This window comes from Streptomyces sp. NPDC091272, from assembly GCF_044757485.1.
GTDB lineage: Bacteria > Actinomycetota > Actinomycetes > Streptomycetales > Streptomycetaceae > Streptomyces.
The window spans coordinates 282490-338093 of record NZ_JBIVVC010000006.1 but is presented as its reverse complement, the minus strand read 5'-3'; the positions used below and the strand labels follow the sequence as shown (position 1 = coordinate 338093).

Annotated in this window: 55 protein-coding genes (2 of these 55 only partly in view); 34 read left to right on the top strand and 21 right to left on the bottom strand. The window is 71.1% G+C overall.

The window, feature by feature from the left end; translation table 11 throughout:
• A protein-coding gene (locus ACIQM4_RS19595; protein WP_401592938.1) for a dihydrofolate reductase family protein crosses the window boundary here: on the bottom strand, positions 1-6 show its 5' portion. Its footprint begins 558 nt before the window's first position; the window shows 6 of its 564 coding nt (coding positions 1-6); it begins with the start codon at positions 4-6; its stop codon lies off the left edge, out of view.
• Positions 7-332: 326 nt separating this feature from the next.
• Between ACIQM4_RS19595 and ACIQM4_RS19590 the strand changes: the two genes are divergently transcribed.
• The 6 genes from ACIQM4_RS19590 to ACIQM4_RS19565 all read left to right on the top strand — a co-directional run bounded on the left by ACIQM4_RS19590 (position 333) and on the right by ACIQM4_RS19565 (position 6289).
• Positions 333-1019: a HemK2/MTQ2 family protein methyltransferase gene (locus tag ACIQM4_RS19590; RefSeq protein WP_401592936.1), complete on the top strand. Its 687-nt coding sequence runs from the start codon at positions 333-335 to the stop codon at positions 1017-1019.
• A 37-nt stretch (positions 1020-1056) separates the two neighbouring features.
• Positions 1057-1260: a CDGSH iron-sulfur domain-containing protein gene (locus ACIQM4_RS19585; RefSeq protein WP_401593193.1), complete on the top strand. Its 204-nt coding sequence runs from the start codon at positions 1057-1059 to the stop codon at positions 1258-1260.
• Positions 1257-2282, top strand: a complete 1026-nt coding sequence (locus ACIQM4_RS19580) for an iron-containing redox enzyme family protein (RefSeq protein ID WP_401592934.1) — start codon at positions 1257-1259, stop codon at positions 2280-2282. Before ACIQM4_RS19585 ends, ACIQM4_RS19580 begins: the two co-directional genes overlap by 4 nt.
• 164 nt (positions 2283-2446) lie before the next feature.
• Complete coding sequence (locus ACIQM4_RS19575) at positions 2447-5029, top strand: catalase (RefSeq protein WP_401592932.1); 2583 nt, start codon at positions 2447-2449, stop codon at positions 5027-5029.
• A gap of 132 nt (positions 5030-5161) precedes the next feature.
• Positions 5162-5725 carry a DUF1360 domain-containing protein gene (locus tag ACIQM4_RS19570; protein ID WP_401592930.1) on the top strand — a complete coding sequence of 188 codons (564 nt, stop codon included), beginning with the start codon at positions 5162-5164 and terminating at the stop codon, positions 5723-5725.
• A gap of 264 nt (positions 5726-5989) precedes the next feature.
• On the top strand, positions 5990-6289 hold the full coding sequence (locus tag ACIQM4_RS19565) for a hypothetical protein (protein WP_401592929.1): 300 nt from the start codon (positions 5990-5992) through the stop codon (positions 6287-6289).
• Positions 6290-6302: 13 nt separating this feature from the next.
• Here the strand turns inward: ACIQM4_RS19565 and ACIQM4_RS19560 are convergent, their stop codons facing one another.
• Entirely contained in the window at positions 6303-7103 is an 801-nt protein-coding gene (locus tag ACIQM4_RS19560; protein ID WP_401592927.1) for a hypothetical protein, read from the bottom strand.
• A 361-nt stretch (positions 7104-7464) separates the two neighbouring features.
• Between ACIQM4_RS19560 and ACIQM4_RS19555 the strand changes: the two genes are divergently transcribed.
• The gene (locus tag ACIQM4_RS19555) at positions 7465-7926 is read left to right on the top strand and encodes a hypothetical protein (protein ID WP_401592925.1); all 462 of its coding nucleotides are present in this window, start codon (positions 7465-7467) and stop codon (positions 7924-7926) included.
• A 9-nt stretch (positions 7927-7935) separates the two neighbouring features.
• Here the strand turns inward: ACIQM4_RS19555 and ACIQM4_RS19550 are convergent, their stop codons facing one another.
• From ACIQM4_RS19550 to ACIQM4_RS19535, 4 genes are all read right to left on the bottom strand, one after another.
• Positions 7936-10812, bottom strand: coding sequence for an NHLP bacteriocin export ABC transporter permease/ATPase subunit (locus ACIQM4_RS19550; RefSeq protein ID WP_401592923.1), 2877 nt, complete (start codon positions 10810-10812; stop codon positions 7936-7938).
• 1 nt (position 10813) lies between these two features.
• Positions 10814-12931 (bottom strand): NHLP family bacteriocin export ABC transporter peptidase/permease/ATPase subunit, encoded by a 2118-nt coding sequence (locus ACIQM4_RS19545; protein ID WP_401592921.1) that lies wholly within the window; start codon positions 12929-12931, stop codon positions 10814-10816.
• A gap of 113 nt (positions 12932-13044) precedes the next feature.
• Positions 13045-13848 (bottom strand): biotin/lipoyl-containing protein, encoded by an 804-nt coding sequence (locus tag ACIQM4_RS19540; RefSeq protein WP_401592919.1) that lies wholly within the window; start codon positions 13846-13848, stop codon positions 13045-13047.
• A 94-nt stretch (positions 13849-13942) separates the two neighbouring features.
• Positions 13943-14185: a hypothetical protein gene (locus tag ACIQM4_RS19535; RefSeq protein ID WP_401592917.1), complete on the bottom strand. Its 243-nt coding sequence runs from the start codon at positions 14183-14185 to the stop codon at positions 13943-13945.
• A 476-nt stretch (positions 14186-14661) separates the two neighbouring features.
• On the opposite strand from ACIQM4_RS19535, the gene ACIQM4_RS19530 reads away from it, so the two are divergent.
• The 5 genes from ACIQM4_RS19530 (at position 14662) to ACIQM4_RS19510 (ending at position 18209) form a co-directional block, all read left to right on the top strand.
• Complete coding sequence (locus ACIQM4_RS19530) at positions 14662-15159, top strand: DUF2975 domain-containing protein (protein ID WP_401592915.1); 498 nt, start codon at positions 14662-14664, stop codon at positions 15157-15159.
• Entirely contained in the window at positions 15159-15377 is a 219-nt protein-coding gene (locus tag ACIQM4_RS19525; protein WP_401592913.1) for a helix-turn-helix domain-containing protein, read from the top strand. The genes ACIQM4_RS19530 and ACIQM4_RS19525 overlap by 1 nt, the downstream gene beginning before the upstream one ends.
• A gap of 198 nt (positions 15378-15575) precedes the next feature.
• Entirely contained in the window at positions 15576-15854 is a 279-nt protein-coding gene (locus tag ACIQM4_RS19520) for a polyprenyl synthetase (RefSeq protein ID WP_401592911.1), read from the top strand.
• Entirely contained in the window at positions 15844-16899 is a 1056-nt protein-coding gene (locus ACIQM4_RS19515) for a polyprenyl synthetase family protein (RefSeq protein WP_401592909.1), read from the top strand. The genes ACIQM4_RS19520 and ACIQM4_RS19515 overlap by 11 nt, the downstream gene beginning before the upstream one ends.
• 137 nt (positions 16900-17036) lie before the next feature.
• Entirely contained in the window at positions 17037-18209 is a 1173-nt protein-coding gene (locus tag ACIQM4_RS19510) for an oxygenase MpaB family protein (protein ID WP_401592907.1), read from the top strand.
• Between the two features lie 39 nt (positions 18210-18248).
• Here the strand turns inward: ACIQM4_RS19510 and ACIQM4_RS19505 are convergent, their stop codons facing one another.
• Positions 18249-19019 (bottom strand): AraC family transcriptional regulator, encoded by a 771-nt coding sequence (locus tag ACIQM4_RS19505; protein ID WP_401592905.1) that lies wholly within the window; start codon positions 19017-19019, stop codon positions 18249-18251.
• Positions 19020-19202: 183 nt separating this feature from the next.
• Here ACIQM4_RS19505 and ACIQM4_RS19500 point away from each other — a divergent pair, with 183 nt between their 5' ends.
• Together ACIQM4_RS19500 and ACIQM4_RS19495 are read left to right on the top strand one after the other, a co-directional pair.
• On the top strand, positions 19203-20309 hold the full coding sequence (locus ACIQM4_RS19500) for an MFS transporter (protein ID WP_401593191.1): 1107 nt from the start codon (positions 19203-19205) through the stop codon (positions 20307-20309).
• 10 nt (positions 20310-20319) lie between these two features.
• Complete coding sequence (locus tag ACIQM4_RS19495) at positions 20320-20772, top strand: VOC family protein (RefSeq protein WP_401592903.1); 453 nt, start codon at positions 20320-20322, stop codon at positions 20770-20772.
• Between the two features lie 176 nt (positions 20773-20948).
• Here ACIQM4_RS19495 and ACIQM4_RS19490 read toward each other — a convergent pair whose 3' ends face one another.
• Both ACIQM4_RS19490 and nirB read right to left on the bottom strand, forming a co-directional pair.
• Positions 20949-22382, bottom strand: coding sequence for an MFS transporter (locus ACIQM4_RS19490; RefSeq protein WP_401592901.1), 1434 nt, complete (start codon positions 22380-22382; stop codon positions 20949-20951).
• On the bottom strand, positions 22379-25300 hold the full coding sequence (gene nirB / locus ACIQM4_RS19485; protein ID WP_401592900.1) for a nitrite reductase large subunit NirB: 2922 nt from the start codon (positions 25298-25300) through the stop codon (positions 22379-22381). Before nirB ends, ACIQM4_RS19490 begins: the two co-directional genes overlap by 4 nt.
• A gap of 209 nt (positions 25301-25509) precedes the next feature.
• On the opposite strand from nirB, the gene ACIQM4_RS19480 reads away from it, so the two are divergent.
• From ACIQM4_RS19480 to ACIQM4_RS19455, 6 genes are all read left to right on the top strand, one after another.
• Entirely contained in the window at positions 25510-26274 is a 765-nt protein-coding gene (locus tag ACIQM4_RS19480) for a sirohydrochlorin chelatase (protein ID WP_401592898.1), read from the top strand.
• A gap of 138 nt (positions 26275-26412) precedes the next feature.
• Entirely contained in the window at positions 26413-26913 is a 501-nt protein-coding gene (locus ACIQM4_RS19475; RefSeq protein ID WP_401592896.1) for a hypothetical protein, read from the top strand.
• 203 nt (positions 26914-27116) lie between these two features.
• Entirely contained in the window at positions 27117-27590 is a 474-nt protein-coding gene (locus tag ACIQM4_RS19470; protein WP_401592894.1) for a helix-turn-helix domain-containing protein, read from the top strand.
• On the top strand, positions 27583-28275 hold the full coding sequence (locus tag ACIQM4_RS19465; protein WP_401592892.1) for a formylglycine-generating enzyme family protein: 693 nt from the start codon (positions 27583-27585) through the stop codon (positions 28273-28275). Before ACIQM4_RS19470 ends, ACIQM4_RS19465 begins: the two co-directional genes overlap by 8 nt.
• Positions 28276-28297: 22 nt before the next feature.
• Positions 28298-28807, top strand: a complete 510-nt coding sequence (locus ACIQM4_RS19460; RefSeq protein ID WP_401592890.1) for a group III truncated hemoglobin — start codon at positions 28298-28300, stop codon at positions 28805-28807.
• A gap of 55 nt (positions 28808-28862) precedes the next feature.
• Entirely contained in the window at positions 28863-29099 is a 237-nt protein-coding gene (locus tag ACIQM4_RS19455; RefSeq protein ID WP_401592888.1) for a hypothetical protein, read from the top strand.
• A 94-nt stretch (positions 29100-29193) separates the two neighbouring features.
• On the opposite strand, the gene ACIQM4_RS19450 is transcribed toward ACIQM4_RS19455, so the two are convergent.
• The gene (locus ACIQM4_RS19450) at positions 29194-29832 is read right to left on the bottom strand and encodes an NAD(P)-dependent oxidoreductase (protein WP_401592886.1); all 639 of its coding nucleotides are present in this window, start codon (positions 29830-29832) and stop codon (positions 29194-29196) included.
• 68 nt (positions 29833-29900) lie between these two features.
• On the bottom strand, positions 29901-30815 hold the full coding sequence (locus ACIQM4_RS19445) for an EamA family transporter (RefSeq protein ID WP_401592884.1): 915 nt from the start codon (positions 30813-30815) through the stop codon (positions 29901-29903).
• Positions 30816-30861: 46 nt separating this feature from the next.
• Here ACIQM4_RS19445 and ACIQM4_RS19440 point away from each other — a divergent pair, with 46 nt between their 5' ends.
• Positions 30862-31443: a MarR family winged helix-turn-helix transcriptional regulator gene (locus ACIQM4_RS19440; protein WP_401592882.1), complete on the top strand. Its 582-nt coding sequence runs from the start codon at positions 30862-30864 to the stop codon at positions 31441-31443.
• 50 nt (positions 31444-31493) lie between these two features.
• On the opposite strand, the gene ACIQM4_RS19435 is transcribed toward ACIQM4_RS19440, so the two are convergent.
• On the bottom strand, positions 31494-32270 hold the full coding sequence (locus tag ACIQM4_RS19435) for a VOC family protein (protein WP_401592880.1): 777 nt from the start codon (positions 32268-32270) through the stop codon (positions 31494-31496).
• A gap of 139 nt (positions 32271-32409) precedes the next feature.
• On the opposite strand from ACIQM4_RS19435, the gene ACIQM4_RS19430 reads away from it, so the two are divergent.
• Both ACIQM4_RS19430 and ACIQM4_RS19425 read left to right on the top strand, forming a co-directional pair.
• Positions 32410-32718, top strand: a complete 309-nt coding sequence (locus ACIQM4_RS19430) for a hypothetical protein (RefSeq protein WP_401592878.1) — start codon at positions 32410-32412, stop codon at positions 32716-32718.
• A 97-nt stretch (positions 32719-32815) separates the two neighbouring features.
• Positions 32816-33247 carry an ATP-binding protein gene (locus tag ACIQM4_RS19425; RefSeq protein WP_401592876.1) on the top strand — a complete coding sequence of 144 codons (432 nt, stop codon included), beginning with the start codon at positions 32816-32818 and terminating at the stop codon, positions 33245-33247.
• On the opposite strand, the gene ACIQM4_RS19420 is transcribed toward ACIQM4_RS19425, so the two are convergent.
• Complete coding sequence (locus tag ACIQM4_RS19420) at positions 33198-34181, bottom strand: DUF389 domain-containing protein (protein ID WP_401592874.1); 984 nt, start codon at positions 34179-34181, stop codon at positions 33198-33200. The genes ACIQM4_RS19425 and ACIQM4_RS19420 overlap by 50 nt on opposite strands.
• 97 nt (positions 34182-34278) lie before the next feature.
• Here ACIQM4_RS19420 and ACIQM4_RS19415 point away from each other — a divergent pair, with 97 nt between their 5' ends.
• Positions 34279-35154, top strand: a complete 876-nt coding sequence (locus ACIQM4_RS19415; protein ID WP_401592872.1) for an alpha/beta hydrolase — start codon at positions 34279-34281, stop codon at positions 35152-35154.
• 372 nt (positions 35155-35526) lie between these two features.
• Here the strand turns inward: ACIQM4_RS19415 and ACIQM4_RS19410 are convergent, their stop codons facing one another.
• The 3 genes from ACIQM4_RS19410 to ACIQM4_RS19400 all read right to left on the bottom strand — a co-directional run bounded on the left by ACIQM4_RS19410 (position 35527) and on the right by ACIQM4_RS19400 (position 37991).
• Positions 35527-35799, bottom strand: a complete 273-nt coding sequence (locus tag ACIQM4_RS19410) for a DUF5133 domain-containing protein (protein ID WP_401592870.1) — start codon at positions 35797-35799, stop codon at positions 35527-35529.
• 243 nt (positions 35800-36042) lie between these two features.
• On the bottom strand, positions 36043-36897 hold the full coding sequence (locus ACIQM4_RS19405) for a SigB/SigF/SigG family RNA polymerase sigma factor (RefSeq protein ID WP_401593189.1): 855 nt from the start codon (positions 36895-36897) through the stop codon (positions 36043-36045).
• 257 nt (positions 36898-37154) lie between these two features.
• The gene (locus tag ACIQM4_RS19400) at positions 37155-37991 is read right to left on the bottom strand and encodes an alpha/beta fold hydrolase (protein WP_401592868.1); all 837 of its coding nucleotides are present in this window, start codon (positions 37989-37991) and stop codon (positions 37155-37157) included.
• A 362-nt stretch (positions 37992-38353) separates the two neighbouring features.
• Between ACIQM4_RS19400 and ACIQM4_RS19395 the strand changes: the two genes are divergently transcribed.
• Entirely contained in the window at positions 38354-39907 is a 1554-nt protein-coding gene (locus ACIQM4_RS19395; protein WP_401592866.1) for an aldehyde dehydrogenase family protein, read from the top strand.
• A 47-nt stretch (positions 39908-39954) separates the two neighbouring features.
• Here ACIQM4_RS19395 and ACIQM4_RS19390 read toward each other — a convergent pair whose 3' ends face one another.
• Both ACIQM4_RS19390 and ACIQM4_RS19385 read right to left on the bottom strand, forming a co-directional pair.
• The gene (locus ACIQM4_RS19390) at positions 39955-40800 is read right to left on the bottom strand and encodes an SMP-30/gluconolactonase/LRE family protein (protein ID WP_401592864.1); all 846 of its coding nucleotides are present in this window, start codon (positions 40798-40800) and stop codon (positions 39955-39957) included.
• Positions 40797-41576, bottom strand: a complete 780-nt coding sequence (locus ACIQM4_RS19385) for an IclR family transcriptional regulator (RefSeq protein ID WP_401592862.1) — start codon at positions 41574-41576, stop codon at positions 40797-40799. Before ACIQM4_RS19385 ends, ACIQM4_RS19390 begins: the two co-directional genes overlap by 4 nt.
• A 265-nt stretch (positions 41577-41841) precedes the next feature.
• Between ACIQM4_RS19385 and ACIQM4_RS19380 the strand changes: the two genes are divergently transcribed.
• From ACIQM4_RS19380 to ACIQM4_RS19350, 7 genes are all read left to right on the top strand, one after another.
• Positions 41842-42996 (top strand): mandelate racemase/muconate lactonizing enzyme family protein, encoded by a 1155-nt coding sequence (locus ACIQM4_RS19380; RefSeq protein WP_401592860.1) that lies wholly within the window; start codon positions 41842-41844, stop codon positions 42994-42996.
• Positions 42993-44003, top strand: a complete 1011-nt coding sequence (locus ACIQM4_RS19375; RefSeq protein WP_401592858.1) for a zinc-binding dehydrogenase — start codon at positions 42993-42995, stop codon at positions 44001-44003. Before ACIQM4_RS19380 ends, ACIQM4_RS19375 begins: the two co-directional genes overlap by 4 nt.
• 198 nt (positions 44004-44201) lie before the next feature.
• A complete protein-coding gene (locus ACIQM4_RS19370; RefSeq protein WP_401592856.1) occupies positions 44202-45227 on the top strand; it encodes a hypothetical protein in 1026 nt (341 codons plus the stop codon).
• A gap of 29 nt (positions 45228-45256) precedes the next feature.
• On the top strand, positions 45257-46369 hold the full coding sequence (gene chvE, locus ACIQM4_RS19365; protein ID WP_401592854.1) for a multiple monosaccharide ABC transporter substrate-binding protein: 1113 nt from the start codon (positions 45257-45259) through the stop codon (positions 46367-46369).
• Between the two features lie 83 nt (positions 46370-46452).
• Complete coding sequence (gene mmsA, locus ACIQM4_RS19360) at positions 46453-47994, top strand: multiple monosaccharide ABC transporter ATP-binding protein (protein WP_401593187.1); 1542 nt, start codon at positions 46453-46455, stop codon at positions 47992-47994.
• An 88-nt stretch (positions 47995-48082) separates the two neighbouring features.
• On the top strand, positions 48083-49315 hold the full coding sequence (mmsB, locus tag ACIQM4_RS19355) for a multiple monosaccharide ABC transporter permease (RefSeq protein WP_401592852.1): 1233 nt from the start codon (positions 48083-48085) through the stop codon (positions 49313-49315).
• Positions 49316-49541: 226 nt separating this feature from the next.
• Complete coding sequence (locus tag ACIQM4_RS19350) at positions 49542-50012, top strand: hypothetical protein (protein ID WP_401592850.1); 471 nt, start codon at positions 49542-49544, stop codon at positions 50010-50012.
• Between the two features lie 53 nt (positions 50013-50065).
• On the opposite strand, the gene ACIQM4_RS19345 is transcribed toward ACIQM4_RS19350, so the two are convergent.
• Positions 50066-51091, bottom strand: coding sequence for a polysaccharide deacetylase family protein (locus ACIQM4_RS19345; protein ID WP_401592848.1), 1026 nt, complete (start codon positions 51089-51091; stop codon positions 50066-50068).
• Between the two features lie 207 nt (positions 51092-51298).
• Here ACIQM4_RS19345 and ACIQM4_RS19340 point away from each other — a divergent pair, with 207 nt between their 5' ends.
• Positions 51299-52927, top strand: coding sequence for a putative glycoside hydrolase (locus ACIQM4_RS19340; protein ID WP_401592846.1), 1629 nt, complete (start codon positions 51299-51301; stop codon positions 52925-52927).
• A 77-nt stretch (positions 52928-53004) separates the two neighbouring features.
• Here ACIQM4_RS19340 and ACIQM4_RS19335 read toward each other — a convergent pair whose 3' ends face one another.
• Together ACIQM4_RS19335 and ACIQM4_RS19330 are read right to left on the bottom strand one after the other, a co-directional pair.
• Entirely contained in the window at positions 53005-54027 is a 1023-nt protein-coding gene (locus ACIQM4_RS19335) for a LacI family DNA-binding transcriptional regulator (protein WP_401592844.1), read from the bottom strand.
• 276 nt (positions 54028-54303) lie between these two features.
• The gene (locus tag ACIQM4_RS19330; RefSeq protein WP_401592842.1) at positions 54304-55053 is read right to left on the bottom strand and encodes a dienelactone hydrolase family protein; all 750 of its coding nucleotides are present in this window, start codon (positions 55051-55053) and stop codon (positions 54304-54306) included.
• A gap of 156 nt (positions 55054-55209) precedes the next feature.
• On the opposite strand from ACIQM4_RS19330, the gene ACIQM4_RS19325 reads away from it, so the two are divergent.
• Positions 55210-55604, top strand: the start of a protein-coding gene (locus ACIQM4_RS19325) for a YihY/virulence factor BrkB family protein (RefSeq protein ID WP_401592840.1). The gene runs 745 nt beyond the window's last position; the window shows 395 of its 1140 coding nt (coding positions 1-395); its start codon is at positions 55210-55212; the stop codon falls past the right edge of the window.

Here is a 55604-nt window from a genome sequence, read left to right as displayed (position 1 = left end):
CCGCATGGCGCCAGCCTTCCGTAAGTGGGTCTCACGCGTACAGACCGGCGCGGCGCGGGAAACTCATTGGTGGGTGCGCGTTGGTGTGGGTTGGTGCGCGTCGGGGCGCGTCGGTGCGTGATGTTCCAGGTTGAGCCGCTGTCCGACATTGAGCACCAGGTGACGTGTGGGACGGAGGGGAGGGGGCACCCGGGTGGGACAAACGCGAGGCGCGAGTAGCCGGACGTGGTCTTCCGAGTGGTGGCACGCCGGAGGGGGCCGCAGTCTGGTGGAAGGGACTCGCCCGTACGGGGTGCCCCCCTGAGCGCACCGAACGCACTACGGAGGTCCCCGTGACAACCGCCCACGCCCCACACTCCTGGCCCGGTTTCGGCAGAGTCATCCGGCTGCCAGGGGTGTACGCCCCGCAGGCGGACAGCCACTTCCTGGCGGAGGCCATCGGCCGGGAGAACGTTCGGGGCCGGGACGTACTGGACCTGTGTTCGGGCAGCGGTGTGCTTGCCGCCCACGCCGCACGGCTCGGGGCCCGGGTGAGCGCGGTCGACATCTCCCGCCGCGCCGTACTGGCCGTCCGCCTCAACGCCCTCCTCGCCCGGCAGCGGGTCACCGTGCGCCGTGGTGACCTGATGAGCGCCCTGCCCGGACGGACGTTCGACCTCATCGTCAGCAACCCGCCCTACGTACCCGCCCCCCACGCGGCCCTGCCCGGCCGCGGGCCGGCTCGTGCGTGGGACGCCGGCGTGGACGGCCGGGCCCTCCTGGATCGCATCTGTCACGTCGCGCCCAGGGCCCTGCGGCCCGGCGGCACGCTCCTGCTGGTCCACTCGGCGGTCAGTGGGGCCGAGACGACCGTGCGGTGCCTCACCGAGGCCGGAATGCAGGCGCAGGTCAGCGACCGCGCGTACATCCCCCTGGGCCCCGTCATGCGGGGACGACTTGCCTGGCTGCGCGAGCGGGGGCTGCTCGAACCCGGGCAGGACAAGGAAGAACTGGTGATCATTCGTGCTGTCAAACGCTGACCGGCCCCGCCGCATCACGGTCGACCGCGAAGGACCGATGCTGATCGACGGACCTGTCGAGGTCGTCCTGCCCGACGGCACCACCGTCACATCCGACCGCTTCACCGTCGCCCTCTGCACCTGCCGCCGCAGCCGCACGTACCCCTGGTGCGACACCAGCCACCGGCCCCGCGTCAGGCCCGGTGCCGCGAACGACGCCCCCGACCCCGACACCGCCCGCGAGAACGGAGGCCAGCCGTGACCCTCACCGAACAGCCCCGCCCCACGGCCCCGCACCTCCCCGCCCCGCGGGGCGACCTCTCCCGTACCGTGCTGGCCGCCCTGCGCGGGGAGGGCGGCGCGCTGCCCCGCCCCGAGGACATCGCCCGCGCCGAGCCGTACGGCGACGACCTGCAGCTCTGTCTCTACCTCCTGTACGAGCTGCACTACCGCGGCTTCGAGGGTGTCGGCGAGCTCTGCGAGTGGGACCCCGACCTCCTGCGGGTCCGGGCCGCCGCCGAGGACCGCTTCCTGACCGCGCTTCGCGCCGACTCCCCCACCGCGCGGAGCGTGGACGAGGCGGTGGGCGAACTGCTCGTCGAGCCCGCAGGCGACGACGGGCACAGCGTGAGCCACCACCTCAAGGCGGGCGGCGAACTCTGGAAGCTACGCGAGTACGCGGCGCTGCGCTCGATCTACCACCTCAAGGAGGCCGATCCGCACCTGTGGGTCGTGCCCCGTCTGCGCGGCCGTGCCAAGGCCGCCATGGTCGCCATCGAGTTCGACGAGTTCGGCGGCGGGCGGGCGGAGAACATCCATGCCCAGCTCTTCGCCGACCTGATGGCCGACCTCGGACTGGACACCACGTACGGCCACTACCTCGACGTGGCGCCCGCGCAGGCACTGGCGACCGTCAACCAGATGTCCCTGTTCGGCCTGCACCGCAGGCTGCGCGGCGCCCTTGTCGGTCACTTCGCCACCGTCGAGATCACCTCGCCGCCCGGCTCCAGGCGCCTCGCCCAGGCCCTGCGGAAGGCGGGCGCGGGTCCGGCCGCCCAGCGGTTCTACGACGAACACGTGGAGGCGGACGCCGTCCATGAGCAGATCGTCCGTCGCGACGTGATCGGCGGCCTGCTGGAGGACGAGCCCGCGCTCGCCTCCGACATCGCGTTCGGCATCCGGTCCACCGGCTTCCTGGAGGACCGGCTGGGCGAGCATCTGCTCGCCGCCTGGCGCGAGGACCGTACGGCGCTGCGCGAACGGGCGGGCGTCCCGTTTCCCTAGGCGTTTACCTGGGCGGCCGCTCCCCCGCTGCGTAGGCGCCCGCCCTTTGCGTAAGCGCCCTTACCGTAGGCGCCCCTCCCCTTGGCCGCCCCTCCCCTCAGCCCGCTGCTTTTCCTGGCCAGCACCCATGCATCACCCACGCACCACCCATCGTTGGAGAGCGCATGCCGGACCAAAAGCCTGCCAAGAAGTCTGCCGCGAAGCCGGCCGGGAAGTCTGCCAAGAAGGTGACCGGGAAGCCGGCCGAGGCTTCCGCCGCGAAACCGGCCAAGAAGGCAGCCAAGAAGCTGGCCGAGAAGTCGGCCGCGCAGCCGGCCAAGGCGTCCGCCGGGAAGCCGACCAAGAAGCTGGCCGAGAAGTCGGCCGCGAAACCGGCCAAGGCGTCCGCCGGGAAGGCGGCGAAGCAGACGGCCGCCCAGCCGGCCAAGCAGTCCGCCGGGAAACCGGCCAAGCAGTCCGCCAAGAAGAAGACGGCCGCGGCGGCCAAGCCCCTGAAGGCTGCCGCCAAGAAGGCACTCGATACGCTGGTTCCCGGGACCGGCCCCGCCGACGGCGTCCCCGGCAAGCCCGGTGCCGAGACGCCCGCTGCCGCCGAGCCCACCACTCCCGGGCCTCCGCTGCCGCCCAAGGCGGACCAGCGCGGTCCGGCCACGGTGAGCCCCACCGGTGAGCCCACCGGGGTGGACCAGGAAGTGGTGGCGCAACGGGACGCGTACCTGACCACCGCGCAGGGCGCCCGCCTGTACGACACCGACCACTCCCTGAAGGCGGGCGAGCGCGGCCCGACCCTGCTCCAGGACCACCACCTGCGCGAGAAGATCACCCATTTCGACCACGAACGCATCCCGGAGCGCGTCGTGCACGCCCGCGGCGCCGCAGCCCACGGCACCTTCCAGGGCTACGGCACCGCCGGGAAGATCACCAAGGCCGCGTTCCTCGCCAAGGACGCCGAGACCGAGGTCTTCGTACGCTTCTCCACCGTCCTCGGCTCCCGCGGCTCCGCCGACACCGTCCGCGACACCCGCGGCTTCGCCACGAAGTTCTACACCGACGAGGGCACCTTCGACCTCGTCGGCAACAACATCCCGGTCTTCTTCATCCAGGACGCCATCAAGTTCCCCGACGTCATCCACGCCGGAAAGCCCCACCCCGACCGGGAGATCCCGCAGGCCCAGAGCGCCCACGACTCCTTCTGGGACTTCGTCACCCTGCACACCGAAGCCACCCACCACACCCTGTGGAACATGTCCGACCGCGGCATCCCCCGCTCCTACCGGATGATGGAAGGCTTCGGCGTCCACACCTTCCGCCTGGTCGCCGCCGACGGATCGACGACCCTCGCGAAGTTCCACTGGAAGCCCAAGCTCGGGGTGCACTCCTTGGTCTGGGAGGAGGCGCAGATCACCAACGGCGTGGATCCGGACTTCCACCGCCGCGACCTCGCCGACGCAATCGAGGCAGGCGCGTACCCGCAGTGGGAGCTGGGCATCCAGGTGTTCCCCGACACGGCCGAGCAGGTCTTCGAGGGCATCGACCTGCTCGACCCGACGAAGATCGTGCCGGAGGAGCTGGCACCGGTGCAGCCGGTCGGCCTGCTCACCCTCAACGCGAACCCGACCAACTACTTCGCCGAGACCGAACAGGTCGCCTTCCACGTCGGGCATCTGGTGCCCGGCATCGACGTCACCGACGACCCGCTGCTCGCCGGCCGTCTGTTCTCGTACCTGGACACGCAGATCACCCGGCTCGGCGGCCCCAACTTCGGCCAGCTGCCGATCAACCGCCCGCACGCCCCGGTCAACGACATGCTGCGCGACGGCATGCACCAGACCGCCGTGCACAGCGGCGTGGCGCCGTATCAGCCCAACTCCCTCGACGGCGGCTGCCCGTTCATGGCCGGAGAGGACGTCGGGGCCTACGTCGAGCGGCCGGTGGCGATCCCGGAAGGCCGCAAGGTCCGCCAGGCCCCCGCCTCCTTCGACGACCACTTCAGCCAGCCGAGGCTGTTCTGGCTGAGCATGAGCGACGTAGAGCGCGAGCACATCATCGCCGCGTACACCTTCGAGCTGAACAAGTGCTACGAACAGGCCGTCAAGGAAAGGGCGTTGCGGGTACTCGCCAACATCGACCCCGTGCTGTGCCAGGAGGTGGCCACCGGCCTCGGCCTGCCGGCACCGGAGGCCACCGTGAAGCTGGTGGACCCCGCTCCCAGCCCCGCTCTCTCACAGGTCGGCGGCGTCTGGCCGCTCGACGGCCGGATCATCGGGATCGTGGCCGGTGAGTCGGACGACCTCGCGGGCGTGCGGTCCGTGCGCGAGGCCGTGCTGGACGCGGGCATGGTGCCGCTGGTGATCGCGCCGACGGGCGGCAAGCTCGACGACGGCAACGGCGAACCGGTCACCGTGCAGCGCACGTTCACCACCGCACGCTCGGTCGAGTTCGACGCGATCCTGCTGGCCGGAACACCGCGGGCGGGCGCCGACGCGTACGGCGCGCGGGACGCCAAGGCGGACGAACTGCACGCCGTCGTCACCGACCCCCGTGTCCTGCTGCTGCTGGCGGAAGCCTTCCGCCACGGCAAGGCGATCGGCGGCTGGAGCGACGCGCGGACCGCGCTGACGGCGGCAGGCGTACCGGAGGACGCACCCGGAGTCGTCAACAGCGAGACCGCATCCGAAGCACTCGATCTCCTGACCGACCTGATGGGCGCCCACCGGGTCTGGGAACGCTTCCCCGCAGGAATCTGAGCACAGCGAAGAGACGCAAGAGACGCAGCAAGAGAGGAGAGCAGAGGAGCGGGCAGGCGGCCTGGCGTGCGCGCGAGTTCGGAACATCAACGTCGTCCAATGGAGGCTTCTGCTGTGGATCCTGTGAATGCTGTGAATGCTGTGAATGCCGCGGATGAAGACGCGACCGGAGCGGGAAGCGGCCTGCACAGGGCAGGACAGGCCGTCCGGCGGCTGGGCAGGGTTTACTCGCCGCGGGAGGAACGCCACCTCGGCCGGCACCTCGGGGCCGTCGCCGCGTTCGGCGCGTACACGGCCGCTTGGGGCGCGGCAGTCGCCGTACGGAAGGCCAAGCTCCCGGAACGTCCCGATCCGCAGGGCCTCCTGCTGACGGCGACCGCCGTGTTCCGGCTGAGCCGGCTGCTCAGCAAGGGCTCCGTCACGAGCCCGCTCCGGGCGCCCTTCACCCGCTACGAGTCGGCGACGGGCCCCGCCGAGGTGGCCGAAAGCCCCCGCGGAGACGGCATCAGGGCCACCGTGGGTGAGCTGGCCACCTGCCCGTTCTGTCTGAGCGTCTGGCTGACGACGACCTTCACCGGGGCCCAGCTGTTGTGGCCCCGCGCCACGCGGACCGTGACGGGCGGCCTCACCGCCCTCGCTGCGGCCGACACCATGCAGCTGGCGTACGACTACCTGCTGCAGAAGAACTCGGAGTGAGGTCTCGCCGTGGCGACGCAACGTGAGGCGTACGCGCCGCGAGGGTCCACGAGCCCATCTCTGCGACATCCCCGCAGCAGACAAGTGGGGACCTAGGTCCCGAATCCTGCTGTGGATGGCGGGAATTGGATGACGGAATTGCCATGAGGCGGTGTTGTCCATGCCCGTGCGACAGATCTACGGAGAAGCATGAACTGGGTGGCGACGTTGACGGACCGGCTGCGGGCTGCTGCCCGGTGGGTGTGCCGGGGGGACCAGGAGCCGGTGGCTGAGACCATCCGCATCGAGTCGCCCCGGCCGGGCGCGCACTGGCATCGCGTGGACCGGTGTCTGGTGCGCTGGCAGGTGTCCGGGCCGTTGGCCTACCCGTGCCGGGTGCTGCTGGAGCGGCCGACCTCCCGCGGGTGGGCCCCGGTGGCCGTGCTCGCCAGCACGGTCGACCCGCGTGCCCGGCAGATAGCCGTCGCCGTCCCTCAAGTGCCCTGCGGCACGTACCGGGTACGCATCGCCTCACCCGAACTGCCCGCCGCGGCATGCAGCGGGCCGCTCTCCCTCACCGAATGAAGAACGCCCCGTGTCAGACGGGACGGCGAGAGCCCTCGTCGTCGCAGGGGATCGCACTGTCGGAATGATGGGCGAGGAAGTCGCGGGTCGCCTGCCGTTCCACGTCGCTGATCGCGGTCGGCTTCACGTCGATGATCCCGCCGAAGGGCCGGTCCACGTCCCGGATGATGACCAGCATGGTCGTCAGGAGAGCGGTGATCACGGTGAGGGTGATCACCTGGCCCCGGTTGTTCTTGCGGGGCAGACAGATACCGAGTGCGGCGACCGTGATGAAGAGCGTGGCGAGCAGGAACCAGAAGATGGTGCTGGGAATGCTCGCGCTCGCTTGGGTGAGGCGTTCCTCGCGTTCGTCGGAGCGCTTGTGGTCGGCGGAGACCAGCATGCCGAACACGGGCTTGCCCTCCAGTGCGCGGAAGGCCTTGCGGAAGTCGGTCGACCACACGCTGGGTGCCTGCGAGCCGCCTCCGTCGGCCATGGCGGGCCATTCCTTGGCCTGCACGGCACGGGCGTAACAGACAGCGTCGGCCTGAATCTGTCCGCGCTGGGCGGCGGGAGCGTACTCGGCGGTCTCGACGAGCTGGTCCAGGGCGCGGGCCTCTCCGCGCGCGGCGACCTCGGCCTTTCCGTACGAGCCGTTGGCGGTCACCAGGACGAACGCGAGCAGCAGCACGGTCAGGGTCAGGAGCGGTCCGACGAGGTCCTTGACCGCCATGCCCGTGTCGTCGTCCTCGCTGAGCAGTCGCGGCCGCAGCCAGCGGTTGGCCGCCAGGCCCGCCAGCAGAGCGATCACAGCTACGACGATGACAAGGGCCATGAGCGGGCACCTCCGGTGAGCGACAGGCTGGGCGCCCGGCCGCGACTTTGGACAAATGCCGTGAGCCTGCCGTGATCGGTGCCGCTCCCAAACCGCGCGAACGATCAGGCTCCCTCGAAGGGGGTGTTTTGCTGCGCCAGGAGGACCACGCCCGGCTCCGGGTCCCCTCACCGTCCCCCGCACCCGGTCCCCTCGTCCCGACGGCCACTTCCCGGGCGACGGGCGCTTCGCTACGGTGAGTTGGCCGGGCGCGAGGGACCCGGGGCCGTCGTCCGGGCGTGAATGCCGTTCGCCGCCGACCCGTAGGGATCGCGGGCCGACGGCACATGAGACGGCACATGCGACTCAAGGGGGGCTTGTGGTGAGCAGGTTCGACAGGATCAGAAGCCGCGGGCTCTCCGTCGCGACGGTCTGCGGTCTGGTGGCCGCCGTCGTGCTGGGTGTGCCGGGCGCCGCGTCGGCGACCGACCCGGACGACGCGCCGTCCGGATACGCGGGGCCGTTCGCGTCGTGCAAGGGCGTCGCGCTCCCCCGCATGCCTCTGTCGGACGGAGTGGGGTACATCCAGGTCTGGCAGGACTTCGCGGGGAGCGGCACCTACTGCGCGAAGACCTACGACAACAGGGCCGGTTCGCACACCATGGAGATCCGGGTGCGCCGTTATGTCTGGCAGACCTCCTGGTACGACAGGGGCCCCTACGCGACGTACGCCGGCGGCGTCTACGTCTCGGGCTCCAACACCTACTGCGCCGAGATCACCGGCTGGGTGGAGGTCAACGGAACCAGGTATGCCGGCGGCGGCCGGGTCGGCTGCGACGGCTAGGAGGCGGCCTTAAGCTCCGGCCTCCGGCAGCTGGCGGCGGACCAGTTCGTGGAACAGGCCCGCCGGGTCCGCCAGCAGGTCGGCGGGTGGGCCCTGCTGGACGATCCGCCCGTCCGCCATCACGATCACCCGATCGGCGTCCATGACCGTGGACAGGCGGTGGGCGATCACGACGCGGGTGGCGCGCAGTGCGCGGGTGGACTCGATGACCACCCGCTGCGTCTCGTTGTCCAACGCACTGGTGGCCTCGTCGAGGTACAGGACGCGCGGCTTGCGGATGAGGGCCTGGGCGATCATCAGCCGCTGACGCTGGCCGCCCGAGACGGTGCCGCCGCCGTCGGACAGCATGGTGTGCATGCCCATCGGCATGGCCTTGATGTCCTCCGCCAGGCCTGCCGTCGCGGCGGCCTCCCAGGCCTCCTCCGGCGAGAACTCCCCGGTGCCGCGGATGCAGTCGAGTATCGAGCCGCTGAACGGCTCGGCGTTCTGCAGGACCACACCGCACTGGCGGCGCACGGCCGCCCGGTCGAGCGCCGCCAGGTCCTGGCCGTCGTACAGCACGCTGCCGGTGACGGGAGCGTCGAAGCCGATGAGCAGTCGCAGCAGCGTCGACTTGCCGCAGCCGCTGGCCCCGACGATCGCCACGAACTCCCCCGGCCGGATCTCCAGGCTGACGTCGTCGAGCACCAGAGGGCCGTCGTCGGTGTAGCGGTACGACAGTTGCCTGGCCGCCACGGCGCCGCTCAGCACGCCCGGCGGGGTGCTGGTCCCGCGGATCTCCGGTTCCTCCCGCAGCAGCGGCCCGACCTGCTCGTACATGGGCAGTACGGCGGCGGCCGACAGGAGCGCACCGGACAGTTGCGTGACCGAGGACAGCAGCATGGTGACGGCGGTGCTGAAGGTGAGGAACTCGCCCGCGGACATCGTGCCGCGGGCCGGTCCTGCGAGGAGCATGAACATCACCAGTGTGCACAGCGGCAGTTGGACCGCGCCGATCACCGTGGCGAGGTTCTGGATCCGGCCGGCCCGCTGCTGCAGCTCGCGGGTACGGGCGAACTCCCGTGCCCAGGCGGCGTACGCGAAGCTCTCGGCCGCGGCCACACGCAGTTTGGGCAGTCCGCGCAGGGTCTGGAACGCCTGGTTGTTGAGCTTGTTGCCGAGCACGATCAGCCTTCGCTGGTAGCGCAGTTGCCACAGTCCCAGGCCCAGCAGCACCGCTGCGACGACGAGCAGCATGGCCACCGCCGCGAGTGCCAGTGGCACGCTGTAGATGAGCAGCAGGACGATGTTCACCGTGCCCACCGTGCCCGACTGCACGCAGACCGGGCCGATCCCGGACAGCACGCGGCGGATGGCGCTGATACCCATGGCCGCGCCGGCCAGTTCGCCCGTGGAGCGGCCGGCGAAGAACTTCGTGGGCAGCCGGAGCAGCCGGTCCCAGACGGCGGGTTGCAGCGTGGCCTCGATCCGGCCCTCCATGCGCAGCAGGGAGATGTTCTGCAGCAGCAGGAAGGCGGCCGAGACGACTGCGGTCACGACGAGCGCGACGGAGGTCTGCACGATGAGGCCGGTCTCGGCCCTGGGTACGTACTGGCCGAGCACCGTTCCGGTGGCGATGGGCACCAGCGCGCCCAGGGCCACCGCGACCAGCCCGCCCAGGAGCAGGCTGCGCAGCTCCCCGCGGGTGCCGCGGACACTGAACCGCAGCAGGGTCACCAGACTCGGCTTCCCTGCGGGGAGCGGTCGGTAGAACATGACGGCGCGCGGTTCGTAGGCGGCCGCGGCGCTCTCGTTCAGGCGCTCGCGCCGACCGCCCTGGTCGACCGTCTCGTACCGGCCGCGCCGCCACAACAGCGCGACGGGAGCGCCGTCCCGCGTGCGCCGGCCCACCAGGGGGCCGCTGTTCTCCCGCCACCACCGCCCGGTCAGCCGGACCGGGCGGGTCCGGATCCGGGAGGCGAGCGCGATGCGTTCGACGGGGTCCGTCCGCTCGGCGGCGCCCGCCTCCCCCGGTTCGGACAGGGTGATGCGGGCCTCGTCGGCGACCCGGCGGCACACGGCGAACGTCGCGTCGGCGCTCGCGGGGTGTCCACCCGCCCGGCCGGGGCCACCGATGGAGGACACCAGCGCCCGGTCCGCCTGGGTACGGGCCGCGCGACCGGCTTCGATGCCCGCCGTCGTACGGTCCTCGTGGGCGCGCTCCAGCTGTTCGATCCAGTCGTCCAGGGCGTACAGCAGCCGGTACTGCTGGTCGACCATGCCCTGCCACATCGCCGCGGCGAGCAGCAGGGTGCCGATCGGCTCGGCCTCGTAGGCGGCCCCGTACTGCACGCTGCCCGGGGGGACCTGCATCCACAGGATGTCGTCGTCGGCGCCGCCCTGCTCGGTCGTGGCGGGGCCGTCCAGCGGCGCCTGGTAGAGGACGTGCAGACCGCGGCCGATGCCGAGCGCGAAGGCGTTCTCCAGGGGGCTGAGCCGTGCCCCGGCCTCGGAGTACCCGTACGGCTCCTGGTCGGTGTACCAGGGGCCGCCGTGCTCGGGGCGGTGCAGTTCCCGCAGTTCGACGCGGCGCAGCAGGCAGCCCTGCAGGGGGCGGCCGACCAGGGTGTGTCCGGGGCCGTCGGCCGGGCCGAGCAGCAGGGTGCCCGCGCGCAGCCGGCCCAGGAAGTGCCAGTGGCCGGCCTGGGCGGCGTCGACGGCGAACAGGTCGAGTTCGCCCTGCACGACGAGCCACAGCACGAGCGGGCCCTCCAGGTGCAGGCTGCGCAGTCCGGCGCAGTCGACCGGCGCCCCCAGAGCGCCCAGTGCGGCGACCACCGGGTCGGGGCACGGGGGCTGGGACGGCTGCCTCGCGGCCTGGACCGTCGCGTGGTGCGGAATGGTCACCTCAGTGCTCCTTGACCAGTGCGGCGTACGCGCCCCGCGTGGCCATCAGGTCCTCGTGCCGTCCGCGCTCCACGACCGTCCCCCGGTCGAGCACGACGATCTCGTCGCTGTCGCGCACCGTGCTCAGCCGGTGGGCGATGACCACACAGGCGCAGCCGCGCCGCCGCAGGTTGTCGATGATGATCTGCTCGGTCGCCGCGTCCAGGGCACTGGTCACCTCGTCGAGGACCATGACGCTGGGGCGGCGCACCAGGGCCCGTGCGATCTCCAGGCGCTGGCGCTGGCCGCCGGAGAAGTTGCGGCCGTCCTGCTCGACGCGGGTGTGGATGCCGCCGGGCCTGCGGGCGACCAGGTCGTACAGGGCGGCGTCCTGGAGGGCGGTGACGACGGCCTCGTCCGGGACGGAGGGGTCCCACAGGGCGATGTTGTCGCGCACGGTTCCCTCGAAGAGGAAGACGTCCTGGTCGACGAAGGACACGGAGGCGGCCAGGGCGCCGCGGGGGATGTCGGCCAGTCGCATCCCGTCGATGCTGACGGCCCCCTCCCAGGGTGCGTAGAGGCCGGATATCAGCCGGGAGACGGTGGACTTGCCGCTGCCCGACCCGCCGACGAGCGCGATCTGCCGGCCGGGGCCGACCGAGAGCGAGAAGTCCTTGAGCAGCGGGGCGTCCAGCGGGCTGTGGCCGAACGTGACGTGGTCCAGCTCGACATGGCCCTTCAGCCGTCTGGCGCCGCCCGCGGGTTCGCGGCGGGAGTGGACCGGGTCGACGGGAAAGTTCTCGACGTCCCGGAGGCGGGCGACGTCGGCGGCGAAGTCCTGGATGCGCCCGGCGACGCCGTTCAGGCGGGTGATCGGCGCGGTGAAGCTGGTCACCAGCGCCTGGAAGGCGACGAGCAACCCGACGGTGAGATGCCCCTCCACCGCCCGCAGACCGCCGATCATCAGGATCAGCGCACTGTTGAGGGCAGCCAGCGTGGGCGCGACGACCGCCAGCCACGCACTGGGCACACCGAGCCGCTGCTGCACGTCGAGGGTGATCGCGTGCTGTCCTGCCCAGCGGCGGAAGAAGGCGTTCTCGCTGCCGGTGGCCTTCATCGTCTCGATGAGCTGGAGGCCGCTGTACGAGGTGTTGGTCAGCCGCGCGCTCTCGGCGCGCAGTTTCTGGGTGTCGGTGGACCGCAGGTGGATGACGATCCGCATGGCGAGCACGTTGAGCAGCGCGACGCCGATCCCGACGACGGTGAGCTGCGGATCGTAGGTCCACAGCAGTACCGCGTAGAGCATGACCACCGCGGCGTCCACGCCGGCGGCGGCCAGGTCGCGGGCGAGCGTCTCGGCGACCGCGTCGTTGGACTGCAGGCGCTGGACGAGGTCGGCAGGACCTCGCTGGGAGTAGAAGGCGACGGGAAGTCTGAGCAGGTGGCGCAGGAAGCGGGCACTGCCCAGGGTGGAGGCGATGATGCGCCCGCGCAGCAGGTTGGCCTGCTGGAGCCAGGTCAGTGTCGCCGAGAGCGCGAGGGCGACCGCCATCGACGTGAACAGCACGCCCAGCAGGGACGTCTGCTCGCCGATGAGGAACATGTCGATGTAGGTGCGGCTGAGCGCCGGTACGGCGGTGCCGACCGCGACCAGCAGGAGGCTGGCGAGTACGGCGGCGGCCATGGTGCCCGACGTGCCGCGCAGCCGGCCCGGCACGGCGCCCAGGACGCCCGGTTTGCGGCCGGTGCGGCGAAAGCCCTCGCCCGGCTCGAAGGTGAGCACGACGCCGGTGAAGCTGGTGTCGAACTCGTCCAGCGGGACGAACCGGCGGCCCCTGCCGGGGTCGTTGATGTGCACGCCTCTGCGGCCGAGGCGGCGGCCCATGCCGTCGTAGACGACGTAGTGGTTGAACTCCCAGAAGAGCACGGCAGGCCCGCGCACCTCGGCGAGCGCGGCCAGGTCCATCTGCATGCCCTTGGCCCGCAGCCCGTGGCCGCGGGCGGCCTTGAGCAGGTTGCTGGCACGGGAGCCGTCGCGCGAGACACCGCAGGAGATACGCAGTTCTTCCAGCGGGACGAAGCGGCCGTGGTGGCCGAGCACCATGGCCAGGGCGGCGGCGCCGCACTCCACGGCTTCCATCTGCAGCACCGTGGGTGTGCGGACGGCGCGCGGCGTCCTGCCCCGGGGGGCGGCCGCGGCCCGGCGGCCGCGCGGGGCGGCGGCGCGGCGCCCCTGGGGGGCGCGGCGGCGGCTCACGGCAGCAGCCAGTCGACGGGGTGCTGCGCGGAGAGGTGCACCGCGGCGGTGACCGGGGCGGTGGAGTCGAGGAGGAACGGGGGGCCGCCCCCGGTGGACCAGGCGTACCCGGATCTGGTGGCGGAACGTTCCAGCTGGACGAGCACCGCGACCGGGTTGCCCTGCCGGGAGAACTGTTCGGCGAGAGCGCTGTCGCCGAGGAAGCCGCTGATCTGCGCGGGGGTCTGGGGTACCCGGCCGACCGCCTTGACGCGGCCGCGCAGCACGCCGTACTTCTGCCGGGGGACGGACTGGACGCTCAGCTCGACCGAGGCGCCCACCGGTACCGTCGAGCCGCTGCCCGTGGGCACGTACAGCATTGCCACCATCGGGTCACCCGGGTTCTTCACCCGCTCCAGGACCGCCACGTCCGCGCCGAGTGTGACGACCGCGCCGGTCTTGGCGACCAGGGCCCGCACCCGGCCGGCGGCGACCGCGCGCACGGGCCGGTCACCCTTGTCCGTACGGACGTTGAGCACTGTTGCTCCGGCGGGCAGCAGCCTGCCCTCTTCGGCGAGGACCTCGGTCACCTGTCCGGCGACGGGGCTCTGCAGCGTGTAACTGCCCTCGGCACGGGTGAGGACGCCGGGTGCGCCGAGCTTGACGGAAACGGTGCCGGTGAAGGCCCAGAGCGTCGCGGCGGCCATGACGACGAGTGTGACGGCGAGTACGAGCCGCCCTTGCGGGCGCGCGAAGCGTACGGGCAGGTCGAGTTCTTCGGGCGACTGCAGCTTGGAAAGAGCCTTTTGGCGAAATTGCACGGACTATTCCTTCAAGCGCATTCGTCCGGGCGGGCAGGGGAAACCGTGGACCCCGGGCACCGTGAAGTGCCCGGGGTCCACGGCGATTTCACGCTCAGAGACCGGCAACGCCGGCGCCGTTTACCGAGACACCGGAGATTCCCGACACCAGGCCGGGAACGCCGGCGACGATGCCCTGCGCGGTCTGGACGGTCTGCAGGGAGCCCACGGTACCCAGGACGTTGGCGACGTCGCTGGTCACGGCGCCGGCCACGCCACCGTTGACGCTGACGATGCCGCCGGAGACGGCGTCCAGCTCGGCGTCGGCGATCTCACGGGTCTCGATGTCGTTGCGCATGGGGCGCACCTTTCATTCGGAGGAATTTTTCACTTCGCACACCGCGGCCGGACGGCCCGCAAACTCGGCCGCTCCTTCAACTTCCGCGGTGCGCAGATGAAAGCACGCGAATGAGCGACCCCGCGAATCAAGTTGACGCCCCATCAGGCACGGACGTTCACGGCGAACGGCCGTCGTGCATTTTCATTCACCGAATGATGACGAGCTCTCCGCAGGAACGAGTAACAGATATGGACGCCCAAACACTCGGTGGGTACGTAACGGGACACACGCACACCAACTACTGGACACCTGTTCGGAACCCCGCCGAACGCGAAAAGGAGGCCGTCCAGCGCACCCACACGATGTGCGGGTTTCCCCCAGGGGCTGTGGAGCAGACCCCCGCCGCCGGTAGCCGGGGCGGGCTCACCCGGTCACGCTTGCTGAACCTATCGAGTTTCGATAGATTGACATTGTCATTCGATAGAGGAGGGGTCATGGGGAAGCTGACCGTGCTCGCACTGCGGGGCGTGCTGCTGATGTTGTTCGGGGGCTCGGTGTTCGTGCAGGTGGTGATGGCGCCGTTGCTCGGTGCCGATCTCGGCGACGCGGGCGGGGACCTCTCCCAGCTGCGCGTTCCTCTCATACTGATCGCGATCCTCGGGCTCGTGGCCGCACAGGTGACCCTGGTGTGCGTGTGGCGGCTGGTGACGATGGTGCGGCGGGGCACAGTGTTCTCCGATGCCGCCTTCCGGTACGTGGACGTCGTGATCGGCGCGTTCGTGGCGGCAGCCGCGCTGGGACTGGCACTTGGAGTCCTCCTCGCGCCGGGCGAGGCCGTCCCCCCGGGCGTCGTCCTGCTGATCGGCGGCATCACCCTGGCGATTCTCGGCGTCGCCCTCATCGTGTTCGTGCTACGGATGCTGCTGACCCGGGCGGTCGCCCGCGACGTCGAGGCGGCGCAGCTCCAGGCCGAGCTCGACGAGGTGATCTGATGCCAATCGTCGTGGACATCGACGTGATGCTGGCCCGGCGGAAAATGGCCGTGGGCGAGCTCGCGGACCGCGTCGGCATCACACCCGCCAACCTGGCGGTGCTCAAGAACGGCCGCGCCAAGGCAGTGCGCTTCGCCACGCTCGCCGCGCTGTGCGAGGTGCTGGAGTGCCAGCCCGGCGACCTGCTGCGCTGGGAAGCGGGCGGCGCCGGCGACTGAACATCCCGCACGAGGTGCCGCCCAAGGGTGCTCGCCGACGCGCCGAGTAACCGGCGAGGACCGGCCAGATATCCGTACGCCCGAGCGACCCACGCACTCGATCGTGACTTCTTCCTCCCCGGTGACCGCTCTGTCGTGATGCTGGTCGGAGTGGCGTGCGACCGGCACGGCCCGGTGGTGCTGTGGGTGGGGAGTGGCATGACGCGAGCGACGGGGCGACAAGAGGGCCTGGACGAACGGGCCGTACTGCTGGTCGCCGGGCTGGCCGATCTGGCGGTGAGCACGGTCGGCTCGGCCCTGGGAACGGTGCGGGGGCTGCTGCACCGCTCGGACGGCCAGGAGCTCGCGGCGGAGGCCGAGCACGACCTGCTGGCGCGCGGGCGGCTGGTGCTCGACCGGTACACCGCCGTGCCGCCCGCCCATCTGGAGATCCTCGCCAGGTCCGCCCTCGCCCGGCGGGCCGGCCATGACGACTGACGGGTCAGGGCCCGCCGCGCTCAGAAGCCGGGTCGACGAGGTGCTCCGGCGGTTCGTGGCCGAGGAGGCCGAGCAGTTGGTGGCGATCGACCCCGCCCTGGAACCCGTGGCCGCGCAGTTGGAGGCCGCCGTCGCCGAAGGCAAGCGGATGCGGGCGGCCTTCTGCTACTGGGGCTGGCGCGCGGTCGGGCAGCCCGACAGCGACGCCCTGGTGCGGGCCGCCGCCTCCATGGAGCTGGTGCACACCGCCGCCGTCGTGCACGACGACCTCATCGACGAGAGCGCGCTGCGGCACGGCAGGCCCACCGCGCACATCGCCCTGCGCGGGGCCGTGCGCCGTCGCCCACGTTCCGTCGCCGCCGCGAGGTCGCTCGCGATGCTGGTCGGGGACCTGCTGATGGGGCTGGCCGGGCAGTTGTTCGCCACCAGCGGGCTGCCCGCCGCCTACCTGGCACGGGCCCGCCCGCTGTGGTCGGTGCTGGCCCGGGAGCTGATCGCGGGCGAATGCCTGGAGATCCTGCGTACCGGGGCCGAGCCGGACACCACGGAGTCGCTGAAGGTGATCCGGTACAAGACCGCCAAGTACACCGTCGAACACCCCCTGTTGATCGGCGGCGCGCTCGCCGGGGCGGGCGCGCGGCTGCGCGAGGGCTACTCCGCGTACGGATTGCCCCTGGGCGAGGCGTTCCAGCTGCGGGACGACCTGCTGGGGCTGTTCGGCGACCCCGGGCACACCGGCAAGGCCAACGCCGACGACGTACGCGGGCACCGCCCGACGGCCCTGCTGGCGGAGACCTGGCGGATCGCCGGTGACGACGACAGGGAGCAGCTCCGCGCGCTCCTCGGCCGGCGGGACCTGGACGACCGTGGACTGCACGCGGTACGCGAGGTGATGCGCCGGCTCGGGTCGCCGGACCGGATGGAGGCGATGATCACCGTCCGGGTCGAGGAGGCCCTCGGCGCCCTCCACGACCTGAACGTGCCCGCGCCGGCCGCCGCGGCCCTGACCTCGCTCGCGCACTCGGCAACCGTCCGCCTGGCCTGACCGGCGCAACCGTCCGCCTGGCCTGACCGGCCGCGCGGCGCCGGGCCATCCCCGTATGACGCAGCACAGACAGCCTCACCGCCGTACTCGCACACCCCCGTGCCACCCCCACCCCGCACCCCGAGGAGCCCCCCGACATGACCTACACCGAGGCGTCGCTGGACGCCCTGCGGCTGGCCGGTGACGAGCTCGCCGACGGCACCGTCGCCACGCTCTTCGCGCGGGGGGAGGTGGGCAAGTTCAACGCGCTGATGCGGTACGTCTCCACCACCGGCGCCCCGCTCCCGGACGGACTGCCCGACGTCGCCCGGGAGTACCTGCAGGCCACCAGCGTCCCGCCGGCCTGGGTCGACTGGGGGGAGATGGAGAAGGCCCGGCTGTTCTTCATCGACAACAACGTGCACATCTCCACCGCGCTGTCCTTCGCCTCCATGCCCGCCTGCTACGTCGTCCCGCACGTGGCGAAGCTGCTGTCCGCGACGCACGGACTGAAGTACCCGTCCAAACGCATGGCGGAGACCGGCCAGTTCACCGTCTACCTGATGCGGCCCGACGCCTTCGAGGCCGGCGGCCGGTTCATTCCCGCCGCCCAGAAGGTCCGCCTCCTGCACGCCTCCATCCGCCATCACCTCCGGCGCGAGGACCGGTGGCCCGTCGACACGCTCGGCACGCCGATCTGCCAGGAGGACATGATCGGCGGCCAGATGTTCTTCTCGCTGCTCGTACTCGACAGTCTGCACCGCCTCGGCATCCACATGTCGACGGAGGGCGCGGAGGCCTACTACTACGCGTGGCGCGTGGTCGGCGCCATGCTCGGCATCGACCAGGACGCCGTACCCGGAACACTCGACGAGGCGCGGCAGTTCCTCGATCTGTACATGGTCCGGCACATGGGACCGTCCGCTGAGGGCGCCCACCTGACCCGGCAACTCATCGACCTGTACGAGGAGGTGGTGCCCGGCACCTTCTTCGACCCGATCGTCTCGGCCCTCATCCGCCATCTGGTCGGTGACACCTGCTCCGACTGGCTACAGGTGCCGCGCACCAACTGGGACACCGTCGTCAAGGCCGTCCCCCATCTCGTCGGCGTTCTGGAGACCATCGAGGACCGCTCCCCGCTCGGCGCCTGGGCCCTCGACCGTCTCGGTCATCTCACCAGCGTCCTGGAACTGTCGTCGCTCACCCGGGGACGCGTGATGCACTACGCGATTCCCGAACAGCTCAAGAAGGAGTACGACATCTCCTCCTCGGTGCCCCGCACCCACCGCTGGGCCCCGCCGGCGGCGACGGTCCCCGACCCGTCCCGATGAACCGGAGCACGGCTGCCGCGCAGGCCGCGCGGCAGTGCGTCAGACACCCTCCCTGCGGTGGTGCGCGCCGGGCGTGTAGCCGTACGCACGCCGGAAGACGTCGATGAACGCGCTCGCGGACGCCCACCCGCAGCGGTGCGCCACGGCGGTGACCGGGGTGTCGTCGGCCAGCATCCGCAGGGCGTGGAAGAGGCGGAGCTGGGTGCGCCACTGGGGGAACGTCATGCCCAGGTCGGCGCGGAAGAGCCTGCTGAGCGTGCGCTCGCCGGTGTGGGTGCGGGCACCGAGCTCGGCCAGGGTGCGGGGGTCCGCCGGGTCGGCGTGCAGGAGGGCGCAGACGGCGGCGAGGCGGGGGTCGGTGGGGGTGGGCAGGTGGACGGGGCGCTGCGGGGAGGCGCGGAGCTGGTCGATGAGTACGGCGCGCAGCCGCAGGACCTCGGGGGTGGGCCGCCGGTCGTGCCGGGGCGTGCGCGTGTACTCCAGGATGAGCTCGCGCAGCAGGGGGCTGACGGCCAGGACGGTGGGGTCGGTCAGGCCGAGCGGGTTCTCCGACACGGGCAGTCCGAGGGTGTGCATGTCGAGATGGCCGTGGGCGCGGTGGGAGTGGACCGTACCGGCCGGAACCCAGAGGGCCCGGGTGCCGGGCGCGAACCACGTACCGGCGTCGGTGGTGACGGCCAGGAAGCCTGAGCCCGCGTAGACGATCTGGTGGTCGTCGTGGCGGTGCGGCTCGACACGCTCACCCGCGGCGAGGGGGCGGGTGTGGGTCGGAGCCACCGGCATGTGCTCGGGCTGGCGGTTTTCAGGCATCGCTTGGCATTTTATCGGAAGTGCGACAGCGGGATCGGGGCCGAGGATCGAGGGGTGTCCCAGAAACAGATCCAGCACGCCGCCGCCTCCCCCGGCCCGGCTGACAGCTCGTCAAGTCACCGCCTCCGTAAGCATTCCCGTACCCCCCTCACCCTCCTCGCGCTCGGCCACGCCTGTGTCGATGTGTACCAGGGCGCGGTCGCCGCGCTGATCCCGTTCTTCATTGCCGAGCACGCGTACAGCTACGCCGCCGCGTCCGGCATCGTCCTCGCCGCCTCGCTGCTGTCGTCGGTGGCGCAGCCGCTGTTCGGTGCGCTGACCGACAGGTGGGCGATGCCGTGGCTGCTGCCGGTGAGCACGTTGGCCGGCGGGGCGGGCGTCGCGCTCGTCGGGGTGGGCGGCGTCGGCGGCTCGTATCCGCTGACCCTCGCGGTGATCGCCCTCTCCGGCGTCGGAGTGGCCGCCTACCACCCGGAGTCGGCACGGATCGCCCGCCTGGCGAGCCGGGGCAGCCACTCCGCGATGGGCTGGTTCTCGCTCGGCGGCAACCTCGGCTTCGCGACCGCTCCCCTGCTCGTTTCGGCCGTCGTCGCCACCGGCGGACTTCGCGCCTCGCCTCTGCTGGTGGTGCCCGCGCTGGCGGGCGCCGCGCTGTGTGTGGCGGCCGTACGCTCACTCCGTACCTCCGCGGCTGCGGACGGCTCAGCCGCCGCGTACCGTCCGGACGGAGCGGACGACTGGCGGGCCTTTCTGCTGATGTCCGGCGCGGTGGTATGCCGGTCGGTGGTCTTCGTCGGGCTGAGCACCTTCGTCTCGCTGTACGCGCGCGAGCGCGTCGGTGGGCCCGCCTTCGTGGGCACCGCCGCCCTGTTCACCCTGTACGCGGGCGGAGCCTTCGGCACGGTCGCAGGCGGCCGGCTCGCCCATCGCTTCGGGCGGGTGGCCGTGGTGCGCTGGTCGTACGCGCTGACCGTGCCCGCCGTCGCCGGAGTGGTGCTGGTCCCGGGCCCGCCGCTGTTCGTGTGCGTGGCGCTGACCTCGGCCGGTCTCTACGTACCGTTCTCGCTGCACGTCACGCTCGGCCAGGACTATCTGCCGCGCCGGGTCGGCACCGCGAGCGGCGTCACCCTGGGTCTGACGGTCAGTGTCGGCGGTCTCGCCAGTCCACTGATCGGCGCGGCGGCCGACGCCACCTCCCTGCAACTCGCGCTCACGCCGCTGATCGCGCTGCCGGCGGCGGGGTGGCTGTTGGTGCGCAAGCTCTACGAACCGGGGCAAGGAGTGCGATAGAACTGCCCGCATGACGCTGAGTTGGAAGCTTGTCATCGACAGTACGGACGCACCCGCCCTCGCGGACTTCTGGGCCGAGGCCCTGGGGTACGAGGTGGAGGACCCCGGCGCGCTCATCGAGCAGCTGCTGGCGGCCGGCCACCTCCCCGAGCAGGCGGTCACCGAGCACAACGGGCACAAGATCTTCCGTGGTCTCGCGGGGATCCGCCATCCCGAGGACCCGTACGACGCGCACAGCGGCGTCGGCCAGGGCCGGCGGCTGCTCTTCCAGGACGTGCCCGAGGCCAAGAACGGCAAGAACCGGTTGCACATCGACGTGCACAGCGAGCCGGGCGGCCTCGACAAGCAGGTGAGCAGGCTGGAGGGGCTGGGGGCCGCCCGGGTCGAGGAGATTGACCAGGGCCCGGCCGGCCATTGGTGGGTCATGCGCGACCCGGAGGGAAATGAGTTCTGCGTGGCGTGAGCGTGTGCGCGCCTGAGTAGCAGGGTGGCCCCGGCGCGAGCGAAGGCGGAGGGGCCCCGGCGCGCGAACCGAGTCGCTGAGGCGGCCCATGCGCGCGCGGGCGAAGGCGGAGGGCCCCGGGGTGGTCGGCACCCGGGGCCCTCCGCCATGAACTCCGTGCAGCCGGAGGAGACCCGCTAGCTCGGCGCCTCCGCCCCCTTGCGGGCGTAGAACCACCACGTCACCACGACGCAGCTCGCGTAGAAGGCGACGAAGCCCCACATCGCGCTGGTCACCGGGAAGGACCCGAAGAGGGCCGGGATGAAGAAGAAGCCGTAGGCGGCGATGGCTGCCGTGAAGCCGGTGACCGCGCCGGACTCCATCTCGGCCTGCTTCAGCGCCTGGTCGTAGGCGGGGGTGCCTTCGGCGTGACCCTTGAGGTGGGTGGTTCGGAAGATGACCGGGATCTGGCGGAAGGTCGAGCCGTTGCCGATTCCGGAGAACACGAAGGCGCAGAGGAAGCAGGCGAAGAATCCCCAGAAGCTTCCCTGGTCGCCGCCGGACGGCAGGAAGTTGATGACTCCGACGAGGGAGACTCCCATGCCGACGAAGGACAGGATGGTGACGCGGGCGCCGCCGAGCTTGTCCGCGATCCAGCCGCCCGCCCAGCGTGCGAGGGCGCCGAGGGCCGGGCCCATCCAGGCGTACGTCGCCGCCGAGTAGGCCGCGTCGATGGGCGTGAACGTGGTCTTGATGAGCAGCGGCAGCGCGGCGGCGAAGCCGATGAAGGAGCCGAAGGTTCCGACGTACAGCCAGGTCATCACCCAGTTGTGCTTGCGCTTGAAAATGATCTTCTGGCGCGAGAACGGGGTGGAGGCGACCTTGAGGTTGTTCTGGCCGAACCAGGCGACGGCGGCCAGGATCACCAGGACGGGGACCCACAGGAACGCGGCATTCTGGAGGTGGACGGGGGTGCCGTCCGCCTTGTGCTGGGCGGAGCCGATGGCGATCGTCGACCAGGTGATCACGATCGGGGTGAGCAGCTGGACCACGGAGACGCCGAGGTTGCCGAGGCCGCCGTTGATGCCGGTGGCGTTGCCCTTCTCCTTCTTCGGGAAGAAGAAGCCGATGTTGGCGAGCGAGGAGGAGAAGTTCGCGCCGCCGATGCCGCACAGCGCGGCGATGGTGACGAGGACCGCGTACGGGGTGGTCGGGTCCTGGATGGCGATGCCGAGCCAGATCAGCGGGATCACCAGCACCACGGTGGAGAGCGCGGTGAAGGTGCGCTGGCCGACCATCGGGCCGACGAAGGTGTACACGATGCGGGCGGTGCCGCCGGTGATGCCGGGAATGGCCGTGAGCCAGAACAACTGACTCTGGCTGAGCCCGAATCCGACATCGGTGAGGTTGGTGGCGGTGATCGACCACACCTGCCAGACCACGAACGCGACGAGGAGCGCGGGGACCGCGATCCACAGGTTGCGCCGGGCCACCTTGCGGCCCGTGGAGCGCCAGAAGGAGGGGTCCTCGGGGCGCCAGTCGGTGATGGTGCGGCCGGGTCGGTACTGTGCGGGGTCGGTGGCCTCGGCCACGTCGTCGCCCGTCCTTGGTGACTGTGCGAGGGAACTCATGACTGCTTCCTGTGCGTCTGGGACGTACGAGCGTGGTGCGTACGTGCGGGGTACGCACCGGAGTCGTGCGTACGCGAGGGATACGCACGGGAGTCGTACGTACGCGGGAGGTACGCACGGGAGTCGTGCGTACGCGGGCCGGCGGAGGTCAACTCGTGCACGGGGATGAACACTTCGGGATCGTCGAGGCACTGGCCCGTGCGCAGGTCGAAGACCTGCTTGTGCATCGGTGAGGTGACGACGGGACGGCCGTCCACCGTGCCCATGATTCCGTCGGCGAGCACGTCGGCGCCGGAGAAGGGGTCGCGGTTGCCGACCGCGTAGACCTCGCCCGACCCGTCCCGGAAGAGGGCCGCCGCGGCGTCCGCCTCCGGGAGGAAGGCGACCCGGCCGCGGCCCGGTTCCAGGTCCTCGGCCTCGCCGGTGTAGTCGCCGAACCGGCTGAGCTTCGCCGGGTCGGCGAGGACCGCGGCCCACTCGTCGCCGTAGGCGCGGACGTGCCGCTCCATCTGCTCCTCCAGCTCGGCGCAGATGCCGAGCGAGTCGTCGACGAGGACCTCCTTGAGGCGGTCGATGCCGCCGCCCCCGTCGGGACGCTCGATCCAGGCGGCGGTGCGCTCCAGGCGTTCGCCGGTCCTGAGGTAGTACATGAGGAACCGGTCGACGAGCCGGAAGAGTGCGGCGCTGTCGAGGTCCTGGGCGAGGAGGTCGGCGTGGCGCGGGTTGGTGCCGCCGTTGCCGCCGACGTACAGGTTCCAGCCGCCCGCGGTGGCGATGACGCCGATGTCCTTGCCGCGCGCCTCGGCACACTCGCGCAGACAGCCGGAGACGCCGCCCTTGAACTTGTGCGGGGTGCGCAGCCCCCGGTACCGCAGCTCCAGGTCGACGGCGAGCTGGATGGAGTCGCCCTGCCCGAAGCGGCAGAACCGGGCGCCCACACACGACTTGACGGCGCGCAGCGACTTTCCGTACGCCTGCCCCGACTCGAAGCCGTGCACGGCCAGCCGCCGCCAGATGTCCGGGAGCTGGTCCTTACGGGCGCCGTAGAGGCCGATCCGCTGGGCGCCGGTGATCTTGGTGTAGAGACCGTACGAGGCGGCCACCTCGCCGAGTGCGACCAGCTGGGCGGGGGTGATCTCGCCGCCGGCGACGCGTGGCACGACCGAGTAGCTGCCGTCCTTCTGGAGGTTGGCGAGATAGAGGTCGTTGGAGTCCTGGAGGGCGGCCTGTTCGCCGTCCAGGATGTGCCCGAGGCCGAGGTCGGGCCCGAGGGAGCCCAGCACGTTGGCGACGACCGGCTTGCAGACCGCGCAACCGTCCCCACCCGCGCCATGACGGTCCCTCAGCTCGCTGAACGAGCGGATGTGCTGGGTGCGTACGAGGGCGTAGACGTCGGAGCGCGTCAGTTCGGGGAAGTGCTCGCACAGGCCGCGCGGCTTCTCCACCCCGGCCGCGTCAAGTACGGCCTGGAGGGTGCCGACGCAGCCGCCGCAGCCGGTGCCCGCCTTCGTGCAGCGCTTGACACCGCCGATGTCGGTGGCGCCCTGCTCGGTGACGGCGGCCCTGACCTGGCCCTTGGTGACGTTGTGGCAGGAGCAGACGACGGCGTCGTCGGGGAGCGCGTCCGCTCCCGGGAGCTCGGCGCCGGCCGCGTTCGGTACGAGGAAGGCTTCGGCGGGGCCCGGGAGTTGACGGCCGGCATGCGGTTGCAGTGAGCCGTACGCAGCGGCGTCGCCGACCAGGATGCCGCCGAGCAGCTGTCCGTCCGGGCCGAGCAGCAACTTCTTGTAGACGCCCTCGCGTTCGTCGGAGAAGACGACGGCGACGGCTTCGTCGACGGCGCTGAAGGGGTCACCGAACGACGCGACGTCCGCACCCATCAGCTTGAGCTTGGTGGAGGTGTCCGCACCGGTGAAGACGGTGCCGCCCTCCCCCGCGAGGGCGTCCGCGACGCTCTCGGCCATCTGGTAGCCGGGCGCGACCAGCCCGTACACCCGGCCGTCGACCGTCTGCGCACACTCGCCCACGGCGTAGATGTACGGGTCCGACGTGCGGCAGTGGGCGTCGACCGCGACCCCGCCCCGGTCGCCGACAGCCAGCCCGCACTCGCGCGCCAGCCGGTCCCGGGGGCGTACGCCCGCCGAGAACACGACCACTTCCGCGTCGATGACCCGGCCGTCGGAGAGCCGCAGCCCACTGGTGACGCCGGCGTCGTCCCGTACGACCTCGGTGGCACCGACGCCCGTGTGGACGGCCACTCCCATCGCCTCGATGGTGGCACGCAGCGCTGCGGCCCCGCCGTCGTCGACCTGAAGCGGCATCAGGCGCGGTGCGAACTCGACCACATGGGTACGCAGCCCGAGGGTGCGCAGCGCACCCGCCGCCTCCAGACCGAGAAGACCGCCCCCGATGACGACCCCGTCGCGGGCCCGGTCGGCGTACGCGGTCAGGGAGTTGACGTCGTACTGGGTGCGGTAGGTGAAGCAGCCGGCCGCGTCGGCGCCGGGCACGGGCGGGACGAAGGGGTACGAACCGGTGGCGAGCACCAGCGCGTCGTAACCGATGGTGGCACCAGACGCGGTGGTGACGGTGCGGGCGGCAGGATCGATGCGCTCGGCCGGGTCGCCGAGCCGCAGGTCCACACCGTGGGACGCGAGAAAATCGGGTGAGGAGAGGGAGAGTTCGCCGGGCTCGACACCGGTGAAGAGGGAGGAGAGGTGGACGCGGTCGTAGGCCGGGACGTCCTCCTCCGCGAGGACGACCGCGTGCCAGCCGGGAGAGCCGGGGCCGGTGAGCGCGCCCCTCTCGGCGAGCGCCTCCAGCAGCCGGTGACCCACCATCCCGTGCCCAACCACCACCAGGGTCTGCGTCACGGGGGGCCGCGCCCCGGAATCCCGCTCGCTGCGCATGTGCGTCATGGACGAATCTCCGCTCCGTCACCACCGCCCGGTACCGTGCCGGACAATCTCGACGCTAGACCTGCTCGGGGGGTGTGATCGTCCGCAAACGTCCCAGGTGGGAGGGTAGGGCGGCCCTTCTCTTCCGGGACGTTCGACGGCTGCGCCACGCGGTGCGGGCCACATAGCGTGACAGGTGGACGCCCCTCTTCCCCAGGCTGGAGACACGGATGCTGGTACTCGCGGTGCACGGCAGCGCGGTCCCGGAGGCCGCCGCGACGATCGGCCGACTGGTCGACCGGCTCACGGAGAGGATCGGGGCACGTCCGTCGGTGGGCCATCTCGATGTGCAGCGGCCGACGTTGGGCGAGGTGCTGGCCGAGCACCCGGGGGCGGTGGTGGTGCCGGTGCTGCTCGGTGACGGGTACCACCGGAGGGTCGACGTACCGGCGGTGGCGCGGGCGTACGACTGCACGGTCACCGAAGGCCTCGGTGGCGCACGGGACGTGACGCTTGCGGTGCACGCGAGGCTGCGGCAGGCCGAGTCACCGCTGGGCGGGTTCGCGGACGCGATCGTGGTCGCAGGCGCGGGCTCCTCCAGGCCTGGGGGCAACGACGGCACGCTGACCGTCGTGGAGCAGCTCCACATGCTCCGGGACGTACCCGTGGTGCCCGCCTACTGTTCGGCGGCCGGGCCGACGGCGGCGGAAGCGGTACGACAGCTGCGCGCCCAGGGCCACCGCCGCATCGCGGTCGCCACCCACCTTTTGGCCCCGGGCCGGTTCACACACGCGCTGGCGGAGTGCGGGGCCTGGACGGTCTCGGCGCCGGTCGCCGACCATCCCCGTATCGCCCGGCTGGTGGCCGAGAGATACGCGAGGGGAGGGGCGCGGGGGTTGGTGGGGGCGGTGGGGCGTGCGGGGGTGGCTGGGGCGGTGGCTCCGGCGGTGGCTGCGGATCCGGCTGCGGCTGCGGCTGCGGCTGCGGCTGCGTGAGGCCGGATTCGTGGGGCCGGATTCGTGGGGCCGGATTCGTGGGGCCGGATTCGTGGGGCCGCTCGGGATGGGCTCCCGACCTAGATTCATCACTGTGAGTGATGACAGGTATGCCTTTCGGCTGCTTTTCTGGTCCACATGAACACGCAACGCAAGCTTCTCGTCCAAGCGGCGCTGATCGCCGCTCTCGCCGTCTCCGCTCCTCTCGTTACCGCCGTGCCCGCCGGCGCCGCGCCTGCCACGCCCGCCACGACCACCGCCCCCGTCCCTGCCCCCGCCCCTCTGCCGGGGGAGGCCAGGACGCCTACCGCTGAGGTCGACCACTTCTTCGGGAGCTACCGCGAGGCCGTCCTCGGCACCGGCTCCCGCTCCCCTGAGCAGGTGCGCGAGGCCCATCTCACCGCCGAACTGGACGCACGGCTCACCAGGTGGGCCGAGGAGAATCACGCCGACCCGGTGCTCCGCGCGCAGAACGTCCCCGAGGGATGGAGGGTCCGCCACCACGCCACGACGGCCACCACCGTGACGGTGATCCTCACGGAGATCTGGGGCACCGGCCCGGACACGGAGGTCTGGTACACGGTCCGTCGCTCCGACCTGAGGATCACCGACCTGACCGACGCTCCGGGTGGACGGTGATTACACGGAGACTCCCTATATTTCCCTACCATTCCCCATGATTAACTCGAACAGCTCACTGGAGGCTGAATAAGGTAAGTTACGGTAGTCCCGCTCAGCCGAACACGGCGGCGACAGAAGCGGCGACGGCAACGGCAACGGCAACGGCAACAACAGAAGCATCCGTGCTGACAGGAACGCGAAGAGGTCGGGGGGACCGCTCGGTGACGGTGCAACAGTTCTACTCGGTGGATCAGGTGGCGGGCCTGCTCGATCTGCACGTCAAGACCGTCCGGGCGTATGTGCGTGGGGGCCGGCTCAAGGCGACCAGGATCGGAAAGCAGTACAGGATCGCGCGCGAGGACCTGGAGGCGTTCACCGGAGCTCCCCTCACCCCGACGGTCCCCGCCGCACCTGCTGAAGCCCGTCGGGCCCGGCACGTCGAGGCGTCCACCATCGTGCAGATCGACGCGATCGGGCCCGCCGAGGTGTCCCGGCTGAGCAATGCGCTGATGGCGTCGGTGAGCGGGCGGCACGGCGGGCGGAGCGGGGGCGCTTTCGAGGACCGGGTGCGTGTCGAGACCGTCCACGACGAGGAGCGGGCCTCGCTCAAGATCGTGGTGCTGGGCGACCTGGCCGTCACCGCCGACCTTCTGAAGATCGTTCAGGCACTCACCTCGGAGACGCACGATGCGTGAGACCGGGCCGGCGCGCGCGGACGGCACTGCGGCCCCTGAGGTCGCACAACTGCCGGGTGGGCGGGTGGTGTTGTCGGACCGTCGCACCCGCCGCAGCTGGCCGGTGGAGATGGCGCCGTTCCGGCTCGCCACGCACCCCGTCACCCAGGGCGAGTACGCGGGGCTCACCGGGGAGCGGCCCAGCGGAGCCCCGCCCGCCGACCGGCTGCCCGTGGAATCGGTGTCCTGGCTGGACGCGGTCCGTTTTTGCAACGCGCTGTCCACCTCCGAGGGGCTGCCCGCCGCGTACCGGGTGAGCGGCGAAACCGTCGAGTGGGACAGGTCGGCCGACGGCTACCGGCTGCCGACGGAGGCCGAGTGGGAGTACGCCTGCCGTGCCGGTACGGAAGGGCCGGGGTACGGGCCGCTCGACGAGATCGCCTGGCACCGCGGCAATTCGGAAGGCGCTCCCCAGCAGGTCGGCGGCCTGCTGCCGAACGCCTGGGGGCTGTACGACATGCTCGGCAATGTGTGGGAGTGGTGCTGGGACGTCTACGACGCCGAGGTCTACGGCACGTACCGGGTGCTGCGCGGCGGCGGCTGGTTCGACGAACGGTGGAGCTGCCGGGCCTCGGTGCGGCGCCGTAGCCATCCGACCCTGCGGCTCGACGACGTCGGGTTCCGCGTCGCGCGCGGCGCTGCGTAGGCGCGGGGGTGGGTACGTGTACGTGAGGGACATTGGCGACCGCGCCGACATCGACGCACTCCTCCGCGGGTTCTACGCGTCGGCGTTCGAGGACCGGCTGATCGGCCCGTACTTCACGGAGATCGCAGGCGTCGACCTGGAGGCGCACCTCCCGCACATCGGTGACTTCTGGGAAAGCGCCCTGTTGCGCACCGCCTCGTACGGCCGCAACGCCCTCGCGCCGCACCAACGCCTGCATCGGGCGCGCCCGTTGACGGCCGAGCACTTCGGGCGCTGGCTCCAGCTGTGGCGGGCCGCCGTCGACCGGATGTACACGGGTCCGGTCGCCGAACGCGCCAAGGCGCAGGGCGAACGGGTGGCCCGAGCGATGCCGGGACGGCTGGGGGACGGTGCCGGACCCGCTCCTGACCGCGGTATCGGGTTCGTGCCGCTGGCGGCGGTGGGGCTGCGTCCGTGTTCCGGGCCGCGGCGGCCCCCAGCGGCAAACCCCGAACCGCGGCGACCGGGCCCACTCCCTCCCCCGAACTCCTAGATCACTGTCGAAAACCCTTTCCCACCAGGGCATTTCGGAGATACGCTCAGCCGTCGTGAGCACTGTTAAAGAGCACTTCAGCGTCTATCACTTCTCCCAGTCCAACCCCGAGGGCCCGGACAGCGACAACGTCCCGGCGCTCCTGCGGCGGGTCGCCGACAGCATCGACGACCTCGGAGCGGTGGAGGTCCAGGACGTGGTCGTGTTCTCGGATTTCGCCGACGACGGCGAGATCCAGTTCTCGGCGACGGTCTACTACCACCTCGCCGAGGACCCGGAGGACGAGAGGTGACGGGCGCCCGATGACCCGTGCCCGATGACCCGTGCCTGTTGACCCGCGCTCGGTGACCCGCGCCCATGGCCGACGCCCGATCAGCGCCCGTTGATCACCCTCCGATCGTGAACCGGGTGCGGTGGTGCTTGGGGGACTCCGCCTCGTCGAGGACGGCGATCGCGAAGTCCTCCATGGAGACGGCCGAGTTGCCTTCGGCGTCGACGAGCAGTTCGTCGGTGCCCAGGCGGTACGTTCCGGTGCGCACTCCTGGTTCGAAGACGGCGGGCGGGCTCAGGTAGGCCCAGTCGACGGCGGGGCCGGCGGCGCGGCACACGGCGAGCTGTTCGTCGCAGGCGAGGGCAATGGGACGTAGGGCAGCCGGGAAGTCCGGGCCCTCGACGAGGGTGAGGTCGCTGCCGGGGAGGCGGAGACTGCCTGCGCCGCCGATCAGCAGTAGCCGCACGCCGGTACGGGACAGGCCTTCCAGCAGGGCTCTGGCGGTGTTCGCAAGTTGCGCCTCCTGTCCGGGCACGGGGCGGGTGGCGCTGATCAACAGGTCCTGATCTGCACTGAGTTCGGCCACGCGGTCCGGGTCGAGGGCGTCACCCGCCCGGTGCCGGGCGGCCGGGTGCAGTGCGCTGAAGCGAGCCGGATCGCGGGTGACGGCGGTGACGTCGTGACCCCGGTCGACGGCCTCGGCGACGATACGGCTTCCTGCGGCGCCGGTGGCGCCGAAAACGGTGATGCGCATGGGGGCTTTCACTCCTGTGCTGGGGCTAATGGTGGGTCGGGCGGCCGGACTTCGACCGGCCGGAGGATTCAGCGGGTGGGAGCGGGAACGGGCGCCGGTGCTTCGGGTGCGGCCGTGGCATCCGTCCTGCGGCGCGGACGCAGTTGCGCGAGCGTGACAGCCACCAGGGCGAGCAGGGCGCCCAGCAGCTGGAGCACGGTCAGCCGCTGGCCGAGGACGAGCCAGCCGAGCAGGGTGGCGACCAAAGGGCTGAGCAGCCCGAGGAAGGTGACCTCGGTCGGGGAGAGCGCCTTGATTCCGCGGAACCACAGGGCGTACGAGAGCGCGGCGCCGACCAGTGTCAGGTAGCCGAAGCCGATGAGATTCTCCCCGGTGAGAGAGGGCGGCGGCGGGCCCTCCACGAAGAGCGCCACGGGCACCAGCAGCAGTCCGCCCGCGACGAGTTGCCACCCGGTGGTGGCGAGCAGAGGTGCCGGTGAGGTCCAGCGCTTGCTGAGGACGACACCGGTCGCCATGACGACCGCCCCGCCGAGCGCCGCGGCCACACCGGCCGGGTCGAGCCTGGCGTCGGCGCGCAGGACGAGGAGCGCGACCCCGGTGATGCCCGTCACCGCCGCGAGCAGCGTGCGGAGCGCGAGACGCTGTCCGAGCAGGGCGGCTGACAGCCCGGCCACCAGCAGGGGCTGTACCGAACCGACGGTGGCGGCGACCCCGCCCGGGAGGCGGTAGGCGGCGACGAAGAGGAGCGCGAGAAAGATGCCTATGTTGAGCGCGCCCAGGACGAGGGACTTCCACCACCAACTCCCGCTGGGAAGACGCCTGGTGAGCAGAAGCAGCAGGACCCCCGCCGGCAGCGCGCGCAGCACGGCGGCGAGCAGGGGGCGGTCGGGGGGCAGGAGTTCGGTGGTGACGAGGTAGGTGGAGCCCCAGACGGCAGGGGCGGAGGCAGTGAGCAGCACGAGACCCGTTCGATTGCTTAGCACTAAGACAACATATCTCACCGCTAAGAGATCGGCTAGGGTGCACCTCATGACAGATGCAGCAGCGGACGCCGACGCGGGCGCCACGGACAAGAAGGCGCACCCGGCCCCAGGCGCCGCCTCCCCCGCCGATCACGTGGACGTCGTGCTCGCGCAGTGGCATGAGCAGCGGCCCGAGCTGGACGTCTCACCTATGGCGGTGATCGGGCGGCTGAAACGGCTGGTGCTGCTGATCGAACCCTCGATGAAACGCACCTTCGCCGCGCACGGCCTGGACGCCGCATCCTTCGACGTCCTGGCGACACTGCGCCGTAACGGCCCCGAGCGTCACCTCACCCCCGCCGAGCTGATGCGCTCGGCCATGGTCACCTCGGGGGCGATCAGCCAGCGGCTGGACCGCCTTCAGGAACGCGGCCTGGTCACCCGCAGGCCGAGCCCGAGCGACGGCCGGGTGGTCGAGGTCGCCCTGACGGGCGAAGGGCTGGCCCTGATCGACGGGGCACTGCCCGACCACCTGGCCACCGAGGAGGGCCTGCTGGCCGCGCTCCCCCCGGCCGAACTGGCCCGGCTCGCCGACTCCCTCAAGTCACTGTTGCTCGGCCTGGGGGACGGCCGCGGCGCCGGCAGATGAGGGGAGGGAACGGTATGTGACGTCGGGGCGGCGGCCCGACCGGCATGCCGTCAGCCCGTCCGCGGGTCCGGCCTGAGCACGGCGAACGACGCGCCGAAGGGGTCCGCGAGCAAGGCCGTCCGGCCGACTTCCGGGATGTCCGTGGCGGGGAGGAGTACGGCGCCACCCTGCTCCTGCACCTTGGCGGCGACCGCGTCCGCGTCGGGCACGCCGAAGTAGGCGACCCAGCGGGTCTCCTCGCCCTCCTGGGCCGGGGCGATCCCGCCGAAGGAGGCGTCCTGCTGGTCACCGTCCGCGGTGGAGAGCACCGTGTACGTCGCGCCGGGCATCGGCATCTCCTGCCCCCGCCAACCGAACAGGCCGCGATAGAAGGTCAGCGCCGCCGCGGGGTCGGAGGTGTGGAGTTCGGCCCAGAGCAGCGTGTGGTCCTCCGAAGCCACCCCCAGGCCCTGGTGCCGGCCGGGCTGCCAGACGGCGAACTCGGCTCCGGTGGGATCGGTGAAGCAGGCCATCCGGCCCGCATCCATCACGTCGAAGGCCTCGGCCCGCACGGTTGCGCCTGCCTGTTCCACGGCCTTGGCCGTGGCGTCCGCGTCGGGCGTCCGGAAGTACACGGTCCAGGCCGAGCTCGCGCCCTCGGTGAGGGAGCCCAGGCCGGCCACCGTGCGTCCGCCCTTCTCGAAGAAGCCGTAGCCGCCTCCGTCGGGGCCGGCCGACCGGAAGTCCCAGCCGAAGACGGCGCCGTAGAAGTCGGCCGCTCCGGAGATGTCGGGACTGCCGAGGTCGAGCCAGTTGGGTGAGCCGGTGACGGTGTCGGTGGTGAGCATCTCGTTGCCCTACCTTTCGCAGGTCCGGTCGAGGCCACTGGACGACTACGTACAAATCCTAGCGGCGCCACCACACGCATGCCGCTCTCGTCGCCAGGTCGACTGGCATACGCAATTCGAACAGACGTACGCTTTCGGTATGTCTTCCGACTCCGCCTCCTTCCCCGAGGACCTCCTCGACCTCCAGCAGCAGCTCCACCAGGCCCAGGCCGACTTCCACGCCCTGGCCACCTCGCCCCCCTGGGGCGCCGAGTCCACCCCCGTCTTCACCGAGGAGGAGGTGGACCAGGTCGAGGAGCTGTGGGAGCGGATAAGGGAGCTGACCATGGCGGTCAACGAGCATCCGTACTGGACGGCGACGGGCGACGGGCGCGTGAACAACGCCCGACGGGGGCTGCGGGTCGTACGGGACGGGAGTGACGACGCCAGGGGGGCCGGAGCCGCATAGGCCTGTTCACCGTCCCTTTCGCGGGTACACGTCTCGCAGCGGACGGCAGCGGACAGTGACGTCGCGCGGAAGCCGGAGACCGAGGAGAGGGCAGGGCATGTCGATGCGTGCGGTGGGCTGGGCCAGGACGTTTCCGATGTCCGGAGGTGTACGCGAGGGCAGAAGGTGGACGGACGAGCACCTGGCGCAGCTGCCCTGGTACGAAAGCAGCCCCGACACCGTGGACGCCGTCGTCCTGGCCGTGTCCGAGTTGCTCACCAACGCGCACCTGCACGCGCGCAGTGACGCCCAGCTCGTGCTGACGTGGGACAGCCGGTGCGTGCACGTCTCCGTCCACGACGACGCCGGAGCCGCTGCCCCCACCCGGCGCGCCGAGTCCACGGCGGCCACCTCGGGGCGGGGCATCGCGATCGTCGACGCGCTCGCCGACAGCTGGGAGAGTCACGACCAGCAGCACGGCAAGGCGGTCACCGCCTGCTTCACCCCGACGACCGAGGCCACCGCCGACTACGAGAGTCCTCGGGCCTGATCACCCCGGTGGCCCGGAGCCCGTACCTGGCCCACAGGGCACGCTGTACGAAGAGTGTCAGGGTGCCCGCGATGAGCATCCCGGCGAGGTTCACGCCGAGTTGGATCAAGGAGGCGGACACCTCGTTCCAGTGGCCGAGCGGGACGGCGACCGCGAGGTTACCCGCGGCGGGGACCGTCGTGACGGAGATGAAGACGCCGACCAGGGTGGAGGACTTGCCCGCGGTCATCGAGAGGATGCCCGCGACACCCGCCAGCAGCGCCACGACGAGGGACCACCGGTCGGGGTGGATGATGAAGTCGGTCAGCGGCCGGCTGTCGAGCATGGCCGGCTGGATCCAGCCAAGCAGCCGGCCCGCCGCGGCGCAGGCCATGGTGATCAGTACGGCCACACCGAAGCCCAGGAAGAGCGTGCGGACGGCCGCGCCGACCAGACGCGGCTTGCGGCTCATCACCCCGAAACAGATCGCCGCCACCGGCCCGAACTCCGGCCCCAGCACCATCGCACCGACGATCAGAATGGGCTGGTCCAGCAGCGCGCCGATCGCCGCGATCTGTGTGGCCAGCGCAAGGAACGCGAGGAACGCCCAGGTCAAGCGGATCTCCGCAGCCGTACGGGCGACCAGCTCGTCCCACACCACGGCGTCGTCCGGGTCGCCCGGAGCGGCCTGCTCGGCCTTCTCCGCGGCCGAGGAGATGGACAGATCGAGCTGCTCGACGGTGATGCCGCCGCTGTCCTTCAGGCCGAGGGCACGCAACCCGTCGAGCACACTGTTGGCCCCTTCCCTGGCGACGTCGAACTCGACGAGGTCACCTGCCGGGTCGTGTGCGGCCCCGGTGAGCTTGAGGACGTTGACCACGGCCGGGGAGGCGACCGCGAGACGCAGCACCTCGTCCGTACGTTCGGCGGGGCTGATCACTCGTACATGCAGCATGACGCGCATTGTGCCCGCCCCCGCCACGGACGACACCGGCACCCCCGGCCCCGCAATCCGGTTGCCGGAGCGGATGTCCACTGGCAGGCTCCCGGCCATGCCTGCCACCACATCCTCCGCCTTCACCGCCCCTGACGGGACCCGCCTCGCCTACCGCGTCACCGGGGACGATGCCGAGGGCGGCACGGATGCCCCCGTCATCTGCCTTCCCGGCGGCCCCATGCAGGACTCCCGTTACCTGGGAGATCTCGGCGGGCTGTCCCGGCGTCGCCGGCTGCTCTTTCTCGACCTACGCGGAACCGGACGCTCCGGAACTCCGGCCGACCCCTCCTCGTACCGCTGCGACCGTCTTGTCGAGGACGTCGAGGCACTGCGTACGGAGCTCGGCCTGGACCGGATCGACCTGCTCGGACACTCGGCGGGCAGCAATCTCGCGGCGCTGTACGCCGCCCGCCATCCGCAGCACGTTCGCAGGCTCGCGCTGATCACTCCCAGCACCGCGGCCGTCGGCATCCCTGTCACCCCCGCCATGCGGCTCGCCGAGGCTCAGCGCCGCAAGAATGAGCCGTGGTTCCCCGAGGCGTACGCCGCTCTGGAATCACTGAACTCCGGCGCGCCGAAGCCCGGGGACGTGGCGGCGATCGCCCCCTTCTTCTGGGGTCGCTGGGACGCGGCGGCCAAAGCGCACCACGCGGCGGCGAACACGCCGGCCAACTCGGAGGCCGCGAGTCTCTTCGGGGCCGAGGGCGCTTATGCACCCGAGGCCACCCGTACGGCGCTGGCCGGGCTGGGGGCTCCCGTGTTCCTGCTGGCCGGGGAGGTCGACCTGAACAGCCCGCCGCAGTCGACGGCCGAGTACGCCTCCCTGTTCCCGGCCGCCACCCTCGTCGTACAGCCCGGGGCGGGCCACTCGCCGTGGATCGACGACCCGCGGGCATTCGTGACGGCGACGGGGGAGTTCCTGGAGAAGTAGGCGCCGGAGGGGCTCGCAGTACGGGAGTTGTTGTCCGCGGACAACAACTCCCGTCGCGAGGAGGGGCTGTACGGCACTCGACCGTGGTCGCCCGCCATTGTGTCGGCGCGTCAGCCATGGACGCCGGCCGTGCCGTCCGGGCGGGCAGTGCGTGGCGCATGCCCGTGTTGAACGGGTACTGCCCACGCGCCTGCGGGGCCGCGGATGGGTTCTCCGCCCGCGGGGCGTGCGGAGGATTGCGCGCGGAGGATTGTTCGGTTTCCCGGTCCTTCAGTCCCTCGGTCCCTTGTGACGGTCGAGGAACGGGTGTGCCGGGACCGGTTGGTTTCCGGTCCCGGCACAGTCACCGGCGATGTGGGTCCGCTCCCCGGCTCAGGCCGCCAGGTCCGTCTGGGACTGCGCCGGCACTTCCTGCGCGGAGCCTGCCGCGTCTGCCGCGCGCGTGCAGCAGGTCTGCGCCAGGAGGGCGTCCGCCGTGGCGAGGGCAGCCTCGATTCCGGAGGTCGACGTGGTCACGCACAGCGTGTACGTGACGTCGTCCAAGGCTTGCCGCGTCTGGGACGTCGGGTTCTGGGCGTGGGCGAACCGCGTCTCCGCGTAACGCGTCAGGAGTGTGCGCAGCACCTTGGGATCGGGCACCAGCATGAAAGGGCTCCCCTTCTACTTCTCGTCTTGTTGAGTTTTGTGATCTCGTGTCTCTTACGTCGTGTTACTTCGCGTACGTCGTGTCTGCCGTGTGCGTCAGGTGGTGCACGCCTACGCCTGGTACGCGTGCTCTTGGAGCGACTTCCCATCCGGCGCGGCCGCCACACCGGCTGTTTTTCGCCAGAGTGTGTCAGCCGCGACACAGAGAGTGAGAGCCCATGTGCAGGGTACGCGGAGAACCCGTCAGGAGCTCGTAAGCATCCCGATGCGGAGCTGACCGAGGATGCGGGTCAGCAGGCGGGAGACCTGCATCTGGGAGATGCCGAGAACCACGCCTATCTCCGCCTGGGTGAGCTCCTGGCCGAAGCGCATCGAGAGGATGCGGCGGTCCCGGTCGGAGAGCGCAGCCAGCAGCGGGGCCAGGGTGTGCAGGTCCTCGAAGAGTTCCATGCCCGGGTCGCAGGCGCCGAAGAAGTCGGCGTAGGAGACCGGGGACTTGGCGTTGTTGTCGTGGCCCGTCTCGGCGGGCAGGTCCAGCGAACCGGCGGTGTAGCCGTTGGCTGCGACCAGCCCGTCGGTGACCTCGGCCTCGGTCAGTTCGAGGAGTTCGGCCAGCTCGGCGACTGTGGGGTCACGGTCCAGGACGGTGGCGAGCTGCTCCTTGGCCTTGGCCAGTTCCGTACGGAGTTCCTGGAGCCGGCGCGGTACGTGCACGGCCCAGGTGGTGTCGCGGAAGAAGCGCTTGATCTCGCCGGTGATGTACGGGATGGCGAAGGAGGTGAACTCCACCTCGCGGGTGAGGTCGAACCGGTCGATGGCCTTGATCAGCCCGATCGTGCCCACCTGGACGATGTCCTCCAGGTCCCCGCTGCCCCGGTTGCGGAAGCGGCGGGCGGCGAACTTCACCAGCGACAGGTTCATCTCGATGAGGGTGTTGCGCGCGTACGCGTACTCGTGCGTGCCCTCCTCCAGCTCCTGCAACCGGTCGAGAAAGAGTTTGGAGAGCTGGCGGGCGTCCTTGGGAGCGACTGCCGAGGGGTGCGCGATGCGGGGCAGCTCGGCGCTCTCGCCCTGCGGCGGGGGACCTTGCGCCAGCAGGCTCTGCGCGCCGGTGCCGGCCTGTTCCACCACGGTTGCGCTTGCGGGGGCTGACAGCGTCACAGTTCCTCCTCGGGTCACGGTCGTCTCCCAACCGAGCCTTGCCCACGAACGCTTGTTCACTCTCCGCGGACACGAACTTTCTTCCGTGAGCCGGTTCGGGGGCCGGTTCGGGAGCCGGTTCGGGGTTCGGTTGGCTGTTCAGGAGCCGATTCGGGGACCGGTTCTGGCTGTTCAGGCTTCCGCCGGAGGACCGCTCAGACTTCCGCCATCCGCAGAAACTCCAGCAGCGCCTCGTTGAAGCGTGCGGGCTGCTCGGCGGACGGGAGGTGGCCCGCGTTCTCAATGACCGTCAGGACGGCGTGCGGCACGAGGCCCTGGATCTCCTCGGCTGCGGGGAGCGGGGTGAAGACGTCGTCCGCGCCGACCACGACAAGGACGGGCACCGTGACCGCGGGGAGGCTGTCGCGGTAGTCGGGGCGCTCCGCCCTGCCGCGCAGTGCGGCGGCCGCGCCTCGGGGGTCGGTGGTACACATCATGGTCAGCACCTGCTCGGCCAGGACCGGCTGGGAGGTGACGTTGTACGGGGCGAGCATCTTGTCGATGACCTCGTCCGCGTATCCGGCCATACCCTCCGCGAGCAGCCGGTCGGCGAGGCGGTTGCGTACGTCCTTGCCCTCGGCGGTCTCGGCGGGGGCCGAGGTGTCGGAGAGCACCAGGGCCCGGACGCGCTGCGGGTGGCGGCGGTGGAACTCCATCGCGATCTGTCCGCCCATGGAGACCCCGCCGATCACCGCGCCGGGAACACCGAGGGGGTCAAGGAGGGCGGCGAGGTCGTCCGCGAAGTCGGAGAGGTAGACCGCCCGGGTGCCGGCGATCACCTCGCTGTCCCCGTAACCGCGCAGGTCCGGGGTGATCACCCGGTACCCGGCGGCGGTCAACTCCGCGACCTGTGGGGCCCAGAGGGAGCGGTTGAAGGGGTGCCCGTGGACGAGCAGGACCGGTATGCCGGTGCCGGGGCCTTGATCGTCGAAGTGGAGGGCGGCCCCGTTGACCCGGATGGGGTTCTCGCTGCGGAGATCGTTGCTGCTCATGGGGCCACCCTAGAAGAACAGTTCGACGTTCCACCCTCACGAGGCCCCCGAGGCGTCCCGTCGTCACCAAGCCCATCGGCGCCACCGCCACCGCCCTCCCCACCCCATCGCCATCGCCACCGCCATCGCCACCGCCATCGCCATCGCCATCGCCATCGCCATCGCCATCGCCATCGCGGAAGGCTGCCCGGTGGCCCGCCGTACCCGTGCCTCTTCCGGTTCCTCGCACCGGTCAGGGGCACGCTCCCCCGCCCTTGACCGCCCTTCTCGGCCATGCTTAACCTGCCGCCACCACCCCAATATCCGAGATGGAGAACGCAGTTCGATATTTCGGACACCCCTCGTGCACAGGAGAGGCCACCGTGTCAGCAATACCCCCAGTGCCCGCGCCGAGCCCCGTGTGGAGCGTCGACCCCCGGACCGGCGAGCGGCGCGAGCAGGTCGGGGCGGAGGCCACACCCGAGGTCGTCGACTCGGCCGTCCTGGCCGCGCACGCCGCACGCGGCGCACTCGCGGACCGGGCCGTCCGGTCGGCCTTCCTGCGTTCCGCCGCCGACCAGCTGGAGGCCGGGCGCGACGAGTTCGTCGCGGCGGCCGACGCCGAGACCGCTCTCGGTACCGCCCGGCTCACCGGTGAACTGGCCCGTACCTGCTACCAGTTGCGGTCCTTCGCCGGCAGCGTCGACGAGGGCTCGTTCCTCGACGTCATCATCAGCCACCCGGACTCCTCCGCGACACCGCCCGTCCCCGACCTGCGCCGCTACAAGATCCCGCTCGGCGTGGTCGCCGTCTACTCCGCCTCCAACTTCCCGTTCGCCTTCTCGGTCGCGGGCGGCGACACCGCGAGCGCGCTGGCCGCCGGCTGCCCGGTCGTGGTCAAGGCCCATCCCGACCACCCCGCCACCTCCGAACTCGTCGCCGCAGCCGTGCGCAGGGCCGCCGCCGAGCACGGGATCCCGGCGGGGGTTCTCGGTCTCGTGCACGGCTTCGAGGCCGGTGTCAGCCTGGTCGAGCACCCGCTGATCGCCGCCGCCGGTTTCACGGGTTCGGTACGGGGCGGGCGCGCGCTCTTCGACGCCGCGGCAGCCCGTCCGACGCCCATCCCCTTCCACGGCGAACTCGGCTCGCTCAACCCCGTGTGGATCACGGAGGCCGCCGCGGCCGAACGCGCCGAGGAGATCGGCGCGGGTCTCGCCGGGTCGATGACGATGGGTGTGGGGCAGTTCTGCGTGAAGCCGGGGCTGGTCCTCGCCCCGGCGGGCCCGGCGGGCGATCAGCTCCTCAAGTCGCTCGGCCGCTCCCTCGCGGACACCGGCGCCGGTGTCATGCTCGACCACCGGATGCGCGACAACTTCGTCACGGGCGTCGCCGAACGCGCGGATCTCCCCCACGTGGAGGCCCCCGTGACCCCGGGCCCCGGCGCCGACAACCATACGGTCGCCCCGGGCTTCCTTACCGTGCCCGCCGCCGAACTCGTCCAGGACCAGGGCCCCCACGCGCTGCTGCTGGAGGAGTGCTTCGGGCCCGTCACCGTGGTCGCCCGGTACGCCGACGCCGCCGAGGCCGAAGCCCTCCTGGCCCGTCTCCCCGGCAACCTCACCGCCACCCTGCACGTCTCCGGCGCACAGGCGGCGGGCGCGGACGGCGGCGCCGAACTGCTTGCCCGCCTCACCCCGCTGGCCGGCCGCGTCCTGGTCAACGCCTGGCCCACCGGTGTCGCGGTCGCCCCCGCCCAGCACCACGGCGGCCCCTACCCGGCCACCACCTCCACCTCCACCTCGGTCGGCACCACCGCGGCCGAACGCTGGCTGCGCCCGGTCTCGTACCAGAGCACCCCCGACGCCCTGCTGCCGCCCGAACTCCGCGAGGACAACCCGCTGGGCCTGCCACGCGTGGTGGACGGCCGCCGGGAGTGAGGACGGCGAGCGCCGCGTAGGGGCATTGGCCCGGCAATCCGGTGCCCCTACCCCCCGAAGGCCGGGGCCGGCAGCCCCTGTCCCGCGTCCGGCACCACCAGCAGGGAGCCGGCCTGCGGGTGCGGGCGGGCCAGGCCGGTGCGGGCCGTGGTGATGTAGAGGTCGCGCAGACCCGGACCGCCGAAGGCACAGGCCGTGGGGCGGGGGACGGGCAGGCGCACCGTACGGTCGAGGTGGCCCGTCGGGGTGTACCGGCGGATCTGGCCGCCGTCCCAGAGCGCGACCCACACACAGCCGTCCGCGTCGACGGTGAGGCCGTCGGGAAAGCCCGCGCCCGGTTCGATCTCGACGAAGGGAGTTCTGGCGACGGGGAGTCCGCCGGAGATGTCGAGGACGTCGACGCGCCGGGTGGGGCTGTCGGCGTAGTACGCGCGGCGGCCGTCCGGTCTCCAGCCGATGCCGTTGCTGACGCTCACCGCGTCGAGGAGCACGGTGGCCGCGCCGGTACCGGGGTCGATCCGTACGAGATGGCCGCCACCGGGCGCCTCGTCGTAGCGCATGGTGCCGGCCCAGAGTGAGCCGTCGGGGGCGACCGCCGCGTCGTTGCCACGCCGGCCCGGCACCGGGTCGTGGTGCAGCCAGCGGAAGCTCCCGTCCGGCGCGTACCTGCCGACGCCGTCGCGGAGGTTGACGATCAGCGCGCCGTCGCGTCCCGGCTTCGCGGCGCCGACGTGCTGCTCCGTCGCCATGACGGTGCGGCGGCCCGAGCCGGGTGCGTAGGTGTGGACGCGGGAGCCGAGGATGTCCACCCAGATCAGCCGGCCGGCCGCCGGGTCCCAGGTGGGGCCCTCGCCGAGTGCGGCCCGTTCCGCCACGGCCTGCTCGGCCCTCATGCGAACCGCCCTTCCCCCCGGTGACCCAGCCGCAGCGACAGGTCCGCGGCGCCCTTCGCGGCCAGGGCGGCGAGTTCCGTCTCCCGCTCCTCGGTCCAGCGGGTCATCGGGACCGACACCGACAGGGCCGCGACCACCTGGCCGGTCCGGTCGAGCACCGGGGCGGCGACACAGCTGACGTCGGGGTTGGACTCGCGGTGCTCGGTGGCCAGGCCGCGCGTCCTGACAGCGGCCAGGGCCCGGTGCAGGGCCTCGGGGTCGGTGATGCTGTGCGGGGTCATGCCGGAGAGGACGCGGCCGTCGATGCGGGCGCGCAACTCCTCCTCCGGCAGCGAGGCGAGCAGCATCTTGCCCACCGAGGTGCAGTGCGCGGGCAGCCTGCGTCCTGCGGCGGAAACCATGCGCACGGCGTGCGTGGAGTCGACCTTGGCGATGTATATGACGTCGGCGTCCTCAAGGACGGCGACGTGGACGGTCTCGTCGCAGGTCTCGGCCACTTCACGGGCCACCTCCTGGCCCTCCGCCGCGAGGTCGAGCTGCTCGGCGTACCGGCTGCCCAACTGGTGGTTACGGACGCCCAGTCGGTACCGGCCGGGCTGCTCCGGCACGGTCACCAGGTAGTTGCGGGCGGTGAGCGTGGTGACGAGTTCGTGCACGGTGGTGCGCGGCAGCCCGAGCCTGCGGGTGATGTCGGGGGCGGACAGCGTGCCGTCGCCCTCCAGGAAAAGTTCGAGAATGTCCAGTGCCCTGGTCACTGCGGGGACGTGGCGTCCCATGGCCGCCCACCAACTCTCTGCGTGTCGGATGCCCGAGGGCACGGATCCCATTGCGCTGTTCGAGATTCCGGTCAACGGCCGGTACCACGAACACAAGTTAGCCGCAGACCAGTTCACCCGGCAATCCTGTGAATCGAACCGACCCGTGCAGGAACCATTGACACCCCGCTGACCTGCTGGCTACGGTCACGCCACCATTTCGAACGTGTGACGAAATATCGAACGAGCACGAAGAGCGCCATCCGGCTCAAGAGGAGCAACTGCCGTGCGCATCACGGGAATCACCACCCATGTCGTGGGTACCCCCTGGCGGAATCTGACCTACGTCCTCGTCCACACCGACGAGGGCCTCACCGGCGTCGGCGAGACCCGCATGCTGGGCCATACCGACGCACTGACCGGTTACCTCAACGAGGCCGCGGTCAACCACGTCGTCGGCTCCGACCCGTTCGCCGTCGAGGACCTGGTCCGGCGGATGAAGTTCGGCGACTACGGCCGGGCCGGCGAGATCGTCATGTCCGGCATCGCGGTCGTCGAGATGGCCTGCTGGGACATCAAGGGAAAGGCGCTCGGCGTCCCGGTCTGGCAGCTGCTCGGCGGAAAGGTCACCGACCGCGTCAAGGCGTACGCCAACGGCTGGTACACCACCGAGCGCACCCCCGAGGCCTACCACAAGGCAGCCCGCAAGGTCATGGAGCGCGGCTACCGTGCCCTGAAGATCGACCCGTTCGGGACCGGGCACCTGGAACTCGACGCCGAGCAGAGCCGGTACGCGGTCTCGCTGATCGAGGCGGTGCGGGACGCGATCGGCCCCGACGCCGAGCTGATGCTGGAGATGCACGGCCGGTTCAGCCCCTCCACCGCGGTACGGCTCGCCAATGAGCTGGCCCCGTTCAAGCCCGCCTGGCTGGAGGAGCCGGTGCCGCCGGAGAACCTGAAGGCCCTGGCGAAGGTCGCCGGCAAGGTGGACATGCCGATCGCGACGGGTGAGCGGATCCACGACCGCATCGAGTTCCGCGAGCTCTTCGAGTCGCAGGCCGCCGACATCATCCAGCCGGACCTGGGCCACATCGGCGGCATCCTGGAGACCCGCAAGCTCGCCGCGACCGCCGAGACGCACTACATGCTGGTCGCCCCGCACAACGTCGGCGGTTCGGTGCTCACCGCCGCCTCCCTGCAACTCGCGGCGTGCACACCGAACTTCAAGATCCTGGAACACTTCAACGACTTCGCGGACGCCGACATCAAGCAGGTCGTCAAGGGCGCCCCGCAGGTCGACCCGGAGACCGGCTGCTTCGAGATCTCGCACGCGCCGGGGCTCGGCGTCGAGCTGGACGTGGCGGCCGCGGCCGAGTTCCCCCAGCAGCAGGCCAGGTTCGACCTGTGGGCCGAGGGCTGGGAGAAGAGGGCTCCCAAGTGAGCCGCTCGCTCCTCGTCGACGCGCCCGGCAGCCACCGGCTCCTCGACGCCGAGCCGGCCGCCCCCGGCCCGGGTGAGGTCCTGGTCAGGGTGGCCGCCGCGGGGATCTGCATGAGCGACCGCGAGGTGTACGACGGCCGGCGCGACCCGGGTTTCGTCCGCTATCCCCTCGTCCCGGGCCACGAGTGGTCCGGGACCGTCGAGGCGGTCGGCGTCGGCGTGGACCCCGGGCTGGTCGGCCGCAGGACCGTCGCCGAGGGGTTCAGGGCGTGCGGCACCTGCGAGCGGTGCCGGTGCGGCGAGACCAGTCTGTGCTCGGGCGGGTACGCGGAGACCGGGTTCACCGAGCCGGGCGCCTTCGCGGACCATCTCCTGGTGCCGGCCCGGTTGTTGCACCTCCTCGCGGACGACGCGGACCTGCGCGCCGCCGCCCTCCTGGAACCCGCGGCCGTGATCGCCGCAGCGGTACGGGCCGGGCGCCCGAGCCCCGGTGAGCGGGTCGCGGTGGTCGGCGCGGGCACCCTGGGACTGCTCGCCGTACAGCTGCTCGCCGCGTCCTCGCCGGCGGAGCTGACGGTGATCGACCCACGGGCCTCGCGTGGTGAGCAGGCGCAGCAGTTCGGCGCCGTGCAGGCGCTGACGCCCGCCGACGCGGAGTCGGCGCACGGGCACTTCGACCTGGTGGTGGAGACGGCGGGCGCACCGAGCACCGCCGCCTCCTCGTGCCTGCTGGCCCGTCGCGGCGGGCGGGTCGTCCTCACCGGAATGTTCACACCCGGCGCGGCGGGCATCGATCCCGTTCATCTCTCGCTCAGCCAGCTGGAGATCCGCAGCGTCTTCGGGGCACCGTCCGCCGCCTGGTCTGACGCGGTCCGGGCGTTCGGACTCGGGCTGCTCGACCCGGCGCCGCTGATCACTCACGAGTTCCCCCTGGAGCGGTTCGCCGAGGCGATCGCGCTGGTGGGCGGAGGCGACCCGAAGACGGGGAAAGTGCTGCTGCGCCCGTAGTTCCCGGGGCGGGACGGGCCGGTGCGTGGGGGCCTGGGTGAAGCCCGGCCGGGACGGAGCAGCCCCGGCCCACCCCGCACACCCGTCTCCCGCACTCCCACCTCCCCGTACACCCGTCTCCCCGCACACCCGCCGCACCGCACCGTCCGACATACCGAACAACTGGAAATCCGGAGCACCATGTCCCTTTCGCCAGATATGCCAGATACACCAGATACGCCACACACCCCCCGCCGGCCCGGCGCTGCAGCCCTCGCCGGGATCGGACACCCCTCCCCCGCCATCGACCCCTCCGACACCTCCCCGCACTCCTTCCCCGACGGCGGCACCTGGCGCACCGAGGTCCCCTCGGTCGAGGGCCCCGAGGCACTCGCCGTCGTACTGAAGGAGAGCGCCGAACTCGGCGTGCCCGTCCACCGGGTCAGCCAGGGCTCCGGCATCTGGATGCTCACGGACGCCGAGATCTCCGAGATGGCCGGTGCCTGCGCGGCGCGCGACATCGAGCTGTGCCTGTTCACCGGGCCGCGCGGCACGTGGGACATCGGCGGCTCCACCCGCACCGACTCCGGCGGCGGCGGACTGCGCGCCCGGGGCCACGACGCGCTCGCCGGCTGTGTCGAGGACGCCTTGCGCGCCACGGAGTTGGGGGTGCGCTGTCTGCTCGTCGCCGACGAGGGGGTGCTGTGGACCCTGCACCGGATGCGGGCCGCCGGCATCCTTCCCGCCGATGTCACCTTCAAGCTGTCCGCACTCGTCGGGCCGGTCAACCCGGCCGCGTACGCCGTGTACGAGCAGCTCGGCGCGGACTCCCTGAACATCCCCTCCGACCTGACCCTCGACCACCTCACCGAGATCCGCCAGGTCAGCCGCGCCCCGATGGACATGTACGTGGAGGCGCCGGACGACCTCGGCGGGTACATCCGGATGTACGAGGTGGCCGAACTCATCCGGCGCGGCGCCCCGCTGTACCTGAAGTTCGGGCTGAGCCGTTCCCCCGGTATCTATCCGTACGGGGCACAGTTGCGTGACACCGCGCTTGCGTCGGCCCGCGAACGGGTACGGCGTGGGCGGCTGGTGCTTGATCTACTGGCCCGGCACGGCGCCGACCGCGGGATGTCCCCGCTCGGTTCCCGACTGCCGGGTACGCTCCGGCGGTTCGCCGCCTCGGCGGACGCACCCGCCGACGCACTCGCACACGCAGTCGACGTACCGGAAGGGAAGTGACCCCCATGCGAATCCCCACGCGAATCCCCATGCGACTCCCCACGCGCATCATGAGCAGCGCCGCCCTGGCGACCCTGCTCGTCGTCTCGCTCACCGCCTGCGGGCAGGAGGCCAGGGGTGGCAGCCGCTACAAGGCCGACACCGGCAAGGGCGGCACGATAGGGCTCGCCATGCCGACCAAGTCGTCCGAACGCTGGATCGCCGACGGCCAGAACATGGCCAAGCAGTTCCAGCAGGCCGGTTACCAGACGGACCTGCAATACGGTGACGACAAGGTCGAGAACCAGATCGCCCAGATCGAGAACATGATCACCAAGGGCCGCAAGCTCCTGGTGGTGGCCGCGATCGACGGCTCGGCGCTGACCGAGGTCCTGCAGCGCGCGCACGACGCGGGCATCCCGGTGATCAGCTACGACCGGCTCATCCTCGGCACCCCGAACGTCGACTACTACGCGTCGTTCGACAACGAGCGGGTCGGCGAGCTGGAAGGCAAGTACATCGTCGACAAGCTGAAGCTGGGCGCCCCGTCGAAGGACGGCGAGAAGCACAAGATCGAGCTTTTCGCCGGCTCCCCCGACGACAACAACACCAAGTACTTCTGGAACGGCGCGCTGAAGGTCCTCCAGCCGTACCTGAAGACCGGTCAGCTCGTCGTCGGCAGCGGTCAGACGAAGATGAGCCAGGCCACCACCCTGCGCTGGGACGGCGGCACCGCGCAGAAGCGGATGGACGACCTGATCAGCAAGAACTACGGGGACGAGCGCGTGGACGCGGTCCTCTCCCCGTACGACGGCATTTCGATCGGCATCATCTCCGCCCTCAAGAGCGCGGGTTACGGCTCGAAGGCCCAGCCCCTGCCCGTGGTGACCGGGCAGGACGCGGAGCTGGCGTCGGTGAAGTCCATCCTCAGCGGCGAGCAGACGCAGACCGTCTTCAAGGACACCCGGAAACTCGCGGCGCAGGCCGTCGCGATGGGCGACGCCGTACTGAACGGCAAGAAGCCACAGGTCAACAACGTCACCGACTACAACAACGGCAAGAAGACCGTGCCGTCTTACCTGCTGAAGCCGGTGAGCATCGACAAGTCGAACACCCAGGTGCTCATCGACGAGGGGTACTTCACGGCAGGACAGCTCAAGTGAGCGCCCCGGAGACAGGCCCAGACCCCACGGGAGCGTCCGGTGCGTCCGGCCCGGCAGGGCCCTCGCCGCACGCGGTCCTCGACATGCGCGGCATCACCAAGACCTTCCCCGGCGTCAAGGCCCTCGTCGACGTCAACCTCACCGTCCGCGCCGCCGAGATCCACGCGATCTGCGGCGAGAACGGCGCCGGCAAGTCGACCCTGATGAAGGTGTTGAGCGGGGTCCACCCGCACGGCTCGTACGACGGCGAGATCCTCTTCGAGGGGCAGCCGGTGGCCTTCAAGGACATCCGGGCCAGCGAGCAGCACGGCATCGTGATCATCCACCAGGAGCTGGCGCTCGTCCCGTACCTGTCGATCGCCGAGAACATCTTCCTCGGCAACGAACAGACCGGCGGCAAGCGGGGGTTCATCGACTGGAACGACACCCTGCGCCGCGCGGGCACCCTCCTGAAGCGGGTCGGACTGCGTGAGAAGCCGCAGACCCCCGTCGCCGACATCGGCGTGGGCAAGCAGCAGCTCGTGGAGATCGCCAAGGCCCTGGCGAAGGAGGTGAAGCTGCTCATCCTGGACGAGCCGACGGCGGCCCTCAACGACGAGGACAGCGCGAAGCTCCTGGACCTGATCGTGGAGCTGCGCGAGCAGGGCATCGCCTGCATCATCATTTCGCACAAGCTCGGCGAGATCCGACGGCTGGCCGACACGGTGACGGTGCTCCGCGACGGGCGCACCATCGAGTCGCTGACGGTACGCCGGACCCCGGACGCCGAACCCGAGTTGTCCGAGGACCAGATCATCCGCTCAATGGTCGGCCGGGACCTCGACAACCGCTTCCCCGACCGCAGCAGCTACGAGGGCGAGGACGCCGGCTCGACCGCGCTGGCCGTCTCCGGCTGGACCGTCCGGCATCCCGTCGACCATCAGCGCAAGGTCGTTGACAACGTTTCCCTCACCGTCCGCAAGGGCGAGATCGTCGGCATCGCGGGTCTCATGGGCGCCGGCCGCACGGAGCTCGCGATGTCCGTCTTCGGGCGTTCGTACGGTCAGTACGTCGCGGGCACGGTCGAGGTCGGCGGCCGGGAGGCGGACGTACGCACCGTCCCCGCGGCGATCAGCGCGGGCCTCGCCTACGTCACCGAGGACCGCAAGCAGTACGGCCTCAACCTCATCGACAACATCAACCGCAACATCTCCCTCGCCTCCCTGCCCGGGATGCGGCGGCGCGGCGTCGTCGACGAGCACCACGAGCGCCAGGTCGCCGAGCGCTACCGCACCTCAATGAACATCAAGTCCCCCACGGTCTTCGAGCAGGTCGGCAGGCTCTCCGGCGGCAACCAGCAGAAGGTCGTCCTGAGCCGGTGGATCCATGCCGACCCCGACGTCCTGATCCTCGACGAGCCGACGCGCGGCATCGACGTCGGCGCGAAGTTCGAGATCTACACGGTGATCGACAAGCTCGCCGCCGCGGGCAAGGCCGTGCTCTTCATCTCCTCGGAGCTGCCCGAGCTCCTCGGCATGTGCGACCGGATCTACACGATGGCCGAAGGCCGGCTGACCGGTGAGGTCGCCCGCGCGGACGCCACCCAGGAATCGCTGATGCGCCACATGACGGCGACCCGCTCATGACGGCGGCCCGTGTGAGGACGTCCCGCCACCCCTCGACAGCAGCCGTCCGCAGGCCGACGACGACCATGACCCGAAGCTGAGGCCCACCATGACCACCTCCACCACATCGAGCAAGCCCACGCCCGCCGAGGCACCGCCGTCGCGTCCGGCCGCCCTCACCGCGCTCGTCGACAGCATGCGGTCGAACATGCGCCAGTACGGGATGCTCGTCGCGCTGCTCTTCATCGTCGTCCTCTTCCAGATCTGGACCGACGGCACGCTGCTCCTGCCCAACAACGTCTCCAACCTGATCCAGCAGAACGGTTACATCCTCATCCTGGCGATCGGCATGATGATCGTCATCATCGCCGGTCACATCGACCTCTCGGTCGGCTCACTGGTCGCCTTCGTCGGGGCGATGTCCGCCGTGATGATGGTCAAGCACGACATGCCCTGGGTCCTCGCCCTGGTCCTGTCGCTGCTGATCGGCGCGGTGGCGGGTGCCTGGCAGGGCTTCTTCATCGCCTACGTCGGCATTCCGTCCTTCATCGTGACCCTGGCGGGCATGCTGCTCTTCCGCGGGCTCACCCAGATCGTCCTGGAGGGCCAGTCGCTGGCCCCCTTCCCCGAGGGCTTCCAGAACATCGCCAAGGGCTTCATCCCGGAGATGGGCCCGTACACCCAGTACCACAACCCGACGCTGCTGCTCGGGCTGCTCGCCCTGGTCGTCCTGATCCTGCGCGAAGTGCGTGACCGCAAGCGCCAGTTGGCCTACGAGCTCGAAGTCGTGCCGACCGGCCTCTGGGTCACCAAGTGTGTCGCGATCGCCGCGGCGGTCATCGCGTTCACCCTCACCCTCGCCAGCTTCCACGGCGTCCCCGTGGTCATGCTGATCATGTGCGTACTGCTCATCGGCCTGGGTTACGTCATGCGCAACGCGGTCGTCGGCCGGCACGTCTACGCGCTCGGCGGCAACAAGGCGGCGGCGAAGCTCTCCGGCGTCAAGGACAAGCGCGTCATCTTCCTGGTCTTCGTGAACATGGGCGTCCTGGCGGCCCTCGCGGGCTGTGTGTACGCTGCCCGGCTCAACGCGGGCACCCCGCAGGCCGGCCTGAACTTCGAACTCGAGGCCATCGCCGCCTCGTTCATCGGCGGTGCGTCGATGAGTGGTGGCGTCGGCACCGTCATGGGCGCCGTCATCGGCGGCCTGGTCCTCGGTGTCCTCAACAACGGCATGTCGCTGGTCGGCATCGGCACCGACTACCAGCAGGTCATCAAGGGTCTGGTGCTGCTGGCGGCCGTCGGCTTCGACATCTGGAACAAGCGCAAGGCCGGCCGCTGACCGACGCCCGGCGCACCCGCTCCGCCCCGGCCGGGAAGCCTCCGGCCGGGGCGGAGCGCTCCCGCGGGACCGGCGCTCGGTGGACGTCCATGGGTCATTGGAGTGACCGGCAGCCGTTGTCCTCATCAGCCGTGCGACTGCGGGAATGTTCTCGCGACGGCGCCGGCCGCACGACTTCGGGCAGGCCCCGGCTTCTTCCGCCCGTCCCGCCCGCGAGAGGACTCCCATGGCAGAACAGACCACCACCACGACCGCCGCACCGCCCGCCCTGAGCGCCGAGAACCTGGAGGCGCTGATGCTGGAGGAACGCGCCCAGTTGTTCGCCCGCACCCTGACCGAGCAGGAGAGCGACGCCCTCTACGCGATGATCCCCGACAGCCTCGTCCTGGAGAGCCGGGTCCTGCGGGTGGTGGCGGAGATGAGCGCCCACGGCGCCGACAGTGCCTGCACCCCGGAGGAGATCCGGTTCCAGGCCGCGGACCGGGTGTCCCGCCAGGAGGACGTCGGACTGCCCCTGCGCAACGAGATGGAGTGGCGGTCGGGGCTGGAGAGCCGCATGGAGGTCGACATCTTCCGGCTCATGGCCCAGCTGCCCACGGAACCGTTCGCGGCCCTCCTGGACACCCTTCCCGCCGACCAGCAGAACCGGCTCCGGGTCGCCCTCGCCGCGAGCCTGGTGGACCACACGGCCCCGTAGGACCCCGCGCCGGCCGGGACACGTCCCGGCCGGCGGTTCGTTCCGAGGTCAGCTCAGGGCTGGTAGGGGCGGGCCCGCCCGGCGAAGGCCGGAGCCACCTTGCCCTGCGCGGTACGGGGGAAGGAGACCGTGGCGGGATCGCCGTCCGAGACGTACCAGCTCTTCTGGGCGGCCATCCGGTCCAGCCAGCGCGAGGAACCGAGTTCGGCGTCCTCGTCCTTGGGCCCCGCCGAACGGATCCGCGGAATCGCGTCAGGCGCGAACTCCTGGGCGAACGGCGAGAGGGCGGGGTTGGACCCCACCAGGTAGACCCCGTCGTAGCGGTAGCCCGGCCCCTTGGCGGCGACCCCGGCCGTCCGCGGCATCGCCCCGAAGGGCAGCGCGAGCGACGAGACCTTGGCACCGGGGGCGGCCTTCAGAATCGCCTGCTGGCCGCCCGAGATGGCTCCTGCGGCGCCCGCCGGGTCCAGGGAGCGCAGGTTCTGGTGGCGGTCGGTGTGGTTGCCGATCTCGTACCCGTGTTCCTTCAGCCAGGTCAGCGCCTTGGCCGGGCCGGTTGCCGAGAAGGCGTCCGCGTTCACGAAGAAGGTCGCCGTGGGCTTGAAGGCGGGATACTTCTTCGCCACCTCCATCAGGATGGCGACCGCGGTGCCCGGCGCGGGCGTGCCGTTCGTCCCGAGGCGCACCTGGCTGTTGGTCGAGTCGTCGAACGTGAGGACCACCGGGTGTGTGCCGGCCGGAGTGCCGATGCGGCCCTCCTGGAAGTCCCTGGCGGTCACCGGGACGTACTTCTCGCGGGCGAGGCGTTCCAGTTCGGCCCGGAAATCGGCCGGGGTGCGGTCGTAGACACCGGCCGGTTTCTCGGTGAGCTGGTGGTACATCAGAACCGGAACCTGGCCCAGCTCGTTGACACCGAGCCGGGCCAGTTCGGCCGGGTTCTTCACCGCGGCGGGACTGGCCGACGCCGGCGGGACGGCTGCCTGCCGTCCTTCGCCGGCCGGGGACGCTCCGGAGGAGCAGCCGGTGGCGAGCAGGGCAGTGACGGTCAGGGTGCAGAGAGGGAGCAACGGATGGCGCATGCGGGGGAACCTCCAGGGCGAATGTGTCGCGCCATCCCTACCGGTCTCGGGGGGTCTCCTACCGTTTCACCCCTGGATGGCGCAGTCGCCACGCCGGTGACGTCTGCGGCCGGTCGGGTGATATCGGGGCCGGGCAGGAGCGATGGACCCTCGGTGCGGAAACCAGTGAAGGGGACACACCTCAGCTGCTCCCCGAAGGACGTAGAGATGGCCACGAGTGACATACCGCGCTCCGATTCCTCCCGTCGTCGCCGACGCCCGAACCGCAGACACACGCTGACGGCCACGGCCGTGGTGCTGGCCCTCGCCGGGGCCGGCCTCGGCGCCTGGACCTTCCTCTCACCGGCCACGGCCGTGCAGGGGCTGGCCGACGGGGACGTCCTGGACGGCCGCAAGGCGGCCCTTGCCAGCGCCTACCTCGACGCCGAGGCGGTCGGTGGCAAGGACGGCGTACGGGCCACCCTGGACAACCACCCGATCGCCGCCAAGCCCGAGGGCAAGCGACTGCGGCTCGCCCTCCCCCGCCTGGCCGACGGCCGGCACACGCTGGTCGTGGAGGGCGGCGGGGACAGCCTCCCCTTCGCCTCCGCCCGGGAGGTCGTGGACTTCACCGTCGACACCAAGGCCCCCGAGCTGAAGATCGCCGAACCCGAGGTCAAGGGCGCCGACGCCCCCGTGAACCTCACCGGGCGGGCCGCCACCGACGCGCGGGTCACCGTCGACGGCAAGGACGTTCCCGTCGACGAGAAGGGCGCGTTCAGCATCACCGTGCCCAAGGGCACGCCCGTCGTGAAGGTGGCGGCCGTGGACCGGGCGGGCAACACCACCACGCAGGACGTCTCCACCCGCGCCCGCCGCCCCATGATCCGGGCCGCACACATCACCGCCATCGGCTGGGGCGACGACAAGCTGCGGGGCGGCATCCTCGCCCTGGTCCGCAGCGGCAAGCTCAACGCCGTACAGCTGGACGTGAAGGACGAGGACGGCGAGATCGGTTACGCCTCCCAGGTCCCGTTGGCACGGCAGATCGGTTCGGCCAAGGGCTACTACGACGCCCGCAAGGCGGTGGCCGAGATCCACGCGGCCGGCGCCCAGGTCATCGGCCGCATCGTCGCCTTCCGCGACCCCAAGCTCGCCTCGGCGGCCTGGAAGGCCGGCAAGCGCACCCAGGTGGTCCTGACCCCCGACGGCACGCCGTACGGCGGCGGCCACTACGGCGCGCTGTCCTTCACCAACTTCGCCGACCCCACGGTCCGCAAGTACAACCAGGACCTCGCCGTCGAAGCGGCCGGCCTCGGCTTCGACGACATCCTGTACGACTACGTGCGCCGTCCCGACGGACCGCTCTCCCGGATGCGCTTCCCCGGCATCAGGGCCACCACCCCGGAGCAGTCCATCACCTCGTTCGTGGCCGACACCAGGACCGCGATGCGCCCGCACGGCAAGTACCTCGGCGTCTCGGTCTTCGGCATCGCCGCCACCCGGCCCACCGAGATCGCCCAGGACATCCCGGCGCTGGCCAAGGTCAGTGACTACATCGCGCCGATGGTCTACCCGTCCCACTGGGGTCCCGGAGAGTACGGGGTGGCCGCCCCGGACACCGCTCCGTACGCGATCGTGCAGCGTTCCCTCGCGGACTTCGCCCGGCAGACGAAGGGCACCCGCAGCGAGATCGTCCCCTGGCTCCAGGACTTCTCGATGGGCAGCACCTACGGTCCGACCCAGGTGGCCGATCAGATCAAGGCCGCCGCCGCCAACAAGATGAACTCCTTCATCCTGTGGAACGCCGGGGCCCGCTACCAGGGCGCGGCACTCCAGCAGATCGCCGCTCGCTGACCGCTGCCGGTCCGCCTCGTCGGCCCGCCCGGCCCCGGTCCGGCGGTTCCTGAACGCCGCTCCACCGTCCCGTCAGTTCAGCGGGCGCTGAGCGTGGAGCGGCGTACCACCAGCTCCGGACGGAGCACCACCCGACGGTGCTCGTGCTCGGCCGGGTCCGGTTCGGCGAGCTCTTCGAGCAGCAACTCGGCCGCCAGTCTGCCCAGCTGTACGGCAGGCTGGCGTACCGATGTCAGCGGTACGGCGGCCGCCGCGGCGAACTCGATGTCGTCGTAGCCCACGATCGCCAGCTCGTCGGGCACGCCGACGCCCGCCGCGTACATCGCCTGGAGCAGACCGAGCGCGAGCAGGTCGTTGGCGCAGAAGACGGCGGTGGGCCGCTCCGCGAGCCCGAGCAGGCGGGCGCCGGCGTCGCGGCCCGCCGCCACGTCGAGCCGGTCGGTGGGGATCTCGCGCAGTGCCCCGGGCGGCAGTCCGGCCGAGGCGAGCGCCGCACGGGCACCCTCGCGGCGGTCCTGGACCTGGCGGAGCCTGGCCGGTCCGCCGACGTACGCGATGTCCCGGTGCCCGGTGTCCAGCAGGTGGCGGACGGCGAGGGCGCCGCCCGTGACGTCGTCCACGGACACCGAGCACTCCGCCGTTCCCTCGGCGACGCGGTCGACGAGGACGAAGGGGATGGAGTGCCGGCGGAACGCGTCGATGTTGCGGCCGGTCGCGTCGGCGGGGGTGAGCAGCACGCCACGCACCCGCTGTTCGGCGAAGAGCGAGAGATAGGTGGCTTCCTCGGCGGGGTCCTGCCCGCTGTTGCAGAGCATGACACCGAGGCCTGCTTCACGGGCCGCGCGCTCGGCGCCGCGTGCGACGTCCACGAAGAACGGGTTGCCCATGTCGAGGACGAGCAGCGAGATCATGCGGCTGCTGCCCGCCCGCAACTGCCGGGCGGACTCGCTGCGTACGTAACCGAGCCTGTCGATCGCGGCCTGGACGCGCACGCGGGTGGCCTCGGCGACGGTCGTGGGGCGGTTGATGACGTTGGAGACCGTGCCGACGGAGACTCCGGCGACGCGGGCCACGTCCTTGATGCCTACCGTATGTGCCATCGGTCCGAACTCCTGGGGCGGTGTGGTGCCGGTGACCGCACGCCGGAACGGGAAGCGGGGGCGGGGTGCGCGGGGCGCGGGGCGCGGTCACGGGGAATCGTAACTGCGGGGCCGGGAGAGCAGTAACTCCCGGACAATCCGGCCGCGGCGGGTGCGGCTGGGACACCGGGAGGGACGGATTTGTTGTCCGCGGACAACAACTCGGTACCGGACAAAAGGTAGTTCACTGGTACAAAATGACCGCTCACGTCTCGATCCCGGCCCCCTTTCGCCCCCTCAGTCCTTGATCAGCCTGCGGGTGAGAAGGGCAAGCAGCCTGTCCCAGTGGCGGCTGAGGCCCGCGGGATTGAAGGCGCTGGTGTCGGCCATGGTGAAGCCGTGGGCGGTGGCGGGGTAGATCTCGGCGGTGTACTCGACTCCCGCGGTGTCCAGCGTCCGGCGGAGCCGGCTCGTGCTCTCCGGGGTCATGTCGCCCTCGGCGAGGCCGAGATGAACCTCGGCGGCGAGCTGGGGGAAGAGATGGTGCGGGCTGTCGGGTGCGTCGGTGACCAGGGGGCTGGGGTGGAAGCCCGCAACCGCGGCCACCTGGTCGGGGTGGGCCGCCGCGGTACGGATCGCCAGCGCGCCGCCCATGCAGTAGCCGATCGTGGCGACCGGCCCCGCGGCCACCTCGGGCCGGGTGGTGAGGAAGCTGAGGTAGGCGTCGGCGTCGCTCAGCACGCGCGCGACGGTGTGCGCCTCCATCAGCGGGGTCAGCTCGGCGAAGACCGCGGGCCTGTTCACCTCGTCGATGTGCTCGGGCAGTTCGGGCACCGGCGCCGTACCGTGCCGGTAGTAGTGGTTGGGTACCAGCACGTAGTACCCGTGCCCGGCCAGTTCGCGGGCCATCTCCTTCAGTACGGGCCGCAGGCCGAACGCGTCCGGGTAGAACAGCACACCCGGGTGCCGCTCGCCGTCGTCGGGAAAGGCGGCGAAGGCGTCCGCGAGGCCGTCCGGGGTGGGAATCTGCACGGTTTCGGTGGGCAAGGTCTTCCTTTTCTCAGGTTCCGGGGCCGCTTCTGGGGCCGGCCCGGGGGCCGGTTCCGGCCCCATGGCACAGCCTAGGCGGGGGTCCGCGGGCACCGGGGGGCGTCGACGTGCGGGGCCGAGGCGTATTCGCCCCACCGCGGGTACCCGCATCCCATGGCCGACAAAGAGAACAGCCGCGCGCGGCAGGAATCCCTCGAACCGGAACGCGCTTCGGTGCCCGGTCAGAAACGCGATCCGGGGCTCGACCAGGAACGCGACCCGGACCCCGACCGGGAACGTGGCCCCGGGACCGGCCCGGACCACGGCCCGGGAACCGACCCGGAACCGGACGGCCCCACCGACTTCCCCAAGCACTCCTGGTGGGCCGTCCTGCGCCGCACCGGCAAGGAGTTCCTGGAGGACGAACTCCCCGACCGGGCCGCGTCCCTCACCTACTACGGGGTGCTCTCCGTCTTCCCCGCCATCCTCGTCCTGGTCTCGCTGCTCGGGGTGATCGGCGAGTCCGCGACGAAGACCGTGATGGACAACGTGCAGAGCCTCGCCCCCGG

Bases quoted from the DNA above. Each gene is read 5' to 3' on its own strand.
- ACIQM4_RS19585 (WP_401593193.1), top strand. From the start codon at position 1,057: ATGCTGATCGACGGACCTGTCGAGGTCGTCCTGCCCGACGGCACCACC.
- ACIQM4_RS19450 (WP_401592886.1), bottom strand. From the start codon at position 29,832: ATGCGCATCACCGTTTTCGGCGCCACCGGCGCCGCAGGAAGCCGTATC.
- ACIQM4_RS19530 (WP_401592915.1), top strand. From the start codon at position 14,662: ATGGGGAAGCTGACCGTGCTCGCACTGCGGGGCGTGCTGCTGATGTTG.
- ACIQM4_RS19515 (WP_401592909.1), top strand. From the start codon at position 15,844: ATGACGACTGACGGGTCAGGGCCCGCCGCGCTCAGAAGCCGGGTCGAC.
- ACIQM4_RS19335 (WP_401592844.1), bottom strand. From the start codon at position 54,027: ATGGCACATACGGTAGGCATCAAGGACGTGGCCCGCGTCGCCGGAGTC.
- ACIQM4_RS19520 (WP_401592911.1), top strand. From the start codon at position 15,576: ATGACGCGAGCGACGGGGCGACAAGAGGGCCTGGACGAACGGGCCGTA.
- ACIQM4_RS19480 (WP_401592898.1), top strand. From the start codon at position 25,510: ATGCTGGTACTCGCGGTGCACGGCAGCGCGGTCCCGGAGGCCGCCGCG.
- ACIQM4_RS19415 (WP_401592872.1), top strand. From the start codon at position 34,279: ATGCCTGCCACCACATCCTCCGCCTTCACCGCCCCTGACGGGACCCGC.
- ACIQM4_RS19535 (WP_401592917.1), bottom strand. From the start codon at position 14,185: ATGCGCAACGACATCGAGACCCGTGAGATCGCCGACGCCGAGCTGGAC.
- ACIQM4_RS19465 (WP_401592892.1), top strand. From the start codon at position 27,583: ATGCGTGAGACCGGGCCGGCGCGCGCGGACGGCACTGCGGCCCCTGAG.
- ACIQM4_RS19385 (WP_401592862.1), bottom strand. From the start codon at position 41,576: ATGGGACGCCACGTCCCCGCAGTGACCAGGGCACTGGACATTCTCGAA.
- ACIQM4_RS19510 (WP_401592907.1), top strand. From the start codon at position 17,037: ATGACCTACACCGAGGCGTCGCTGGACGCCCTGCGGCTGGCCGGTGAC.
- ACIQM4_RS19340 (WP_401592846.1), top strand. From the start codon at position 51,299: ATGGCCACGAGTGACATACCGCGCTCCGATTCCTCCCGTCGTCGCCGA.
- ACIQM4_RS19425 (WP_401592876.1), top strand. From the start codon at position 32,816: ATGTCGATGCGTGCGGTGGGCTGGGCCAGGACGTTTCCGATGTCCGGA.
- ACIQM4_RS19345 (WP_401592848.1), bottom strand. From the start codon at position 51,091: ATGCGCCATCCGTTGCTCCCTCTCTGCACCCTGACCGTCACTGCCCTG.
- mmsB (WP_401592852.1), top strand. From the start codon at position 48,083: ATGACCACCTCCACCACATCGAGCAAGCCCACGCCCGCCGAGGCACCG.
- ACIQM4_RS19545 (WP_401592921.1), bottom strand. From the start codon at position 12,931: ATGGAAGCCGTGGAGTGCGGCGCCGCCGCCCTGGCCATGGTGCTCGGC.
- ACIQM4_RS19430 (WP_401592878.1), top strand. From the start codon at position 32,410: ATGTCTTCCGACTCCGCCTCCTTCCCCGAGGACCTCCTCGACCTCCAG.
- ACIQM4_RS19475 (WP_401592896.1), top strand. From the start codon at position 26,413: ATGAACACGCAACGCAAGCTTCTCGTCCAAGCGGCGCTGATCGCCGCT.
- ACIQM4_RS19410 (WP_401592870.1), bottom strand. From the start codon at position 35,799: ATGCTGGTGCCCGATCCCAAGGTGCTGCGCACACTCCTGACGCGTTAC.
- mmsA (WP_401593187.1), top strand. From the start codon at position 46,453: ATGCGCGGCATCACCAAGACCTTCCCCGGCGTCAAGGCCCTCGTCGAC.
- ACIQM4_RS19505 (WP_401592905.1), bottom strand. From the start codon at position 19,019: ATGCCTGAAAACCGCCAGCCCGAGCACATGCCGGTGGCTCCGACCCAC.
- ACIQM4_RS19495 (WP_401592903.1), top strand. From the start codon at position 20,320: ATGACGCTGAGTTGGAAGCTTGTCATCGACAGTACGGACGCACCCGCC.
- ACIQM4_RS19560 (WP_401592927.1), bottom strand. From the start codon at position 7,103: ATGGCCCTTGTCATCGTCGTAGCTGTGATCGCTCTGCTGGCGGGCCTG.
- ACIQM4_RS19490 (WP_401592901.1), bottom strand. From the start codon at position 22,382: ATGAGTTCCCTCGCACAGTCACCAAGGACGGGCGACGACGTGGCCGAG.
- ACIQM4_RS19525 (WP_401592913.1), top strand. From the start codon at position 15,159: ATGCCAATCGTCGTGGACATCGACGTGATGCTGGCCCGGCGGAAAATG.
- ACIQM4_RS19350 (WP_401592850.1), top strand. From the start codon at position 49,542: ATGGCAGAACAGACCACCACCACGACCGCCGCACCGCCCGCCCTGAGC.
- nirB (WP_401592900.1), bottom strand. From the start codon at position 25,300: ATGACGCACATGCGCAGCGAGCGGGATTCCGGGGCGCGGCCCCCCGTG.
- chvE (WP_401592854.1), top strand. From the start codon at position 45,257: ATGCGACTCCCCACGCGCATCATGAGCAGCGCCGCCCTGGCGACCCTG.
- ACIQM4_RS19390 (WP_401592864.1), bottom strand. From the start codon at position 40,800: ATGAGGGCCGAGCAGGCCGTGGCGGAACGGGCCGCACTCGGCGAGGGC.
- ACIQM4_RS19435 (WP_401592880.1), bottom strand. From the start codon at position 32,270: ATGCTCACCACCGACACCGTCACCGGCTCACCCAACTGGCTCGACCTC.
- ACIQM4_RS19420 (WP_401592874.1), bottom strand. From the start codon at position 34,181: ATGCTGCATGTACGAGTGATCAGCCCCGCCGAACGTACGGACGAGGTG.
- ACIQM4_RS19370 (WP_401592856.1), top strand. From the start codon at position 44,202: ATGCCAGATACACCAGATACGCCACACACCCCCCGCCGGCCCGGCGCT.
- ACIQM4_RS19575 (WP_401592932.1), top strand. From the start codon at position 2,447: ATGCCGGACCAAAAGCCTGCCAAGAAGTCTGCCGCGAAGCCGGCCGGG.
- ACIQM4_RS19400 (WP_401592868.1), bottom strand. From the start codon at position 37,991: ATGAGCAGCAACGATCTCCGCAGCGAGAACCCCATCCGGGTCAACGGG.
- ACIQM4_RS19440 (WP_401592882.1), top strand. From the start codon at position 30,862: ATGACAGATGCAGCAGCGGACGCCGACGCGGGCGCCACGGACAAGAAG.